Here is a 49209-nt window from a genome sequence, read left to right on the forward strand (position 1 = left end):
TATGCACGTGAGCGTCATTTATCATGGCCATGGCACTGGTATGAGGGCTTTTAGGCTTCCCTTCACTTTCACTTGCTCCTTCTTTAGCCATATCATGCCCCTCATGTTCATCAGAAGCTTCTGAGGCTGGGTGTTCATGGGCATCATCATGGCCCTCTTCTTGGGTATCAGAAGTTTGACTTGTGCATCCGGAAAAAGTGAACGCAGCTATTGTAAGAGTGTAGATTAGTTTTTTCATAGGTTTTAATTGTTATTTAGTTTAACGTTTACATTTTTTAAATCAATATCTGAGAGCTTCTCCAGCTTACCTTGCTGATAGTACCTATCTATTTCTGAAAGCTTGAATTCAACACCTGGTTTGGGTTTGTAATTGATGTAATCCTGGATTTGGATACTATTGATATTCCTGGGATTGGTTGCTTCCCGGAATCGAATACCACCACCATTGGTTTGGTATTCATAAGCAAAATAGTCCATACTGTAGTCCTCACTATCGAACCAATAGATAAATACATCCTCGAAATCTTCTCCGCCCCCCTCTTGTCTAAATGTCACTTGAATCTTATGATATTCTTTGTCAAGAACCTTGACTTTGTCGAGATAATTCTTAATTACCGAAGCGTCATTTAGTCTGTAGGGTAAAAATGCGAAGTAAATGACGGAGTTTACCGAATTAGCGTAGGCGTTTTGCCTTTCTGCCACGAGTTCCTGCACTTCACCGTTGATGTAGCGTGTAAAGCCACTATTGGTAAGCACATCATAGGTTTCCGTTCCAGTACTGTCTATGTAGAGACGCGTATATTCAAACTGATTTTCTTTCATTTTATAACTATATGATCTGTCCCTAAAATCAAAGGATGCTTCCGTATTAGCTAATAAATGAAGATTGCTTCTGGCTATGGCAGAGTCTACTACTGCCTGTGCCTTAGGGTCAGTTGTTGTGCTAGCTGATGGATTACACCCGACAAAGAGCAAACCCAGTAGAATACCTAAATAGATGTCACCCTTTATTTGCATCCTCTTGAAAATTGCAGGTGAATGACTTTCCACATGTCTTGCTCTACGCGCATGGATAGGGTAATTAATCCAGAAGAATTGATTTCCCGGCCATGCATTTTTCCCCTGATAAAATACTTGCCTCTCACCAGTGCCATCTGTTTAGTAGTGAGGCTCTCATCCACTTCGATCAGGAACGACATGTCTTCCATTTCTTCTATTTCTTTTCCTAAGTGCCCATCCCGGTAGTGTTCCCAGGAATCATCAATAGATCCTTGCTCGTAGACCTTAGTCTTATCAGAAAAGCAATTATTAAGGGAGTGTAGATCTTTTGCATTGATGGCATCCTGTATCCGCTGAATGAGTTCATCTATCCCTTCTTTTGGAGTAGCAATATCTTCCCTGGAAAGGGCTAGATATCGGTTAACTTTATACGTGTCATGAAAGTCATCGTAAGCTGTAATTGAGCCTGAGCTGAAATTAGTGTCTATCAGGTCATGAAATTTATGATTGTTGGGATAGGCATTTTTGAGGTTTTCAACGCTTAATGGAATAATATCTGAACTCAGAAGCTTACTGAAAAAATATACCTTTTTTCGACGCATGTTTCCATTTTCATCCAATCCGTCATCTACGTAGTTTGAATATAAAATCAAATGACCTATAAAGATTATCTCATAGCTTACATTGTTTTCAAACCTGAAATCCCTCCCTTTGCAATCTCTATAACCATAAACCTCTTCTTTGTTTAAGTCTATCTTTTGTTTATTGTGAACAACTCGAAATGACCCTCTTTTTTTATGTGTATTAGGTTTGATCTTATGTTTTTCGGAGCTACAGTCGATCTCGTATGTTAACTGATCATTTTCATATGCTTGAACATTTAAATAAATACCACTTCTGATCTCTTCATTTGATTGACCAAACGCCACAGCATTGAGAAAGTAGGGCAGTAAAAGGAAAATATAGTATTTCATAGGTATAAAGTTTTTTGTTTATTCATTTGTTTTGATCATGCAATGGTAAATTCTTCATCGAGGTAACCTGCTGAATTTAGATTTAACAATTCAATGCCTTTCTTTCTAAGATAAAGCCCATTCCTGTAAGGCTTAAGCCAATATCACACAATCTTGATAGTGAATTAAGTACCTGCGTATTTCTGTTTGTATTCAGAAAAACCTGATTCAGATAATCCGGAGCAGGAATAGTAAGTCGTGCCTTGTCAATGGCTTTGCATTGATGCGTCAGTAGATATTCTGCCTGATCTCCCAAATAATCATTTAATTTTCTCATGCTCTTTTTATTTTATAATTAAGTTTCGGCACCACCATTACAGCTACCAGCAGGAGTACTACGCCAATAAAAGGAAACGGCCAGGTTTTATCCATGGTGTACAACCACATGCCCAAAACAGGGCCTGCCACCTGACCAATGCTATTCATAGAAGTTTGAAGTGATAGATTCGTTCCCGTATGATCCTGATCAATAAATGAGACCATGGCAATAAGGTTGGGGGTAACCATGGCGCCACCAATTGCAAAAGCTACGATAGTGCTATAAACATACATGTCGGAATTCCACAATGAGAATACAAACATGGAAATGGAGGCTATGCCAAAACCGAAAAGAAGCTGTGCCTTGATAGAGACCTTCTTTTCATCCAAACTGGCGAAAACAGGTTGTAAAACCGCCATGATCAAGCCACAAAGCATAAAGCCCAAGCCTATTTGTGACGTGCCAAAAGTCAGAATGTCTTTAGCATATACAGAGAAAACTGTTTCAAATAAGGTAACTGCCAGTTGTACCACCAATGAAAGAGATAAAAGCAGCATAAACCCAAGGCCGACTTTCAGTTTTGATTTTTGTGCTTGCAGTAGTGTTCCTGACTTATTGTTCTCCGGATTTTTAAGCCAAGCCAAGGTCACCAGTAGAATCAAAATACCTAATAGTGCAATGACAAGAAAGGGGACACTAAATTTGTCCAGCAAGAAATGTCCGAAAGTCGTACTAAAATGTAAATTGGTCTGTGCCAAAAATCCACCAATCATAGGTCCTGCAATGACTCCTGCGCTTACTGCCACTCCGGACCAAGCCAACACCTTCCTTCGATGGGTCCTATCAGTGAGGTCGCTGAGAAAAGCATTGCCAACGGGGATAACCGAAGATGAGAAGATCCCTCCAAGGATACGGGCTACATACAGCATGGTTAAGGAAGTAGCAAGCCCTGTTAAAAATTGCATAATAACAAAACCAAGCATCCCCATCACAATTAGTATTTTGCGGCCAAAACGGTCAGATAACTTACCCCAAACTACCGCAAATAATAGTTGAAAAAACGGGTATATACTGGTGAGGATGCCAATATGATAGTTAATATCTTCATCTGCCACTACACCGGACTTTAATGCCAGCCGCTCGGTATAGTACGGCAATACAGGGAGTAGTACTCCATAACCACTCATCACCACGAAGATGCAGAACAATATAATTGCTATGTTCCTATTATTTAAATTCATAAGTTGGTGGTTTCGTCAACTAGCTACCTGTAATCTATTGTCTAAATAAAAATCTACACCCTCCAGATCATCAACGTAATCACCCAAATCAAATAACTCTTCGCTATGAAACACACCGCTCTTTATTTCATTATCCAAGAGTAAACAAGCAGTTTTCACAGTTGCCATAGCAGTTCCATTAGCTTCTCTATGCCCAATGAGGGAAGCCTCCATCTGCACCATGGTGTCATACTCATAGCCATACGCTTTTACCTTGACAGCATAGACATCTGATCCGTATTTGAATGCGTTAAGCAAATGCTTATAAATACTTCTAACTGGCTTATATTTCAATAACTTGAAAAAACCTATTCTGGCAAGCAAAGCAAACAGGGCAGTAATTCTTCTGTTTTCAAAACAAATGCTTGTTCTAACACTACTTGGCCCAAGCGTTTCTGGCAGCACGTGTTGATCAGAAAAATTGAATGAATAGGTGGTATGTTTTCCAAGACCACCCGGAAACTGTGTTTGTTTTCCATCTCTAAAACTATTCACCTTAGTCAAACGTCCATTTAGTAAAATGGCATAGTCCCTTTGAATTGTATCTAAAATCCAGTTAATGGACGCCTCACCATGGTTGTCTCCCAAACCCAACAGTAAATGAATATCAATGTGGTCAACTTTTTCCATATATGATACACAGTGCTTGGCGAGTAGATTAGATAGCCCCGGATCCAACCCCACACTCACAATTCCGGTTGTCCCATGCCTAATGGCCATTTCATTAAGGTCTTTAATTTGCTCTATTAGCTTATAGGTAGCCGTTATATCAATATAATGGACACATTGTTCGAAGCACTGACGCACGAATTTGGCGTCTGGCATATCAACCACCATGATCACCAAAAGAATATCCTGTAGTTCCTCATTTGGAACCACTCCGGCAATATCAATTTGTCGGGCCAGCACTTTTCCTCCAGTGCTGGCCGCAAATTGACGGGCTTTTTCTAGGCTTCTACCTGCCGCAATCACCTGATCAGGATAATGCTCAGATAACCCCAGGCATATTCTGCGGCCTACATCTCCATAGCCACCTACAACCAATATCTTGTCTTTCTTCATTAGCACTACTTACCTATTTTCTTTTTGAGCAGCTGTGCATTGATAGCTACGATGATGGTACTCAAACTCATAAATACCGCACCTACAGCAGGCCCTAATACAAAGCCGGATGTGTAAAGCACCCCTGCCGCAAGAGGAATGGCAACAGCATTGTAGCCGGTAGCCCATATCAGGTTTTGGATCATCTTGCTATAAGTAGCCTTACCAAAAAGAATCAGATTGGCAATATCCTGCGGGTTGCTATTGACCAAAATAATGTCGGCTGTTTCGGCCGCTACATCGGTGCCTGAGCCCACGGCAATACCTACGTTGGCCTGCGCCAGCGCAGGCGCATCATTCACCCCATCACCGGTCATGGCAACAAATTCATCTTTGGCCTGCAGGTCTTTCACAATTTCTACCTTCTGGTGTGGCAATACCTCTGAGTAGTATCCGTCCAGACCTAGTTCTTCACTTACTGCTTTGGCGACTATTTCATTATCACCGGTGGCCATCATCACTTTGATGTTGTTGTTTTTAAATATTTTGATCGCTTCGGCACTTTCCGGTCTGATCTCATCAGCCAGGGCGATGTACCCGGCCAGTTTATTATCCACCAGCACAAATACAACTGTCTCCGCAGCACTGCTGTAGGCACCATCTGGTATGGAAATGTTCTCATCTTTCAGATAACCCGGGCTCACTACTTTCACATCTTTCCCTTCCACTTTTGCTTCTACCCCTTTACCGGTAATGGCATTGAAGTTTTCCGGTTTGGGTACAGCTATGTCTTTCTCTTTTACTTTTTTGATAATACCAACGGCAATAGGATGTTCCGAACTTTGCTCCAAAGCACTGGAAAGCCTCAATAGTTCGTCTGCCTCAAATTGCTGATCTACCGTCTCTACACGGGTAACGCCAAAATCGCCTTTGGTCAGTGTTCCGGTTTTATCAAAAACGAGGGCCGAGATCTTTCTTGATTCCTCAAAAGCAGTCCTGTTTCTAATCAGCAGACCATTCTGTGCCGAAACCGCAGTGGATATGGCAACCACTAATGGTATGGCTAAGCCCAGCGCATGTGGACAAGCAATGACCATGACAGTAACCATTCTTTCCAGGGCATATACGAAAGGAAAGCCTAAAAACAACCAGGTAGCCAGCGTACCAAAACCAATGGCCAATGCAATATAGGTAAGCCACTTGGCGGCACGGTCTGACAAATTCTGCATTTTTGACTTAGACTTTTGCGCCTCTTGTACCAGCGTAATTACCTTATTGAGGTAGCTGTCTTTACCTGTATGCTCTACTTTTACTTTTAGTGAGCCATTGCCATTGAGTGACCCTCCGATTACTTTATTCTCAAGGCCTTTTTTTACCGGTTTGGATTCCCCGGTCAGCATAGACTCATTCAGGTAACTTTCCCCCTCTACGATAATGCCATCAGCCGGAACTTTTTCACCGGGTTTAATCAAAATAATATCATCTTTTTGCAGGTCTTCCAGCTTCACATCTTCTACCGTGTCACCTTTGACCCGATGCGCTTCTGAGGGCATCATGCTTACCAATAACTGCAGAGCTTTTGAAGCTCCCAGTACGGATTTCATTTCCAGCCAGTGGCCTAATAGCATGATATCAATCAGGGTGGCCAGTTCCCAAAAAAAGTCTTCTCCTTCAAGGCCGAACACTGTTGCGGAACTATAAAAATAGGCAACACTAATGGCCATGGATATTAAAGTCATCATGCCAGGGGCACCTTCCTTCAGCTCATCCTTCAATCCTTTCAGAAAAGGCCAGCCTCCGTAAAAATAAACGATGGTAGAAAGCCCAAACAGAATGTAAGCATTGCCCGGCAACAGCCACTCATAACCGAAAAATCCCTGGATCATTGGCGAAAAAATAAGTATAGGTACGGTTAGTACCAGCGATATCCAGAACCGCTTTTTGAAGTCCTCAATCATCATTTTATGATGATCATGTCCCATTTCACCATGCCCGGGGTTGTGACCCGAATGACTACCATGGCCGTGACCTTCATGTCCGGAATGATCTTCATGCTTTTTACTTTCTTCGTGCTTATGGTGTGTGTGATTATGCTCTTTATGATTTTCCATAATGACTATTTTTTATTTGTTTGGGTATTTCAGATTTAGTTTTTCAAGCTGTTCGGCTAAAATTTTAGCTGCTGTATAATTACGAAACCATCGCTTATCTGCAGGAATAATGTGCCAGGGCAAGTGATCACAGGCATTCAATATGGTATGATACGTTTTCCTGTAGTCATCCCATTTTTTTGGGATAAGTTCATCTTCTTTGGCATATTTCCATCGTTTGTGCGGTTTTGTTTTACGCTCCTCAATACGCTTTTCCTGCTCATTAGCCGATAGGTGCAGATAAAACTTTAAAATCAACGTATCATTGGCCAACAGATGATGTTCCAGTTCATTGATGAGGTTGATGCGGTGCTGCAAGACATCTTCTGAAAGGCTCTTGTTTGTAGCCGGAACCAGAATGTCTTCATAGTATGACCTGTTAAATACCCTGATCATACCTTTCTGGGGAAAATGTGGATAAACGCGCCATAAAAAGTCATGTTTGAGCTCATCAATTGTGGGTTTCTTAAACGATGTTACCTGCACGCCCTGCGGGTTCATGCCGCTAAAAGCGTGACGGATCGTACCGTCTTTACCGGAAGTATCAAGCCCCTGCAAGACAATGAGCATGCTGTATCTTCCATCGGCATAGAACTTATTCTGCAACAGAAAAAGCTCCTTTCGGAGTTTTTTCAAGGCTTTCTTTGTTTCCGCCTTATCGGCATCTTCCGGTGGCAGTGTTGATATGTGTTCTAACTCAACCATCTGATTTTATTCAATTTCTTTTGCGTTCTGTTCATATTTCATAGTAAACCAGGCCCCATCATCCTCTGTAAACTGCTGACGTTGCAATACGAAATCGTTAGTCAGGTATTCTTCCACGACATAGTTTATCGTTTTAATACGGATTCCCATCATGTATGCTTCAATAACAGCCTCACTACTTATTTTTACTGATTGGTTCACTACCTCCTTTTTCCTGTTTTTTATGGTGACCAGGCTTTTGGATCCGAAAAAACTTAACACCCCAGATTCAACACTCATCTTCAAATGAATATCTTTTAATTCTTCTCCCTTACCCAGTTCATACAGTTGCTGAAAGTCTTCTGAAGTGACATCCACTTTTATCTTCTCGTCATACGGATCAGTAAAAGGAAATACATTCAACAGCACATCAAACTCATTGGGATTGCACTGATATGTGGTCGTGTACTTTTCCGTAAGCCGGCCGCTTTCGTCATAAAGCTCGGTTATTACCTTTATCCGATAAGTTTTACCCTGCTGCTCTAACTCACCCGTTAAAAAAATCTGCTTGCCCTGCAGGTCTCCATTTTGATCATAGTTTTCACGTACTATTCTTTTTTGCGCTATTTGCTCAATGAACATTTCTTTCTCCTGACCATACAAAATTGCAGGGACCAGTTGCAGACATGCTATGATGGTGAGCAGCGCTCTAGGCATGATGCTTCATTAGTTGGTTAATCTCTTTTGCCAGAATATCCGAAAGATCAATCTGATTACTTTCATGGGGGATGGTGTTGCACGTTACGACTTGTAGTACCCCTGCATTTTTTAGATCCGCATAGGCTGAGCCTGCAAATACGGCATGTACGCCAATACAAACCGGTAGATGCATTCCGGCTTTTTTTAAATGGCCAACTGTTTCTATCATCGTTCTGGCTGTGGAAATGATATCATCCACCAATACCGGGGTGTGATCTTTGTATTTTGCTACATCGGGGACGGACACTTCCACATCCCGGTCACCATGCCTTACTTTCTCTAACACGGTAAAAGGTGCCCCGGCTTCTTCTGCTACCTGGGAAACCCATTGCTCACTTTCACTATCCGGGCCGATGAATACCGGCTTTTCAATATTATCGCTCACCCATTTTGAAATGTGTGATGCCGCATGGATGAGTTTATTAGGTACGGTGTAAATCTCACTTAACGAACTTCTACGGTGAAGGTGTGGGTCAACGGTGGTCAACGTTTCTGCAAAACCTGATATTAATTCAGCAAAATACGTAGAGGTAATACCTTCTCCCGGATTAAACTGCTTATCCTGACGCATGTAGGCCAGATAAGGCGCTACCAGGCACGTACAGGCAGCACCAAGTTCTTTGGCCGTCTTACTTAAAAAGTACAGTGGCAGCAATTTGGCATCCGGCTCGTGTAATGTGCATACCATTACCACGCATTTATCTTTAACCTCAGAGTGAATCTGCACATAGCTTTCCCCATCGGGAAACTGCCGGATGGTTGCCTCTCCCTTTTCAGCCTTAAGGTGTCCTGCTATTTTTTTTGTAAGGTCTTCGTTGCCCGGTAAGGCAAAAATTATCATTTTCATATTTATGACTCGTTGATTTTAATAATTTCTTTTTGTGTTTTCAGGTAAGAAAGGGCATATTCAAGCTCTCCTTGTGACTCAGCATGGATTTCAAACAGGGTATCGTTCTCTTCCACTTGAGTACCTAATGACGTAAGCAGCAAAATGCCTGCTGTCATAACACTAGGAGCACCGGCCATCTTAGCAACTTTCGCCAGTCTGCGATTATCAATCTCTGAAACTATTCCTCTTACTGCTGATCTAATCTTATGCTTACGGGGCGCAACCTCAGGTTCTCTAAAAAACCCTTGTGTCTCGCAGATAGCGATGAATTTTTTGTAACCATCTCCGCTTTCTAATATTTTCACCGCCAATTGGCTGCCCTTACCTTCAAGTGCTTTTCCTCCCATTTCAAGTAATCTGCCTGCAAGTATTACCGCTCTTTGACGTAGGTCATTCGGAGCATTTTCTTCGTTTCTCAAGACAGACAAAACATCTTGTGCTTCTAAGGCAGGTCCAATGCCCCGCCCCACAGGCTGTGCGCCATTGGTCAATATTATTTCAATATTCAGCCCGATGGCCTTTCCTACGGCAACCATTTTTTCGGAAAGTTGCTCTGCAGTCTCTTTTGAACGCACTTTGGCAGTAGGGCCAACAGGTATATCTATGACTACATCAGTAGAGCCTGCTGCCGCCTTTTTAGAAAGCACAGAAGCGATCATCTGCCCTTCACTATCAATATCCAAAGCTTTTTCTACCCTGATGAGTATATCATCAGCCGGACTTAGCTGTACTGATCCGCCCCAAGCAAGGCACCCGCCTTCCTGTTCCACCACATTTTTCATTTGCCCGGTGGTGAGATTTACATTGGTGACCACCTCCATGGTGTCAGCAGTACCGGCTGGAGAAGTAATGGCACGGGAAGAAGTTTTAGGGATGGTCAACCCTGCTGCGGCAACAATAGATACTACTAATGGCGTAGTTCTGTTACCCGGCAAGCCACCTATGCAGTGTTTATCGTAAACCTTGCCCGAACCCCAGTCCAGTTTGAAACCCACATTGATCATAGACTTGGTAAGCGAAATAACTTCTTCCTGGTTGAGCGAATCTCCCGTACTGGAAGCCAGAAAAGCAGATAGTTGGATATTGGATAAATTCCGATTAACGATATCACCAATAATCCTGTCAAACTCAGTCTGGTTGAGCCTATGCCCGTATATCTTTTTTCGAACATCGCTCATTGAATCCAGGGCATCTAGATGGCTCAGACTAAGCAAGTCACCTTCTTTTGTTTCCAGGGCTTCAATGGCTGCATCAGAAAGCCCCAATTGATCATGGTTTAAATGCGCTTTATTATCCCAAACGATGAGTGATGCCACGATGGTTTTATTTCCGTTTGAAACTTTTATACGATTTAACGCCTCAAACCCTTCGGACACACACACCGGACAGTCCTTGCGCATGAATACCATGTATTCGTTTCGGGCATCTATGCCTAATCTTACTAGTTTTAATACGTTATGCCGGGTACCCTTTGCTTCCATCACAATTCTACCTTTTGATTTATTTTGGGGATCTCACTGTCCCATTGGTATACTTCTTTGATGCGCTGCTGAAGGGCACAGGCTTGCTCTGTTTCTCCATGGATAATGAATAGCTTTTCGGGCTGTTTTTTGATTTCCGAAAGCCAGTCGATCAGATCGTTTTGATCTCCGTGAGCGCTCAGCCCTTCTATTTGTTCTATGTGCATGCTGAACGGTAGCCATTTGCCGTAGACTTTGATTTTTTTGTCTCCTTCAAGCAGCTTTCTTCCCCGTGTTCCTTCTGCCTGGTAGCCCACAAAAAGTAAGGTATCCTTGCTATTACCGGATCGTGCTTCCATGTAATTGAGTATTCGTCCACCGGTCATCATACCACTTCCGGCAATAACGATTTTAGGTTTTTCATCTTTGCGCAGTGCCAGTGTTTCCCGAAAATTGCTCACAACACGAAAATGGGAACACATATCGTCACATTCTTCCGGGTCCAGCTTGTGCCAGTCTCGGGAGTAGTGAAAGAGATGAAGCACATTGGCTCCCATGGGACTATCCATGATCATCGGAATCTTAGGTATCCTTTTTTCTTTCAAAAGCCTCCAGATCATCAACATCATTAATTGTGTCCGCTCTACGGCAAAGCTGGGGATGAACACACTACCACCACGCTCCACTGACTCATTTATGATACGCTCCAGCTCGGGAATGATGTTTTCTTCGTCTCCATGAATCCTACCGCCATACGTGGATTCAATCAATAGTACATCGGCTTTCTCCGGTTTTTTTGGAGGAAAAAGTAGCAAGTCTTTTTTTCTGCCTATGTCTCCGGAAAACACCACATATTTATGATGAAATTCTACCTCAACGGAAGTGGAACCAATGATATGGCCGTTGTAAGGCCATCTAACTCTGAAATCATCTTCAATTACATGCCATTTACCCTCAGCTACAGGGTTGAAAAGAGGTACCGTCTTTTCTACATCTTCCAGATCATAAAATGCTACTGCCGGGTGATGTTTGCTATACCCATCCTTATTCGCTCGCGCAGCTTCTTCCTCTTGTATTTTTGCACTGTCCTTTAAAATGATCTCTGCAATCTTAAGTGTGGGGCCAGTGCCGTATATTTTGCCCCTGAAGCCTAGCTTGACCAATCTGGCCAGATATCCGGTATGATCAAGGTGTCCATGGGTCAATAAAACGGCATCTATAGTTTGTGGATCAAACTCTGGTTGTGCCCAATTAAGCAACCGCAATTCTTTCAAACCCTGGAATACCCCACAATCCACCATAAGCTTTTTTTTGCTCGTTTCAAGCAAATATTTAGAGCCAGTCACTGTTCCTGCTGCTCCCAGAAATTTTATGGTCATTTTATCCAACATCTTTTAAACAATTAGTTATTACGTGCTTCTGTACTCAAACATATTTGTGTCCCTTCTTCTATGATCTTCGAAATCCGGCTTGGTGCTATCCCCATTTCCTCCAGTATTTCAGGTCGCTCACAGAGTTCTTTACACAGCACAATCATTTTATCAATGAGCTTTTGTTTTTCTGCCTTAGATAGGGTAGTCAGGCAGGTAACAGGGTGAAGACCAGAGAGGTTAATTCGGTCGCGGATACTTCCTTGCTTTGGATAATCCCAACCAATAAGCACCAGGCCACTGCACTTACCATATCGAATGGCATCCTCCGTAAACCGGGTGTTAGTCACTACCCAACCCTCATGAAATTTGGTGGCATGTCCTTTACGTTTTTCCCATTGCTTTTTCACATCTTCAAACCGGGACCTGATATAGAGTGGAATTTTTACGTCACATTTATACCCTTGCCGATTGTGGAATTTGCACTCCACCATGAAGTGTTTGTTGTCTTTTTCAGCCTCTACATCTATTTCATGCGATACACAATGACCCTGAACTATCACACCTACTTTGGTACGATAACCCTGATGCTTCAAAATTTCACCCACAAACTTCTCAAAGGGATATCCTGAAGGGCCTAGCTCCAAAATGGCCTGCTTGATCTTATACCTGCCTGCAACGGGTTTTGAGTGCTTTCGGAGCATAGAGAACGCCTGGCTGTAGATTTTCTTCGTAGACATTCCATCGACTAACTGCTTTTCTATTTCGTCAATGATAAGGTCTACAATAGCCAAACCGGCTCCAGCTCTTTCAAGAGATTGTCTGAGCTTCGTTGGAGAGAAGGGTGCCTTTTCTCCGGAAACCTTGGTAATAAAAACATTCTTTTCAGGCATCTACATCTACTCTTAACATCTACTGTTAAAGATATAAGAGCAGCATTCCAACCCTTTACGAAATTATATATTCGATGTATGAAATTTTGTTATTGCTTACTAGTAAGATAGATCGATATCAGCATCTATTAACGTTGGGCATTATTCACTAACGTTGGCTGTTTTAGTCTACTGGAAATTAAAACTGATATGACTGGTGTAAGGGTTATTTGCAACCATGGAGATACCCCTACACCTAGAAGAGATAGTACCGGCATTTGTTCGTTGTATTGCCACCAATTCAGTAACAATGCGGTTTTTTCGGCTATCAAGGCTACAATCGTACCAATCAAAAGCATCCATAAGAGATGATTTGCAGAAGGTTTTTGCCCCCATTTTATATCATTCGCAATTTGAGCGACTACAACATATATGATAACAACTAAGACCGCATCCCCAAGGCTACACAGAAAGTAGCCCATGTTTTTCATCCAGGGAATAACGTTGGTATATAGGCCATCATGCAAATTCTCCCACATGATATTAAGTAGGAAGGCAGTTACAACTAATTTGATGAAATACTGCTTCATTTGACCTCAACATTTACTTTCAATTCGGAATCTTTATTCTGCCATTTATCAAATAGAATACAAGCCGTCAAATCTCCTGTAACATTGACCGCTGTTCGAAACATTCCAAGTAACCTCTCTACACCGATAATGATGATAATTCCTTCAGCTGGAATCCCTGCGCTACCTAGTACGGAAGCCAGTATCACTACACCGCCACCCGGAATGGCCGGGGTGCCTATAGACGCTGCAACAATGGTTACTATTACCACAATGATGTTCAACAAACTCATCTCCAGCCCATACGCCTGGGCGATAAATAAAGTGGTAATGGTTTGATAGAGTGCTGTACCATCCATGTTGACAGTAGCTCCTATGGGGATAATAAAGTTGCTGACTGCCGGATCAACTTTTAGCTTCTCTTCTGCTGTTTGCAATGAGAGTGGCATAACGGCTGCTGAGCTAGTGGTGGAAAATGCCAAGAGTTGTGCATCTTTTATCTTTCCTAAAAATTTTAACGGATTTCTCCTGCCCAGTAAACTTACCATCAGTAAATAAACACCTACAAGAATCAGTAATCCAAGTAGAACAACGACTACATAGTAGCCTAGCCCCGCCAAAGAGCTTAAGCCTACACTAGAGGTAAGCTGAGCCATTAGTCCAAAAACAGCCACCGGTACCAAAATCATTGCCCATCTTACTACAGTCATACAAATCTCCTGAATGGCACTTAGCAGCAACTTTACCGGACGCAATAGGTCTGAAGGCAATGAAAGAACAGCCACTCCAATGATAATGGTGAAAATGACAATACTCAACATTTCTCCACTGACCATTGAAGCCAGAGGGTTTTCCGGTAGTAAATCCGTAATGATACGTGGCATATCATTGATACCAAAAGACAATTCCGCACTGTTGGCTTCTTTTGCCAAAGCCTCTTCATGTTCGGCTGCTGCCTGCTCGTGCAAGTAGCGGCCTGGTTTAAATAGCATGGCCAACACACTACCTATGCTCACAGAAATGATGGTTGTGGTAATAAAATACAGGAGGACCCCCCCGCCAAGTTTTTTCAGGTTGTCTTTGTCATTGCTGGCAATGCCCGTAATGATAGATGCCACAATCAATGGGATCATGATCATCTGCACCAGCTTAAGAAATAACATGCCGGGCAGGGCCAGCCAGTTGCCTAAAACATCGGCAGTGGCTTTACTTACCCATTCATTTTGTGGACTTAATAAAAGGCCGAATCCCACTCCCAGGAAAAGCGCAATGATCACCTTAAGCCATAGCTTTCCTTCTACCAGCTTTTGAAGGTAAGTATTGAGTGATTTGAGTGTCTTTATTTCCGTATCAAACATTAGATTACTTCTTTTTCACAATCCATCGGAAATCGCATTTTTTGGCTCCTGCTGCTATGCTTCCAGTTCTCTTTAATTCAGCATCCCACATATTAGCCAATGGATAATCAAGGTCACACCATGTTTTAGCACAAAAATCAGATAAGCCTCTTACCTTGAAGTACTCAGCTACCGGACATTTTAAACAATCGAAACCTACCACATTATCATTGGCAGGCACATCACTCCATAGATATGAAGGGCTATTAAAAGGGAATGTCCTAAATAGCTTTGTCGCATTTAAAAGTTTGCTGTGACTGTTTAGACTACTCCATCCTGCCAGCCGCCAGCAGAGTCTGCCCATTTTTTTGTAGATTTTCCAGGCAATATCATAAAAGAGTTGGGTAGTTACTTCTTTACTTTTACCTCTTGAAATTAGTTCCTCATAAAACGCCGTGGACATGGCGGACAGGTGGATCATTATAGTGCCTCCCATTGTGGGCATTTGGGATATCTCCAGCTTTAGAACCTGGTATCTTTGCCAATAGTTTCGAAGGATATCACGTATTTCACTTCTTTCAAAATATGGTGAAAGAACATGCATTGCTGCTTTAGCAGCTTGCCTTCTGAACCAGAACAGAATCAACGTTCTCATGGTCTATTTTGATAAACTTTCATTGGTCTTTCTAATTGATTTTTCCGCTCTATTAAAAGAGTGGCTAGTGGTTCTGTGCTTTTCACCTTCTTGCAGGATAAATTTCATTTTCCGCTCCTCGTATGTTCTACATTTTGTGCAGCTATATTCTTTGGGGTACAATCTACAGCCAGATCCGCCACATCCAACAAGACTGTAATGGTATCGGTTATCGAAACATCGGCCTGTTGCATCTTTGCTTTGGTATCTTTCGGTTGCTGCATAAACGGGAAACCCTTTTTTTATCGCAGTTTGAATACGCCAGTCACTGATCACATCACATACTCCGATAACCTCAACGTCATCTTGCCTTGCGATAAAAACTGCTACTTTTTTGCCGATTTCGTCATATCCAATAAGTGCTATTTTCCTTTGCATGGTATTATTGATTTTTGATTGTAGTATGAATGTTATTTATGTTGGACAGTCCGAATACGATCAGCACAAAGCTTTGACCAATCTCCATCATAACTAAAATTTTTGCAGGGGTAGTAACAGGCACAATATCTCCATAACCAATGGCCGCAAACGTGACTACACTGAAATAGAAGGTTTCAAATAAGAAATCAAAATAGCTGAAGTTATTGATTGCATTTAAGCCATTGATCTGAAAGGAATATCTATCCGAAGCTATCAGGCAGGTAAAGTCTGCGGCATATGAAAAGACAATTAGGATAACTAATAACCCAAATATCCATAGCAACTGCCCAAAGGAGTGGCATGTTTTGATGGACTTATTTACCTGCTTGAAGGTGAAAAATGTAAAATATGAGGTCTTGATCAGTGCTAAAAAAATAACGAGGTAGGTCACCCAACTAAGCCCATGATCTACGAATTGCATGAGGTAGACATATACAATTGCTACTATCACCACCAATATAATGGCGGGACGTAAACGCTTTAGAAGTAGATTTAGGAATTTACCAGAGTTCATTTGACTATATTTTGCTGGTTATAACAAAAAAGAAAGATCATCCCTCCTCGAAAGCAGGAATGATCTAGTAATAACCGACGAAGGCAATCCTTTACTTACTAACCACCTTAGTAATCATCGATATTTTTTATTGAACGAGATGTTGTAAACGGTTGCTACCAACGCACCGAATAACCAACTCAGTACAAACATTTCTACCAAACCAATCAGGGCCTCAGTCCGGGGGACATCCATCCGTATAATGGCACTGGTATCCAGACCATGCAGCAGGCTGTTGAAAAAAAGGATGGTACCATCCCGGCCTACTGTTGCCATTAAAATGATACAACCCAGATAGAATAATGCTCCTACTACCCCCCAGGCTAGTGCAAATTTCTTAATGTCGATGTGTTGCATGATCGTCTTCGTTTTTAGATTGTTGTTCTTTATGGCCTACATGTCCTGCATGGTTTCCGTGTCCTCTGAGCATAAATAGGTGGGCCACAAAAAAGATTATGAGGAAAATAAATAGTGAATTGGTGCCATTGAAACCAAAAACCGGTAATAGGAATAGTAAAAGGAATATTCCAAAACAACCGATTAGCATCCAAATCATATGGTTTTTCATAATAATAAATTTTAAGAGCTCAAGTTTATACTTAACACCGGGATTTCCGTGTGATTTGCCAGACTCTCAGTAATACTTTTGCTTATAAGCCGAAGAAATCCTGACCTACCATGTGTTGTAATTGCAATAAGGCCTGCACCTATGGAATCTACAAATTGCATAATCCCACGTTCCTCATTTAATGAATTATAGATGTTAAGAGTACATGATCCTCCTCGCGGACATGTCTTATGAAAGTCATGCATCTTAGCCATGCTTTGTTCTGTTTCTTCAAATGAAAAAGGAGTGTTCACATAGAGAAGGTGGATTTTTGAATCATTGAGATCAGCAAATTCTACCACAGTTTGAAATGGCTGCTTAACATCAGACTCAAAACTTGAAGGAAATACTATATTTTCAACTGGCCAAACGGATCCCTCTTTTACCACCAATACCGGAATGGTAGCATCCCGAAGTATCTTTTGAGCGTTTGACCCTATGAGCAGCTCTTTTGCTCCAGTTGCACCGCTTGAACCCATTACAACGAAATCATGATGGTGAAAAGGAATATGTTTCAAGATCTCCTCCCTTCCTTCATCAAACACTAAGAATTGCTCAGCTTTTAATCCTTTATCCTCTGCCTTCTTCACAAGTCTGGAAAGCTCCCCTTTAGCGTAACCAATTTCTTTGAGTGTTTCAGGATAACGTTCCTCCCTTTCTTTGTTCAGAGTTATCCAAGGTACCGGAGTGTATTGGATATGTAGAAAATGAATTTCCGAATTAGTTTGTTCGGCAATCGCAATAGCAATCTCTGAAGCTCGATTAGCAGCCTTTGAAAAATCCGTAGGAACCAAAATATTTTTCATCTGATAAATCCTTTGTCGTCAATTTTGCAGATCTTTCCTCATATCCTCAAACTGCTGCCGATCTATTTCCCCACTGGCATATCTCTTTTTCAAAATGTCTAAAGGGGTTTCTTTTTTCGTACGCTGACCAGGAATGTCCCATGGGGTTACAAAAATCCAAATGATGAAGATCATCCATACGACCCACCAGAAAACGTGCATACCCCAATAATGTCCTTCGAATAAATGCATAACTCACAGGTTTAATATTATTAAAAAACAGGTTTTTTCTTTCAATTCAATGTAGTCGATTGATACTAAAATTAGTTTAGATATTTTGTGATTAATGTATGATATTTTGTTTTTTTAATCGACAGTAATTGAAGTAAAAAGAAAGGACTTATCTCCCGATAAGTCCTTTAACAACCTACATCACTACTAACTACTAATTTCTTAAAAACCGATTGTCGCCTCGATCACAATTCCGTCGAACTTAGCTCCCTGAAACCTAGTTCCATTCCAACCGTCACCTTCATACTTATGAGTGACATATTCCAATTTAGTTGCAATGTTTTGTGTCATAAACCATCCAAAACCAAGATTTAACCTGTTTACATCACTTGCTGGCAGTCCATCTGCAAACTCACCTGTCACAGAGTTATATCTACCTCCAACGTAAAGTTGTTCTGTAGTTCCAAATCTGTAGAGTAGCTCTGCGCCTAATTGTGTGAAGCTTCCACCCGTTGCGTCATCACCATTAGATGTTTTTTCAAACACACCAAAGAATTCAAGACCACTATATTTAACAAATGGGTTGATTTGGAATGCCGTGTGGTAAGCAAAACCAGGATTCAACCTTGGTAAGAAGGCACTACCACCATCATTGATTCCTTCTAATACATTATAGTATCTAGCACCTGCCCTATCACCATTGTAGAGATAATCTCTCGTACCTTTATCACTACTGCTGTATAAAGACCCTGTCAGTCTGAACCTTAGATCATCATTCATTTGCTTATCATAGCCCAGTTTGGCATAAAACACACGACCATCATCTCCTGCAGTCGGCTTTTGATTTAAGCGTCCATTTGACATCCCCACGAGACCAATAATTCCATTGTTTTGAATAGTAACTTCCAAGAATGGCTCAGTTGTAAAAGAATCCATGATGTAGTTTCCTGCAAATGGATTATAAATTGCCCTAGCATTATCAGAGCGTCTAAAGTGAGTATCACCGTAGTTGATTTCATCCATACCCACTTTAATGGTGGCCATTTTCATAAATCCGCCAAGGAATCCAGGGCTTATGAAATCCAGTTTATCCATTTGGAGATACCCCCCTTTTACATAGGCTTCTGTATGGTTTCTGGAAGATAAATAAGTTCTCAAGTGCATACGAACACCGTCAGCTAGCTGAACGTCAAAGTTCAGGTTTGCTGTTGGTAAAGAAAAATTATTTGAAAGCTCTACCAATGTGTCTCCTACCAAGTCATTCTCTTGAGAAATTCCCTGGAACATGAAAGAAAAGTCACCACCAACACGGAGTTTTAATCCGTCGTATTTTACTGTGTCTTCTTTACTTGTTTCGAAGACATTGACGCCTCTCTTATCGTTGTACCTGTAGTACTGGATTGAGGGAAACTGGGCGTAGACTGCTACCGTTCCAAACAGCATCAGGGTCGCTACTATGTGTTTAAAAAATGAAGTTTTCATAGTTCAGGTTATTTATAAATGAATAATTATTTAGTTAAAAAAATGTCATAGTGTATCACCACCTCATCACCAGTTTTAAGCGTACCAAACATGGCAGTTGGTGGGGTTATGTCAAAATCGCTCATTTTAAGTGGGACTTTGCCTTGTAGCTGCATTTCCGCGCCATTTTTGACAATTTCAGCATCCAGGTCTATTACTCTTGATTCTCCTCCAATAACCAAATTCCCTTTCCCCACAATACTATTCCCACTGATCTGTAAAGTCTTGGCAGAGAAAATAATTTCAGGATAGTCGTCGGCTTGTACAGCATCGTAAGCTTTGTCGTCCATGATAGACTTTCCGCTTTCCATAGACTTGGCTTTAATGGTTGCTTTAAGATTCTGAACTTGCGTGTGAGTAATTACTCCGGTCACATTAAATTCATTGACTGTCATCTCCCAGTCATGCAGAGAAGAAGTTCCGGTTATTTTCATGGAACTTCTTTCAGGGTGAAAGTGCAACTGAGCATAAGCACTGTTGGTAATAAAAAGCAATAAGACTACTCGTATATATAGGGCCATATCAAATATTTTTTTTTGCTCAGACTCTTATAATCTGATATTTATAAGGTGAAGATACGAGGGTTATAAGGTGGATATTTATCAAATTTTGAGTGATTTTTATGAAATGCTGAAACAATGATTTAAGTCATTGGAGTGCCTGTAATTCATCAATATTATGGGCTGTATTCACTCATGTTAAAAGAGATGAGCAAAACATTTCCTAGTCTGAGTTGATTAGAAGTTGCGTACTTTTAGCGGATTCTTCCGGTAGTTATTGGCAAAACAGATTGAATGATTAGTCCTGCATTACCACTCTGCAAGGAGTATAGTAGTACAAGCTTCTCATCAGAATACTTCTTTCCCCTGAATGTTTTGCCATCATGATTCTGGTGGTTCAGCTAAAAATCATTTATCCCGGCATCATCAAGGATGACATGATTAAGTACTGCCTGGAACAGGTGCAACTCTTGTACTTTCCCGAAGGGGTTCATTATCAACTCTACCCCATCAATGGGTTGTAACTTCAGCATCAAGTAACAGGCTAATGTTTCACTCCCGTCATGATGGCGCAACTCACCATTACCCGACATATAGTATACTTTTTCATCATAGTATAATTCGCCTTTTGTAGAAAAGTTCCAGTCCGGGTGGGGTTGTGTTTCGATCTTGGGTATGGAGAGCCGGGTGGTAATTTTTGCATCATGATCTGAAAAGAAACGGTTGGTTGGGACAATATCTTCCAGGCTATCGTCCAGTTTAAAACTCAAATCCACAGTCGCTTTTTCATAATCCAGTAATACAATGATATTATTGAATCGGTAATTTTTTAACGAATCTCCTTCATAGGTTTTAATTACCATAAAACCTTGCCTGGTCATGTAGGTTTTTTGTGCAGCCGCAACGCTACAAAATATCAGAAGTATCGAAAAACATAGTATTCTGCTTGCCATATTTAGCTTCGTCTTTATAATCACCACAATCCTCGATTAAGAATGCATTCCAACTATTTCATCAATATTTGCATTCAGCATCTTTTTATATTCATCGCTGTACCATTTAAGTGCATCTTCTCTCATTTTATTTAAGTCATCAGCCTTAGAAGAGGCTTCAAATGCATTGTACCTGGCAGCAGCAAACATAATAGCAGCTCCGACTCTTTCTTTAGACTCAGTCTTGGTAAAATCATTAGCTAATTCAATGAACTGATCCGCCATAGCGGCTCTAGATATTTTTCTTTCTTCATCCATTGTTCTCCAGAAGGTTTTGTTACTTACTCACTTAATTGTCTAACATAGTTGACTATCAACCACCTGTCCTCAGGATCTACAATTTTCTTTTCAAAACTGGGCATGTCTTCCCGTCCCGTTGTTATTTTGTAAAATAATGCTCCATCTGTTTGTTCCTGGAATTCTTCAGATGAAAAATCTCCCAAATCACCTTTCAGTTCACTGGCTTTAGATCCATCTCCAAATCCTTCCTTGCCATGGCATGATTGGCAGTATTTTGAGTACAGGGATTTGCCAATAGCCAGGTTTTCCTTGTCAAGCACATCCGTAGGGTTTTTAACTTTTTTTGCCGACTCAGGTACCTCCCAGTCTGTAGATTGCTCCGGCTGCACAAAAGAGTAAAGAACCATTGAAAGAGCTAATGTGATGATCAATATTGATTGCTTTTTCATATCTATATCAGTTTTAAGATTTTGAAATTCTATATAAATTAAACATTAAAAGTAAAAGGGGTACCCATACACCCAGGATCATGAGGTTCGGAAAAATTAAGAGGTAAAGGGGGGTCTTATTAGGAGGAGACCACATTGTCCTTTGATCAAAGGATGATTCTTCCTCTATAGCAACTCCTATGGGCGCACTTATGAGTGCCTTTATTGTACCATAAGTATCACTTTCATTTAATGATACTTCAAAAGTCAAATTGCCTTCAACGCCTGGCATTTCATCCCTGACAGGCACGAGGATAGCTCCGTTTTCGTCTGTCTCGTTATTGTCTTCACCTATCGTCAGGTTTCCGTAGAGACGCTTTAAGCCTACTTTAAGAAACTCCCCCTGCAGCGCATTGCCAGAGGCATCTGTAAGGACCGCTGTTATGTGATAGGTACTATCAATTGTAACAACATCTACAGTTAGATTCGCCTCCGAAAAACTAATGGACTTGTCGGTATCCCTGAATTTTTCATTGTCCTCTATAGCCACGGTGTAGGTATAAATTCCGCTGGTATCCGATTGCTTCATTGTCTCCTTTAAGGTGAATTTTGCTTTGCCCTCCGAATTTGATCTTGCTTTTCCTAATACCACCAGCGAGTCTTCATTCACCTGCCGATAGACGTTGAATTCAAGATCGCTGGCCGGCTCAAATCCATCTTCTCCTTTAAACTTAGCCGAAATGCCGATATAGGATTGTTCATTCATTATTTTTACGTGCTCTAAGGAAACCCTAGCCCTGTACTTTTTATCTTGAGAATACACCGTAACGCTTGCAATCAGCAGGAGAAACACAAGAAATAAGGATCGGGGTTTTGATCTGTACCTCATGATTGTTGGTTTGTTTGTGCAGTATGAATCAATCCTCTCTCTTCCGCTGTTTCCTGTATGGGCACAATGGGCAAATACCGAACCAGCAGTGTAATGATCAGTAGCGCTGCAGCTAAAGTTGCAAATGTAATAGACCATTCCATCCAGGTAGGGGAATAGTGACGCCATGATTCAGGCACCCCTTGAATAGGAAGAAAAGGGTGACTCAATGTAGGGATAACTATTATATATCGTTTCCACCAGGCACCTATGACTATTGCAAGTGCTACCACGAATAAAGGGAGTGGTTTTCTTCCTTTGGGGAAGAGTAGAACCAAAACCGGAAGTACCAGCCCACCTATAATGGCTGTCCAAAACAAAATAGCATATTCCCCTGTAAACAGGCTGTGCAAGTGTGTGGCTTCTTCTTCCGTAGATTTATATGTAGGTATAAGGTATTCGTTGATATTGAAGTAAAGGTAGAGGAGACATAATAAGACCAATATTTTCCCCATTTTATCAAAATGTTCGTCTGTAATGTAATGTTCCAATCCATAAGTTTTGCGCAGCACAAACATAACGGCTACAACCGCTCCTGCACCGGCCACAAATGCACCGGCTATAAAGTAGGGTCCAAAATTGGTACTGTCCCAGCCCGGTCGATAGGTGGTTTCAAACAACCATGCAGTAACGGTATGGATGGCAAAAGCTACAGGTATAATCATCACTGAGAGTACCTTAATAGACCTGGTGTAGATCTGATGTTGTTTACTAGTGCCACTCCAATTAAGGGATAATCTGCTGTACCAATTCCTGAGTTTTGCACTCCCGTTGAAATGCTTTTTCAGAATACTAAAATCCGGCAGCAGCGGATAGTACAGCAGCAGGATACTGATAAAGAGATAGGTAGTAATAACGATGACATCCCAGATAATAGGAGACTGAAGCCTTCCATGTATAAAAAGGTTTAGCATTCTATCCGGCCTTCCCATATCTATAATGATCGTAAGCCCGGCCATGATAATGGCCGCAACGGCAATAATTTCTGCAATTCTGGTGATTGGCGTACTCCACTGTACACCTGATAATCGTAGGATGGCCGTAACCAATGACCCTACAAGGCTGATAGCTACAAAAAACACAAAGTTTGATATATAAACCCCCCACAAGGCGTAATCCCTCATGCCTGTTATTACCAATCCCTGATCGAGTTGCTGAATATAGCTATAGAACCCTATCAGTATAACCACGATAAGAAAAGCCATCCAAACTTTGCCCTTTGGCCCAAATTTTTTTGGGGACAGGTCCTGTATTAACTGGTCGTATTCCTGACTCATGGTGTCCCTGGTTTCTCTACTGACTCAAACTCTGTGTAGTTGCTAAGTCCCTCTTCAAAGTCAACAACCCTGTTGGATGGTGGCAAATAATAAACACTGGGTTCCGTTCCAAGGCTTTCCATTAACCTGTAGCCAGCACGATCCTTTAATAATTTGCTAAGTTGAAAAGACTGACCGCTTCCGTTGGTGACCGTATCTTCATACATATCACCAAAGCTGAATACATCATTGGGGCATGCACTCACACAATGCGGCAATTCCCCTTTATCAATCATGTGCGGGCAGAAATCACATTTATCGACCGTGCCTTGCTGACTTGGCACACCGGCATGGTCAGGGTCATATTCTTTGTTTTCGGCCGTTTCTCCCTGCCAGGGGTCGGACCAGTTAAATATCCTTACCGAATAAGGGCAGGCGGCCATACAAAACCTGCAACCAATGCAGCGGTTGTTATCTATCAATACAATACCGTCACGTCTCTTGAATGTAGCATCCACAGGACAGACTTTGACACACGGAGGCTGGTCGCAATGCTGGCACAGGGTTGGTTGCCAGTAAGGTGCGGTCTTCTCCGTTTCCTGCATTTTATAGATCTTAATCCATGCATTTTCGCCAGTGATATAATGATTCTTGTTGCAGGAACTCTGACATTTTTTGGCATTACGGCATTTGGCAAGGTCCACCACCATGACGAACTTGCGGTTGACGAATCCTTCCCTCGGGTCGTAATCGGTTTTCTTTTCTTCCACACCCTGCACTTCTGATGCAGGTACCTGAACCAAGGTTCCATCCGGGGACATGAGTTCCATCATTTCACCTTCAGTACTATCTTCTGCTACTCTGATACCAAATACTTTGGCAAAGGCAAGACTTCCCAAAGCCGCCAGTGCTCCAACCTTTACCCCTTTATCAAGGAAACCCCTTCTTGTTTTGTCATTTTTATTGTTTTCCATGATCACTTCTTCATCCTTTATCTTTGAGTTTCAGCCAGTGCAAAAGTGATTTATTTGACATTTTCTGTTTTACGACTTTTGCGTTTTTCAAAGTACTCTTCTTTACCCTAACCACGCCTCCTTTAGCTGTAAGCATGGTTGTAAATTCGTCATCGTCTTCATCCGGGTTATTTTTTGGGCTATCAATTTCGTTTAACACTGGTGTTTTGGCCATACCAAGAAAAGGGAGTAACAAACTACTCCCCAGAAAAATCCTTCTTGTAAAAAGGCTGTTTTTTTTATCCGCATCCATAATTGCTATCAGGTTAAAAATTCCAAAGTCTATTGATGTTGAACCCGATCAAGAATTGGTTTTCGGAGAGCCTGTTCTCATTCAGTATATAGTTTCTTTGCGGTAAAATCCCGTTGTAATTACCAACAAAGACCTGAAATGCATGAAGTCCCGTGGACATTTCTATACCCAGCGAAAGGCCCGGGTTGTCAGTGTTTTGACTTAATGGCTGGCTATAATCAATGAGGATAGCTGTTTTGTCGCTGATACTGACTTTGCCTCCCAGAGCTACCGCAAACTGACTATTATCAAGTTCTGGGGAAACCAGGTTGTAATGAGAGTAGCTGGGAGCAATTTGCATAGAGACAATTCTATTAAACCTACGGGTAATGATTAATTGACTAAAGTAGGAATACCGATTGGATGACTTGGGGAAAAACTCTGATTCCCGTGCATCTATAGCTATATTTCCATAGTAAGCGAGACTTACCGGTACACTACCGGAACGGGTCTGCTGTAGCAGGCCGGCTTTTAGGTTGAAGTCCTGCATACGGCTATCTTTCAACGTCCCGAATCCCAGGGTTATTCGGTTTGATATGGCATAGCTTAGTGCCAAACGAATGTTGGATGGCCCCCACATCCCCAAAAGGTCGCGATTTCCACTTTCTATGACCCCAAACCGGTGCTGGATGTCGAATTGAAAGGTACCTTTTGAATTTATCAATCCTGTAGGATTGTCAATCAACCAACCGCTTTGGAAAGCTGCACGCTCCGGTTTATCTACTTTTTTTGACTGAATGGAATCAGCCTCCTGAGCCGCTATTGTAAAAGTCATAAAGCAAAACAGCAAGAGAAGTAAGGTAGTGTTTTTCATATACTTAATGTGAATAGTAAAATTGATGTGACTAGTAATTAGCTATTAAAATGGTTAGTTGTCCTTTACCCCTTCATCAATCCATTTCTTGATGAGTGCAATTTCCGTGGGTGTTAAAGGGCCGGCAGGAGGCATGCTATTTCCATCTTCACTGCGAAATTCCAGCATTTCTACCAGCTCGCTTTCCTCTGCATTACCGGGTATGACATCTCCTTCATCGATGAGTTCTTCTATTGACGCATAAGCAAGACCCTCCCGAAAATCCGGTTCGACTTCTGTTGGATTATGACAGGTTGCACATTCAGCTGTCAATATTGGCTGGATATCCAAAGCAAATGATACATTATCTTTTACTACAGGGTCACCGGCCTCAACCTTGTCATCGTCACAAGATTCCAATACTAATGCGATAAAGACAACTGAAATTATTTTTGCTAAATTTTTCATGACTAATTATTTTGTTAAACATTCAAGAAATTGGAGTCCAGTTATCGAAACTAGTGCATAAGTTCATCTGGTGAACTCTTGATATCAATACCGCTAAACCTATCCAACATCTTCAGTAAACTTAACTTTTAAATGGCCCTATCATTTACCTTATTATGATTATGATTTAAGGAATTATGTAAGGATGAAATGGCTGGCTTTTAACCACTAAAAGCCTCAGAGGGCTAATTATTGGAAGTTTCTTCTTGCTTAATAATAGGGTTGAGCAGAGTAGTAATGATATGAATATTCACTATAGGATACCCTACCATTTCGTCAAACGGTTCACCAAACCATTTAGGTTCTATACCTGTGGATAAGGTAAATTCATATCCTTTGGCCTCATTTGCAGGCGAAAAATCAAAGCGACCTGCTGCTCTGACAGGCCCTCCCACATTGTTGTTAAATATTCGGCCAATAAAAGCAAACTGGAGGAAGTCCGTACCAGCATTTTGAATGTTTTTCTTGGATACATTTCCTCTTATTACAAACTCTGCTTTGTTTTTCTTAAAGAGTTTTTTTGTTAGCTTTTTATCTTCTGCTACAAATGACCGGACCGGGAAAGTGATCCAAATGGTTTCTTTCTTTTTATTGTATATAATCTCCACTTTATCTGTTGAGGCTGATGCTATTTCACCTGAAACAACAAAATAGATATTTGCCCTTCCAGTGGAACTGGTATAGTACTCTTGCCCTTTTACAGGGTGATAGGCAACTAAAATGAAAACCACACTCACCAGGCAAGCCAGAAAATATTTTTGGGAGGATATAAATAACACGGTAGAAAGTTGTGTATCGGAAATAAGATTTTATGCAATCTTAGGTTTTGTTGCCCACCCCTGTTTATCAAATTCTGGGTATGATTTAAGAGATTCTACATACTCAGTAAAATTTAACTCGCTACTCACAGTACCAGAGTAGCTTGTTAAAATAGAAATAATCCAGGCTATTGATTCCATTCTCTTCCTTAAAAAGATCTATTTTACCCTTGAGGGTTTCATAGGAAAAATTATTTTTCCTTTTTTGCCACCCGGAAATAAGCGCTTTTCTTTCATCCCATATGGGGAAATGATCCGGGGCATGTGCACATAGAAAGGTAGAGGTAATGAATTTGGCACGATCCAGGTAAGAAAGGTCATGAACGAGTATTTTAAAAATATTGAGATCTGCGTCTCTGACCGCATTTTTCACATCACTGTCAGCCATACTATTTAGGAAATAGTTGTATTGATAATCCGGGACTAATCGCCTTAATCCTAACACACCTATCTTACCATTCAGGGTGTCCATGTCCCATGCTCCAACGTTTTGCTTGATATATGCCAAAGCCTTTTTATCAGACAAAAAATATCCTTTTAAAGAATTGAATTTCTCTAAACCCGACTGTATATTTTTCATCTCAACTATCTAGACACGTGAATGCTGTACTTACTGAAATTTTCCACTGAAGTCAGCCAGGAAGTCATCGATAAATCCTTTTTGCTATTTCCTGAGGATGATCTACTAGATGTTTTTCTTATGCTAGAAGAACCATTTTTTCTACCACAATTGCAATCTTCACAACCACAGTCGCAATTTTTCTTCTCTGGTTTTTTTACAAAAGGCTCCTTCCCATTGCCGGAATTTGTCAAAGATGCTTCCCATTCCCTTTTGTATTGGGACAAGGATATGCCGGTATACTTTTTAAACTGGCCGGAAAGATAGTGAATGCTACTATAACCCACATTCACAGCTATCTGGCTAAGATTTAGTTTGCCTTGCTTAATTAGTTCTTTTACTTTATTTGTTCGAAATGCAATAAAGCATTGTTCTATGGTTTCACCTTTGAATTGACTATAAATCTTGCTCAACTGATGGTAATTACGACCAAGCTCCAGGGCTATGTATTCGGATAACTTGCGCTTTTGACTCAAAAGACTAATATTTTCCAAATAATCATGAATGGCCTTATCTATTTCTGTGACCAAAACTTCATTTTGATCTCTGACGAGTCCCAGATCCAGTGTTTCCAATTTTTGATTTACCGTATCCAGGTCTAAAGGCTGGTCAGCCGCTATGACCGCATAGCCTAATTCGACTTCTAAGTATTTGATTTCAAGCTCTGCTAAAATCTGTTTTACTACATGGATGCATCGCGAGCATACCATGTTTTTTATTTGTATGGTGAAAGTTTTCATTACAATATTGATTTTCGTTAAAGGAAAAATTCGAGGCAGGCACAAATGAGGATTTGCCCGCAGAAATCAATATTGCCGGTCTAACAGAGGAATGATTGGAAAAGAATGTACGCGTAAAGTCCCGCTACCGGTGGTGAAAGCGCGTTATTAAGTGTATGAGGGTTTGTTTCTTTATATGTATAGTGCGTATCGTAGATTGGGCTCCAAGGTAGGTCTAGCGTTACCACAATCTTATCTAAGTCAAATACGGGTAACTCATGTTTGACTAGACTTGCGTAAAATTGACTGGTCTCTTCTTCGCAGCAGTCTTCATCTGAAGCCTTCTCATGATCATGGGATTTATCCACAGGAGGTGTAGCGTCATGATCGTGAGCATGGTGGTTATGAGGCTCTTCAATTGCTACACCGTGATCATGGTGTCCATTGCTTTGGTGTGTATGGGCGTTATTAATGACGCCAAAGTCGCATAAAAAATCACATACAAAGACAACAGAAAAAACAGCTAGCACGTATGTGGCTAGTTTCTGTCGGTTACTATGTAGTTTTTTTATGAACATGATAATATTACTCTCCTCCTTGGGATGTTACAAATAACGAGAATCAATTTAAGAAAGAACCTGATTTTTATCAACCATTTGCATGATACTTAAACAATGGGCATGTACTATCCCAAGGAAATATCTTGGGTTTAAGAATAAATTGAAGCAAAACATAGGACTGAATGTCTGTTCTACAAAAAATCCGGAGCTAAAGTTCTAATCTCCATTAGGATCGAGTCTGCTTTTTCTACATCTTCATTTTGTAGCAGTAAATAATTGAAATACAAATGACCAACCTCAATGTATGAAAGTTCTTGCGCAGGCATGTTTACGAGATATGGATCTTTATTTGGGAGTACCTTCCTTAGGTTATGATAAAGTTGCGCTTGCATTGGCCCAGTCAGAAAGGTTGCCTTTCCAGCGTTCGCTTGCTGGGTGGCAATTGGTGCCATGAATTCTATTGCCCGTTTATCATCTGTATTTATTGGTGCATTTTGGATGCTGGTACGAATGGCTTCAATGTTGCCCAGATAAAAAAGTCCAGCCATATGAAGTGCTGTACTTTTTTCATCACTCAATACATTTTCTATATTTTTTAAAAGCACCTCATTTCTAAGCCTGGCATTTGTCCTTTGACCTATCAAGGCAATGCTTGGTTTGTCATTTGAAAAGTCTGCACGCCAAAACGTGGTGGTTGGGAAAACCTTGCTGAAGGTTGCCACTATTGATTCAAAACTTTCCTGAGTAAGCTGGTATAAGGGAAGCCATTGTGCAAACAGACCACCTGAATCCAGCTTACTTCTAACCATCTGAAAGTGCTCCAAGGTGTACAGACTTCCCGTTCCACTATGCCAGGGAGAGAACAAATCACCAATGATCACATCATATTTCTCCTTTGTTCCCAATAAATGATTACGTGCGTCATCATGTATGATTTTCGCCCGATGATCGGTATACAGATTGTTTGTCCAAGCTGAAAAAAAATTCATTGAAGCAGGAACCACATCTGATACAATTTCGGCTACATCTACGTGTTTTACGTCATGGTTCAGTGCAGCTCCGGCGGTAATCCCCGTACCCATCCCGAGGAAAAGTACCTTCTCTGGTTTCGGATGAATGAGCAACGGTATGTTGGCTTGCATCTGCTCCACCAGTGCTGACTGAGCATCGCCAAGAATGTAGGTATTGTTTAATCTCATGTCTATGTTGTTGTAAGATTTTACCACAGAAACAATACCATCGACAGACTGCCAGACTTCCAACAACTGCTCTGAGTCCGATAACCGAACTACCTGTGGAGAGCTGAAAAACAAGACCGCAACGGTGGCAAAAGCTGACACGGTGATCTTTCTTGAAGAGTAGCCAATCCCGGAAGACTTAAGAAAGTAGAAAAGCAGAACACCATACCCTATGGCGATTGCTTTAATGGAGATCCATACGCCAACCAATTCTATAAGCACAAACCCCAACAATATGGGGCCAACTGCACTCCCGAGTGAATTGAGAAAAACCATCCTACCAATGAATGTTCCCGGTACCAGATTAAATATGGAGTTTGATTTGATGAGGTATGGAAATAAGGTGCCGAGTATAATGGCTGGAATGCCTATCACCCCCAGACTAAGAAAAAATATTGAAATCAGATAATCTGTCCATGCAGCAGTCATCCCAACATAAGAGAGACCATTGGTCATAAAATCAAAAACCCAGGGCGTACTACCAACTAAAAGTATTGAAAATAGCAGTAGAAAGAATATGATGTTTTGAATTTTAAAGGATCGTTTCACCAGGTAATGAGCAAAGGCCCCACCTATTGCCAGGGATAAAAGGAATACTACTAAAACAATCGAAAATGAATATACTGAGTTTTGCAAAACCTGTGTAAACATCTTGATCCATGCCGTTTCGGCGGTCAGAGCAAGCATTCCTGAGCCAAACGCTATTATATGAAACTGTGTAATGCTCAAGACTGAAGTTGTCTTTGGGTTAGCTTGTGATGGTTGGTTAGTGGATGGCGGAGCTTCCGTATATAAGTCAAGAATAATAGCCATGATGCCTATGATACCGGCCAGGCAAATAGATACGATGTAGGTGTTTTGAACCCCCAATTGGATGAACAAAAAAAAGCCGGCCAAAAAAGTACCAATCGCTGCACCGAGGGTGTTTAGTGTATAGAGTAAAGTACCTCTGGAAGCTAAATGCGTTCTGCCAATAAACTGTGATAAAACCGGAAAAGTACCCCCCATTAGTACCGTAGGTACGAATAGAACAAGCAAGGAAAAGAAGAATTTGATGAGGGTAAGCAAAGACCTGCTGTCACCTGCCAGCAATACCACATCTGAATAGATGTCTTCATAAAATTTCAGTCCTGGTATCAACAAAAGGGCCGATAATGCTATTCCCAATTCCAGCAATCCATAAAGCCTGAGAGGACGTATCACCTTTGAGGATCTGCTACCCCAATATTTTCCACCTAAGGCTAGCCCGAGAAAAAAAGAAGCTAGGGTAGCTGCAGCGGCATAGGATGCATTACCAAAAACAAGCCCAAGTTTGTACATCCAGACTACCTGCATTACCAAACCGGCCATTCCCGAGAAAAAAAACAGGAGTCCAATGGGTCTATGTGAAAGGGAGTTGAGAATTACTTTTTTTTCCATTCCTAAGTAAAAATTAAAACAAAAGGGGTCATTAAGACCCCTTAAGCTTCATTTAAAATGTTAAACCTACTATAAATGAAAAACTATGGGTTAGTATCAAGGCAACCAACATAGTTTGGATTATTTGCCTCAGACTGAGGAACCGGGAAAACTACATTGGAATCATACGATCCACCTTTAAAGTAGTCACCCGTTGGAAAAACATCTGAGACAGACCTGCCGTAAACCCTCACCAATCGACGTAAATCACCCTGTCTATGAGCCGTACTGTACAACCAAAAAGCTCGTTCTGCAAAATGATAGTTTAGTAATTGATTCTGGGTCATGCCAGACAAGTCTTCTGGCGGCAATCCGATCGTCGCTCTCAGTGCAGTATGAATGCTCTCAACCGTCGCGTTTTGAGTTGCCTGTGCGGCAGCTTCCGCTTCGATCAGTCTTGCTTCGATACCAGAGGCAAAAACAATAGGATCACTTGCATCATCATATTTAAGTTGATTGTAATATGGCGTAATGTCATCCTGTCCAAACGCTCCATTGTCTTCCCATGGAGTCCGTGGATCGTTGCTACTTCTATACATTAACCCATTCCCTCCTTTTCCATCTGCAATTGAAAATTGCCTCCTTACCGTACTCATGATATACACCCCATTTTGCTGCCTTAGGCTATTTTCAGAGTGTTCTACATTGTACACAAAATCATCAGGCACTGATGAAACTTCGTCGGCTGCATCAGAGATTTGACCCAAGCCTAATAAAGCCCTGGCTTTGCCCACTCTTGCAAGATACTCAAGGTCAGAACCAGGTGTGGCATCAGCAATTGCATCATCAAACCAATTAATGGCAGCCTGAAACATTTGATCTGTTGTTTGGGGTTCTCCCAATATCAGATCACCACCATCTGCAGGTGCTTTGCTAAATGAGATCCCAGAACAATAGGTTTCGGCAAAAAGGATATAAACATACCCTACTACACTTTCCATCTCACTTTTGGTGTTATCAAATCCCCCAAAAGTATTAATAAGGTCAACTGTAGCTTCAGCTGATGCCCTGGCGCGATGAAGGTTTCCATATACCCTGTCTATATCAAAATTCGTATTTTGAACGATTCTGGTATCAGCTTCTCTTCTGGTTGGAAATGTCCCGCTATAGTCATATTCATCTGCCATAAGACCACTCAAGATAATAAGTCCTGTAGTCGCTCCGTGTCCAGCCGCCGAACCACTAATGGCGACTGCAAGATCTCCTAAAGAGCCTGCCCTTAACGTTGCAATCCCGGCCTCACTATTCAAATTGTCCGGTGTAACAATATCAGGATCTGTTACCTCCAGCATCGAATCGCATGACGATATGCCAAAAATCAGCATAGTCAGTAACCCAATTAACCCAAGGCTATTTCTAATCGCTCGTTTCATTTTGTTGCTTTTATAATTAGTCATAATAGTATCATTTAGATTAATTAAAATGTCAGATTGAGGCGAGCCTTCCACATCCTTACGGGAGGCTGGCTTAGGAATTCTTCCGTCGTGAAGTTGGCTTGTCCAACGGAGCTTATTTCAGGATCTAATCCCGAATAGTCTGTCCATACTCCAAGGTTTTGACCAGATAGCGTAAGACTCGCCCGACTTAACCCTGCATTGCTAATAAGGGTCTTCGGTAGACTATAGGTAAGTGAAATTTCTCTTAGTCTCCAAAAAGACGCATCCTCAATATATCCGGCATTTGTACCTAAAAATTTAGAAGCAACTGCCCTGGCCTGACTTGCCAATGAGGCATTTGGATCATTTAATTCATCGGTATTGTTGTTTCCGTTTCGCCAGGATCCTGTGTTGTTATAAAGTTTCTGTCCTCCACGGAAATTGAGTAAGCCCCTCAACTCCAATTGTCCATCCAAAAATTTAAGTGAAGGCATAAATGAGACGTCTGTAGTAGCGAACGGGGAACCCAAATAAACAACCTCTGTCCCTGCTTGAACTTCGCTTTGGGATATAAACCCATCTCCATTGGCATCATTGAATGTATAAGGCTCATCCCAATAACCTCCCAGCGGATAACCTTTAACATGTCGTTGCTGTCCAAAGATTACTGGTTCAATTCCCTCTCCAAGCTCCTTCAATTCATTGTCCAAAAATGCACCTACAAAATTTAAGTCAAAAGCTGTTTTCCCTACTTCAAATATTCTTGCATTCATAGACACTTCCAATCCCTTATTCTGAACGGATCCAAGGTTTTCAAATCGGCCTGTTCCAACTCCTAATGATTGTGGAAGTTGTCTAAAAATAAGTGCATCAGATGTTTGCTTATTAAAATAAGTTACTTCAAGATCCACTCTATTGGAAATAAGTCCGGCATCAAATCCAAACTCAATCTCCCTGGATCTTTCGGGCCTTAAGTCTTCATTACCCACGCTTCCAAACGTAACACCTGTCACATCACTTCCTCCATCTACAGTGGCAGCTATAGGATTGAAAAATCTTAGTGCATCGTTTGTACCTGGTTGTACACCCGAGGCTCCCCAAGCCCCTCTCAGCCTAAGTGAACTCACTATATTGTTACTAACATTGAAGAAAGACTCATCAGAAAGAACCCACGAAGCACTTACCTTCGGGTAAACCACCGCATCCAGTGCTGAGCCAAACGAACTACCTCTGTCTGAACGAATAGCACCTGTAACAAACAGTCGCTCATTAAAACTTACCTGCTCTTCGATAAAAACACCGGCAGTTCTTTGTTCAATAGTTTCCTCGGTACTAAAAGTCGTGGCTGCACCGGCAATGGAGCTACTCCCCGCAACCAATTGAAGTCCAGTACTTAATGTCCCTTGGGATAGATTTCCAAGATATTGAAATCCAACAGAGGATCTTAAGCCGACACTAGATGACAGCTTATTCGTATAGGTGGCCACCGCATCAAGGGTGTACACAAACTCATTAAACCTGTTTGAAAATCGAGCTCCTTCATCATAGTTAAGAAAATCCGGAGCTTTACCGGTCGGAAAAAACTGGGTATCCCATCGATTAGTGTAGTCAATACCCCCTGCAAGTCTTACCCTTAAGTTTTCAACTTTTGTCCATTCTAAGTTAAGGCCTGTAGTGTATCGATTAATCCTTTGTCTGGTATCTATGGTAAATAATTCTGCCGGCGTAAATTCACCCCATCCATCATTGACTTCCGGATCAGCTGTACCATTGAGACCTTGTGCCATAAGGGCCAATGAAAAGTTATCATTTAGTGGAAGTTCCAGGTCGCTATTGGTGTATCCGCTAGTGAAATTTGCCTGCAAGCTTTCGGTAATTTTGGCACCAAAGTTTGCACGAAAATTCAACCTTTTGATATTATTTACCGGAAGTACCCCCTCATTATCACTTACGTTACCTGATAGGTAATAGGTCAGGGCATCACTACCCCCTGAGACACTGGCACCAAACCCAAACAACTGGCCTTTTCTGAACGGAGATGTTTCAGAATCATTTAATGGCTGGTAAGATTCTACTCTTGTAGGAACAAAACTACCTTCCGCTGCTTCAAAATTAAACCCGGGATTACCGCTCGCATCATAAGCCTGGTAGTTTGCAGGGTAATTACCTACATCCTCTACAAAACCTCTTTCCGTGTAGGCTGTCCATCGCGGTTTGCCTTTTTTTCCTTTCTTGGTTGTGATCCTTATCACCCCATTGGCAGCTATTGATCCGTATAGTGTAGCGGCAGATGGGCCTTTAATTACCTCAATTGACTCAATATCCTCCGGATTGATATCATTCAATCTGGAAGGTGACTGACCTCCGGTTTCAAAAGAAATGGAGTTGGGCTGGTTGTTAATTAACACTCCATCAATGTAAATAACTGGTTCATTGGACAATGAGGCACTATTTGATCCCCTAACCCTTATTCTTGAACCCATTCCCACTGATCCGCCACTTCCGAAGATTTGAACACCGGATGCTTGTCCTTGTAACAAGTCAGACACGTTGCTTATTGGTCTTACTTTGACATCCTCATCCACATCAAGTCGCGCAATGCTATTTCCAATTTCGACCTTTCTTCGTACCCCTGTAGCTGTCACTACCACCTCTTGAAGGTTACTCACATCTTCGTTTAAAACGATGTTGTAATTTTGCTGATTACCAACTGCAACTTCTACTGTTTCAAAACCCAGATAGCTGATTACCAATGTCTCCCCCTCTTCGGCCTCAAGATTAAAGTTTCCATCTATATCCGTTGTTGTACCATTGGTTGTACCTTTTATAACAACTGTTGCGCCGGGAAGGCCATTGCCCTCACTGTCAGTGACTCTTCCACTAACCGGAATCAACTCTATCACAAAAACTCCAACTTCAGACTTTTTCTTTGCTCGCTGTACGTGGATGTTATTATCTATTCGTTTGAAATTCAATGCCTTTTGCTGTGAAAGCAACGTTAAAGCATCCAACAATGACCCATTTTCAATATGGACGCTGACTTTTGATTTTAAGTCAACCTTGCTGTCATTGTAAGAAAAAGAAAATCCTGTTTTCTCATTTAGAAAATTGAACACTTCCTTCAATTCAACGTTATCACTTGAAATTGAAAGCGGAATCTCTTTTAAACTAACCTGGCCATTAGCTTTTTCTGCATAGACTGTCATGCTAAGGAGACAGTTTACGAGTAAAGCATAAAACATGGTCTTTGACATTTCTATCGTTTGTTTTAGTATATACTTGTTCATACTTTTAATTATTGGTAAAACATAGTTTTTATCAATGCTCAGGGTTTTTGAGGTAGACTATCTTTTGTTTGCAGACGGAGATGTATGCCTCAATCCCTTTTTGGTTCGTCATCCTTATTGGATGACGAACTCCTTTTTAACTTGTATCATATGCATCCATCACGTTAGGGTTTTAAGGTTAATATTATGATATTGTCTTTATTCTTTTTATAAGAAAATCCGGAGGTATAACTCCAACCATCCAATACTTTTATGAGCGATTTATTGTCATAGCTGGCAGAATACAGCCCTCCTGCTTCGTGACCAAAATCTGCCTGAATAGTTACGTCATACCACCTTTCTATTTTCTCTTTCACCTGATCAAAGGTGTCATTTTCAAAAGTGAGTATTCCGTCCTTCCAACCAACATGACTGGTTAGGTTATTGATTTTGTCCGCTTTAAACCGGTTATTCTTTTTTTCATACCTGAGAAGGTCATAGGGTCTAAGCTGGTAAGAATCACCCATGGAATGTGATACCTTTACATTACCGCTAACAACCACTATACTTGCTTCCCCTTCATCTTCAAAAGATCTGATATTGAAGGAGGTACCTAAGACAGTGGTCTTTAATTCCTTAGTCCAAATAACAAATGGTTTTGACTTATTCTCTGTGACATCAAAATAAGCTTCGCCGGTCAAATAAACTTTTCTTTCACTATGCCCAAAAAGTGAATCAATGATTAATTCACTTTCTGCATTCAGATGAATTTTAGTACCGTCTGGAAGAATGGATATGGATTTTTGCCCACGTGGGTTTTCTTTGGTTACTAAAATCCTTTTTTCTCTGGCAGGAGATGTATCTGCTGCATTAAATGGACGTAATATCAAGGTGAATGCAACAATCAAAGCTACTGTGGCAGCTACATGAAGCATAATCTTCCTCCACCTAAAACCAGATCGAGGGGTCTCTTTAATTATATTTTCTAAGGTCTCTAAATATTCATCTGACGTTAGTGGTTCTGCTTTCGCATACGAAATGGATAAAACAAGCGATCTGGCATCTGAAATAACCTGACGTTGGCCAGGGTTTGAGATAATGTATTCATTCCAAAATAGAGAGGATTCTTCATTTGGGTGCTTCACCCAAGCAACAAAAAAATCATCTGTAACAAAATCAACTACGCTGTAGTCACGGTATTTCATTGGTTTTCATGCGTTTCTACCTATCTAGTAGAATAAACCAAATGAAAGTGTCCATTTTTTGAAGAAAAAAAATTCTTACTTCAACTATTTAATGAAAAAAAGAACATTATTCCGAATTATTTACAAACACTAAATGAATATATGGCGCATAGAATGCAGTGCTCTCCCAACTAACTTTCTGGCAGAGCTTTTGTCACTCACATTCATAATGTCTTTGATCTCTTCAAACGTGAACCCTTCATAGTAGTAAAGAATGATAGCTTGTCTTTGCTTTTCAGATAGCTGATTAAGAGCCTTGGTTAATCTTCCACGTTGGATCTTGGTATTTTCTTCATCAATAAGCCTAACATCACTGGTCAGGCTTATAGCCCAGTTGGCAGGAGGGTCATTCGACGGTTCAAACGATTTTAGTTGCGTTTCTTTTTTGAGAATGGACATAAGCGTCCGATGCAAGGCCTTGTACAGGTATGGCTTAATCTTTTCCACACGTTGTTCTTTACCTTGCCTTTGCTTCAGGTACAAGAAAAGGTCCTGAATTGCATCCAGAACGATGGCCCTGGATGCAAACTGGACACCAAATGTAAATAACCGGTGGACATATTCGTTATAGATATACACGAATGCTTCATCATCTCCGGCACAATAGGCTTGCCAAATTTCTTCATCTTTTCTATCAGAAAATCTCTGCTTGCTCTTTTTCAAAGATGGAGCTTTGTGTACATCTAAAGGATATATTTTTTTCTCGCCCATTTGATCGGTTATTTATGCAAATGATTCATCAATGTGAACTACTCATCCCCCGGGAAGAAGAGTGTGTCTTCATGATTTTCCATTGGTCGTTTTCAAACTTCAAAACCGATGTAGCTACTCCTTTACGCTCAATTACCTGGCCCTCAGGTTCATCCGATTTCACCACGATTTTAAAGGTATAAGTCTCCGTAGTAAAGGCATACGGCATATCAATTTTCACTTTGATTTTATGATCATTGAAGTCAAATGACTCAAAAGCTTCTAACTCTGGTGCCAGATGATGATCTAAATAGTGCGAAAATGAACCTTCCGAACCACCCGATTCAAATACTTCAGAGTCTTTCAGGAAGAGTTCATTTAAACCTTCCACGCTTAGTGCTTCTATACCATTCTTGTATGTAGTTATTACTTCTTTCACCTTCGTTTCTTCTTCCGACAAGTTCACATTTCCGTACTGGTCAGTGGAAGTATTGCAAGCGCTAAGAATGAATGTAATAAGCACTGCAGGTAGTATTATTTTTTTTTGAAATTTCATGTTTGTTTTTGGTTGATATGATTGGGCAAACTGCATTTCTATAGCTTCCCAAAATCATAGGTTAATTCATAATTGATTTAAAACTCATTCGTCTTCAAGGGGTACAGTTTCTATTGATTTGATCAGGATTTCACCTGTTCCGTCTAGCATGATACCTACGTATCCATTTTTCATCTTGTCCCCATGACCATGAGTTACTGTCTTATTTCCGATGTATCCTTTATAGTGGGTTCCGGCAGCTGACACACGAAGGTTGATCCAATCCTCATCCGATTCGAATTCTGACTCGTCAAAAACCATTTCATCTCCCTGCACGATCCTTCCCAGCTTCATATTGTTTCCATTTACCGCCACAAATTCATGATTGTGGGCATTACTGGCATGGTGTATCAGTTTATAGGTTCCCTGAAAGGAGCTGGCATTTAAACTGACAGCCATTCCGATATTTCCATACGACTGATGAAATACAAACGCCACTGGTTGACCGTTTGCAGTTAATTTCAAGACATTGTCGCTTGCAACCTCTGTTACTTCAGGGGCTATATTTTCCATCGCCCCGGCTATGAAGTGAAAGTCAGATCGGATGAGCTCCTCGCCGTTACCGGATGGTGTCCATGTTTTTCCTTCACCTTCATCCATAGATGCCTTACCATGACTACCATGATCATGACCCCCTGATGCTTCACCATGGTCATGACCATCCTCACTTTCGGTCATTTCAGAATGATCGTGTCCGGATTCTTCCTCTTCAGATTTTTTCCCACCTGAGCAGGCCGCAACACCCAACATTAGCATGAAGAGGATAGCGGAATAAATTGTTGATTTCAGTTCTTTCATTTTTTATATTATTTGAATTGTTCAATAATTATTTTTTTGTTCCCGCGCCGTATTTGTAAACCAGCTTTCCCCCAAGGTCCGCTGTTTTAGCCACCATGCCCATTCCGACCAGTCCCAATATCAGCAGGCCAATCGCCATCAATTTTTTGGTATCCAGGCTTTTCCAATAGAGGAATCCTCGCAAAACAGCATATCCTGCAAAAAAGTAAAGCGTGTAATGCCCCCAATCTGAGTGCTGGCTGGCTGTGACTTCTCCCTGAAATGGGACGGAAACCATATCGATGGCCTGGTCCCCAGAGAGATACGCAGCAAAAGCACTGACAGCAGCCAAAGCATACAAACTCATCGCTCCATTTCGTGTCCAGGTGCTCTTTTTGATGACAAAAACCACATCAAACAGCAAAGCAACAGCCCATAGAGCAATAGGAAAGTGAATAATCAATGGATGGATATTTGGCATCCATTCCGGTAAAAGCGCTTCCATTTTATTCAATGGTTTCTTTTACACTTCCACACGACGGCATTTTATCACCAAAATATGGATTTGCAATTTTAGCATCATTTGATAGCCATGAAGCACCCGCATTGTCATTGGCCATGGGGCAATAATCCACGTAAATAGCTCCCATGGTTAATTTGGAGTTTTTTACCAACTCGATCATTTCAGCACTCAACATGGCAAACATCTTTCGCTTATCTTCAATGCTTTTGGCTTCTGAAACCATTTTTGCGCCAGTGAATGCTTTGTTGCCATTTTTCACCTCTTGGAGGGCAAGGACGAGCTGTGCTGCCGCATCATTTGATTTCAAAACGTCTGACGCAAAAAGGGCGTCTTTCAATGCTGTATACTTCAGGTATGCTTCACCCATCTCCTGGCTCTTAAACATTGGGCCCATTTGATCTGTATTTTTTTTAGTTTCATTGCCATGGCTTCCATGGCTATGCTGTGCGAAAGTCCCCCAACTGCTTACAGTCAGAAAGACCAATAGAATTGATTTTTTCATTGGAATATTATTTTACGGTTGAAAAGATTAAAGGGAAAATATGAAAAGGCTTACCTTTTGTCCCAACGTTTTAAAAAAGGTATGATACACAACGTTCTTATAGTTGTGGATTACTAAAGCCTTGCACGTAAAAGTGACCTTATATAAAGGTATTATATCCGGAAGACCTGGAATAAAATAAGGATAGAAGCCTGCCGGGGAGGCGGCCTATCTATTTCGTATAATAGAGTGGTTAATTCTTTATAGCTATTGGTAAATTGAGCAATAAAATGCTCAACCTGATTGAGTTGAAAATTGGAAAACGAAACTTGTAATTCTTTAACAAGAATTTTGGCATCATATACGACTTGGGCGGTAAAATCATCACAGCATTCCTCTCCTTCTGATGCTGAATGGTCATGACTATGGGCATCATGACCATGGTCATGTGAATGGTGGCCTTCTGAATGGCTCTTTTCTTCATGAGTGTAATTGTGGTCAAACCCTGCGACATCACCCAGATTACAGACAAAATAAACCAGAAAGGCACCCAAATAGGTACTAAGCAGGGAAAAGGAGAAAATACGATTTTTTAAAGTTCCCACTTTGGATTCAATTCTACTTATTAAAGGTAAGTAGGATCACTCAATATTCAAAACCCTTCTTGTTTTGAAAAAACAACGGATTCTTTACAGCATACTGAGAACACTGGTGAAAAAAATAAAACCTAATAAACTGAAAGAGGTTTCCCATAAAGATCGGGAAACCTCACTCAACCTAATGACTAAAAGTCTGCCCTCACACCAAAATTGATCATTCTTGGAGCTCCGGGCCTAAGGCCGGCAGGACGGGCAGCCACTGCATATTTATTATCAAAAACATTGCTTACCGAAATATTGGCTGAAAGAAATTTATTGATAATAACATTGGCTGAAAGATCAAAAACCATGAACCCGTCTATGCGCTCACCGGGAACTGTGTCCTCAGCACCCGGAACAGTACCAATATCACCCTGATATTTGGTATTAAAAAATAAGGATGCTCGTTTATGCTGGATGCCCACGTTGACATATACCTGATGATTAGCAATATAGGGCAGCTGATCTCCTTTATTAACCATTCCCCAGGGTTCAAGTTCAGATTCAAAACTCTTACTAAAATAAGCATCCGTATACGTATATGCAGCTACCACCGGCAATGAAATAGTGCTACTTGTATTTACCGCATCAAACCCAACTTGAAACTCCAAACCCCTAGTTATGGCCGTTCCTGCATTAAACGCATCTCCTGAACCTATGCCACCTGCGGCAGCAATATCCCTGCCAAGTAAGCTTTGGTAATCTGTATAAAACAACACTGCTGATCCTTCCACTTTACTATTGGTTTTCCTGATCCCCAGTTCATAGTTCGTACTCAACTCCGGGTCAGTATCATCTGAGCTGCCAGCCGGAGCAAACCCTCTGTGCACACCGCTGAACAAATTGAGTTGGCCGGATAACTGATAATTTACACCTACGCCAGGCAACCAAACACTGAAGCTATTTGATCTTGTCTGTAGATCACTACCAGTTCTCTCCACATCATTTTTCCCATAGTCTTTCCGGCTCACAGTTATATTCTCATAACGGATACCCGGGGTAAAACTCCATCGGTTTACATCTAGTTGATAGAGTATATAGCCGGCAAAAGCTTTTGCTGATTCTACTCTATTTGCTTGTGTACCGGGTGTTCCAGGCTGTATTAGCTTAATGGTACCATCGTTTATGGCATAAAGGTCTTCCCATTGATAGCGGTCCTCTTCGTCCTCATGCCATCTGCCACTTACATGAATATCATGCGAAACGTTCCCGGTTTCAAATTCATAATCCACTACTGACTGAACTCCCTGAGCATAGTATTCTCTGTTATTAGCTCTTAAGCTTAGGCTAGCCGTATCAGCAATACTTTGCCCCCTCAGCAGTTGGTATGCGGCTGGGAAGGTTTCCGGATTATCAAGTACTGAGGAGAGTGAGGGGCCATCAACGATACCCTGCAATTTGTACCAGTTTCTTGCAAAATCATTTCGATAGGCAGTAGTTACAATATTGACACCACCGGGCATTTCTATGTAATGCTGAAGTGAAAACCTGGACTGCTCAGCATCCATATTGTCCAACTGTGAGGCCGCATATCGCTGATACGGATTGTCATCAAAGTCAGATGCAGTTAACCCCAGGTAGGTTTCGTTGGCGTCTTCAAATGTTTGGCCCATGGTCATATTCAAAGACTGATACACCTTAGCATCCGCTTTGGTATTAATCCCTACTTTTATTTGATAGTCTTTCTTATCGAACCCGGTATCATCTCCATTTTCAAGTTCTTTAAACCCATCTGCACCGTATTGAAAAGTCTCGACAAGAAAGCCTACCTGCTCTGATTTGGTACCTACGTAAGCGTGTAAGTTTTTGTATCCATAGCTCCCGCTTGTCAATTGAAATTTGCTTGCAAACCGATTTGGAATCGGGGTGGACATTAAGTTGATGGCCCCACCTGTTGTAAACGGACCAAACCGGATCTGGCTGGCACCTTTGAGCACTTCCACACTATTCATACGGCCCATAGTGGGAAAATAATAAGCAGAGGGTGATGAGTAAGGTGCCGGTGCAGCCAATATCCCGTCTTCCATAATGGTAATGCGAGCGCTTCTTTCCAGGCTGGAGCCCCTAAGACCTATGTTAGGTCTTAGGCCAAAACCATCTTCTTCCTGGACGTTTACACCGGGCACCATTTTCATGATGTCATTCACGTTGGTGTAGTTATAGTTTTTCAGCTCTACAGCAGAAATGTATTGTACTGATCCAGGGATTTCCTTTAACCCAACTCTCCCGAGCGTGAGGCTTTGGCTTTCTATGACTAATTGAGGCAAGACGAGTATGTTTTCCTCTAGTTCTATGTTATCACCTGTACCAACTTTATCAATAGCTATCGTCAGCGAATTAAAGCCTATGCAGGAAATAGTAATTTCCTCAGAAGTGGCCGGAGCATATTCGATTTTGAAATACCCCTGTCCATCAGTCCTGGTACCTATTTGGGTATTTTCAACACTTACATTTGCATGAGGAATGCCTTTGCTTGTTCCCTTTTCAGTAACTCTACCTTCGATTGTTTTGGTTTGAGCAAAAGAGTAGACTGATATTATCATTAATAAGAATGTATATATGCCTCGCATTGACTTGAATTGTTATTTATAATTATTCTTAATAGTACAAAGTACAGACTTTAGTTATTATCCTACAATAGCCATTGCTAGTGAATTTTGAATGCTCCGATTCATTATTACTAGTGAGAGAAATGGGCATTAAGCCCCTGTTAACTCCCTGGATGATCTGCTCAAATGGTTGATAACGTTTTCCAGCTATTTCTAATCTCCAGTGCTATCATTCCAAGGTTTTCATTTTCCACAGCTTCCATAGACAAAAGCGGACATAGGCTACATCAATATGATTAGCTTCCTGTTTTACGATCACGTTGCAAAGGAGCATTAACCAGATAAAGTCTTCAGCCCTGAGAGCCTGTGTGCATACGATGGATTCCAGGATGTGGCAGAGGTTGAAATCCACATCTAGTTCTCTTTAGAGTAGCTCTTACACCATTTCAGTGAGAATGCCAAAACCTTCATCTATAAGGACATCAATTTCTATTACCGATGGAATCTTTGATTAAAAATTCATCCAAGGTTGGTGTAAGATCAGGCTGAATTTTTACTGTCGCTTTCATGATTTTCTGACCTTAAAAAATTTGAATTCTCTTTTGTTATATGAAACTCCAAAAAGAAAAAATCCGGATAGTACAGTGATCAGCCCGAGGATTGAAAACGCCTTGAGTAACCCATTACCAAAATCATCCCTGGTTTCATAATCCATGGTGTGCATCATCCAGAGCCAATCAAATGCTCTCCAGTTGTTGTGTCTGATGCGCTCAAACTGTCCAGTGACAGCATCCACATACACAACCGGGTCTCCCTCATAATCAAATGCAATGGACCATACCGGAAGGTGGCGTTCCCTATATTCATGATGACCACCTACTTCTGCCAATAATTGAGCTTCTTTTATTTCCGCTTTGAATGTGATATAGGACTTGGCAATTTCTTTCGCCTCGTCTTCAGTGAATTGCGGTTTTACTTGCCCCGTTTTTGCGGAGAATAACCTGTATTCCCCTGTCATCAATTGGAGCTGATAATAGGGTTCACCAAGTGCCTCCACTAGTTCGATTTTGGCTATTGGCTTCAAGGGTTGCGTACTATTTATCTTAATGAGTATGCTATCCGGAGCGATTAGACCAGATGTGGGAGAGAAGCCTTTTTTTTCCATCACCAAGTGCTCTCCATGTATCTTATCAATATCACTCCAACTAAAGTAGAGCCCGCCAAGTGTCCAAAATAAAAATTGAATGCCTAGAAACAAACCTAAATACCGATGTGCTTTTCTGATGTAGTAGTTGGTGTTGCGCTTCATTATTTTTTCTTTGTTCCCACGTAATAACAGAACGACCCGATACGTGTATTGATAAAACCAGTCTCCTTTACATCGGTAAAGCCAGCCTTCCGTATATATTCAGGCAGTAATCCTTTTACATTGGGAGTAGTCGTTTTGAAACCGTCCAGTAACTGTACAATATAAAAGGAAATGCGCATCCATCGGTTCTTTGCCTTGCCCCAATCCCCAACGATGAGCCTGCCGTCTGGCTTCAAAACACGGTGTATCTCTTTTAAGCTTTCCAGTTTGGCTTGCTCATTCAACTGATGAAAGACCAGGCAACTGTAGACTTTGTCAAAAGTATGGTCTTCATAAGGAAAGGCCGATCCTCCATATAGTTGAAGATCCATTTGAATGTCTTTTCCCTTCAATTTTGAGTTAGCGATCTCTTTTACTTTGGGGTCAATATCTAATCCATGGAAATGTGACTGAGGTGACTTTTGAGTTGCTAGTACTAGGTTAGTCCCTGTTCCATAGCCAAATTCAAGAATTTTTTCATTAGGCTGAGGATCAATCCTTTCGATAAGCAGATTCCTAAATTTCTTCTCCGGCATGGTGAGTTTGATAGTGTAATCATAAAGCCCAGTAAGGAAATTAAAACCTAATGCCGGAATAAATTCCTTTTCTTTTTTATACTTTTTCTTCATGTTCGAAATTTTGATTTTGGTATGTGCCGCTCTATCGACCATGGTTAAGATCCTGCACCTTTTTCTTGTTTGTATTTGGTGTAGGTTTCCTCTGACTCGAAGTAAAAAACCTCGCCTGTGGCTTTTGATTTTAATACAATGAATGCATCTGCTTTGTCCACCGGCTGTCCGGTATATGGGTCAGTCCCATACCTCACAGACTCCAAGTTATTTAACTTGTCTACACACATCTCACAGCATCCGTAATATATCTTTCCCTCCACAGGTACCTCTATCTGATTTACTCCCATGTAGGCGTCATTTACCATGCACACTTTGTTGTTTGGTAATTGTTCATCTATGGATACCCATGTAGTTGGGGAAGTATTGTTCCATATGTTATAGGCAATTATACTTAGGACTACCATACCAAAGAAGGCTAGCACTATGATTGACTGTTTGTCCAATTTAACCTCTTTCTCTTTTTGTTTTAAACGTTTTGCTCGCTTCATAACAGGTGTCTTTTGTCCTGTCTAAGGGGGTGCTTGTAAACCATATTCTTTCTGGTCTATTTGAAGCATCCCCTAATCAGGATTTTAAATATTCTAGTGAGAGATGGATTCATGGTCGCCCATCAAGCCATCCATTAACTCGTGATCTTCGGCATGATGACCGTCCTGATCATCGTGTCCGTTCATCCCATTTGAACCCATATGCATACCATCAGTATCGTGATGATGGTCATCATGTCCATTTTCGTGCGAATAGTTTTCATGATGTTCTTCATAAAGGTTTTGAAAATGGTGAAACAGTGAGTCATGCAAATGAATGCCATCCAAATCGTCATCCTGAACAGATATTTTGAAGGCTTCATTCTCATTGACTGCATTTGTGTAGGCCTCCCTCAAGCCGTTCAGTGATTCCAAATCTGCTTGAGAAAGTCCGTTGTGCATATCGTCATCATTGCAGGAATAGAGGCCAATGGCCAAGCCCAACAATACTGTCGCTATAATTTTTGTGGCTTTCATGGTTATAGGTATTTAGTTGATAATTTCTTTAGTGCTGCCACAAGAGAGCATATTGCCACTGAAATAAGGATTTCGTATTTCTTTTGTATCGCTTAGCCAATAAGCTCCCTGATTGTTAAGTGCCATAGGACAGTACTGGTAATACACTGAAGCCCCTATTATGCCAAAGGTTTTGATGCTTTTAAATAATGCCTGGTTAAAAGAATCGTAAGCAGCTTTTTGATCTTTGGTATCTTTAGATTCTGTCATTTTATCCAAAGCTGTATTCATCACCTTCAGATTCATCATCCATTCCATGTGCGCTTCGGAGCTCTTGAGTAAGCCCATGTCTATCTTTCCTAATGTCGCCTTTACCTGTAAGCCGCTATTGGAAATGCCTTCCACTTCACCGGTTAAAAAACTGTCTGCCAACTCAAACGAGGTATTGTAAACCTCTGTAAGCTGTTTCTTAAAATCATTGCTTACATCATAGGACATTGTCTTCCCTTCTTCCATTTTCATTCCTGAATGCATGGAATGATCCATTTTAGAGCCTTCTTTTTTGTCATTTGATCCATGATTATGCTGCGCATTGGCAGCCCCCAATGCTACAAAGAGGGCTACTATCATTATTAATTGCTTTTTCATATTATCTTGTATTTTTCTATATTATTGATTTTAGTTTCCATCTCCTCCCGTATCCACTATCACTGGTAGGCCATCTTTGCCCATAGGGATGAAGAAAAATTTGGTATTAGGGCTGTTCGTTAGCTTATCCTGTACCTCCAATGCCTTATACTGAAGGTATTTTTGGGTGAGCCCTGCATCTATGATCTGCTGGGCATCTCGCTGGCCTTTTGCTAAAATGCGTTGGATCTCTGCCTGCTTCTCCGCAATTTTTATTTCATAGTCTTTTTGCTGAATGTCCTGCTCAACTGCCAGTTTTCTATCCACAGCTGAAGTAACAACCTGTGGATATTTAATATGGTCGATGGTTACATTATCGATCTCAAGGTGTTTGCCCTCAATTTTAGTTACCAACTGCCTGAAAATTTCCTTTTCAATATCCGGGCTCTTTGGCGAGACTACTTTGTAATCGTAACTCGCGAAAATATTTCTTGTAAGGCTCACAAATTCAGGTCTTACTACATTTTTGTAATAGTTCTGACCAACCTCTAATTCCAATTGAGCCAGCTCAGCCTCAATCGGTCTTAAAGTAACAGATACAGTGATTGGGATATGGAGTTCATCCTTGGTGAGAACAGCCACATTCTCCGTGTAAGTTTGCCACTGCACACTATAACGCACGACCCCATTCCAGGGCATATGCCACACAATACCATCTTTATATACTTGCTCCGTTTTCAATCCATTTCCATACGGGCTCCATTTCATAGCGTGTGTACCGGGCTTTACCACTGAGCAGCCAATTGCAAAAAGAGTAATCACTGCTATACTTAAAATACTGAATCTACTTTTCATTGTTTTGATGTTTAATTATTCCTTGATAAATCAAAACGTGTATGGAATCATGTGTATTTAAGGTATTTGGGTTATAATTTAAGAAATCAGGGTTCCTATTATTGGCCCATTGCATCGGCTATTGCAAGGCCCATTGCCACTAGCAGAAGAAGCAACCAAAACCCACGTGCCATCCACTTCTTTATATTCGAAGGCTTGGAGGTATCATCCATTTTGCAACATTCTTTCATAGCATTATTCTTTTATCAAATAGCATAATTGAGATCCCCGGTATGAATACCCAGTGACCGGGGACTCACCACCACTCACTTAATCACCGCTTTGTTTTCTCCACAGGTGAGCATGGCATCACCGAAGTAAGGATTTTTAATTTCCTCTACTGCGCTCAACCAGTAGGCCCCTTTGTTATCCCTGGCCATTGGGCAGTACTGGTAATAAATCGTTTCACCAGTTGTACCAAACATCTTGATAGCACTGTAAAGCGCATCGCTAAAATCCGCAAAGGCAAGGCGCTGCTTTTCTATGTCACTGCCTGACTCGATGTTACCCAGTGTTGTTTTCAGCGTTTTTAGACTGTTCATCCACTGGTTGTGCATTTCTCCTTTAACCAGGCTCATATCCACTTTGTCCAAAGCCGATTTAACACTACCAGCCTGTTTCTTGGCTGCCGTAGCATCTGTAGCTAAAAATGCTTTCTGCAAATCAAGATGTACTTGGTACACATTGGTTAGTTGCTGCTTAAAGTTTTCATCGACTGACATGTCCATTTTC

The 49209-nt window shown here is 41.1% G+C and carries 52 protein-coding genes and 1 pseudogene; all 53 read right to left on the reverse strand.

Going from position 1 to position 49209, the window contains the following annotated elements:
• Window positions 1-238 (reverse strand): annotated as a pseudogene (locus RLN88_RS16475) (hypothetical protein); the annotation flags it as partial.
• A 5-nt stretch (window positions 239-243) separates the two neighbouring features.
• Window positions 244-1017 (reverse strand): DUF6503 family protein, encoded by a 774-nt coding sequence (locus RLN88_RS16480; protein ID WP_348284285.1) that lies wholly within the window; start codon window positions 1015-1017, stop codon window positions 244-246.
• A complete protein-coding gene (locus RLN88_RS16485; protein WP_350222520.1) occupies window positions 1008-1973 on the reverse strand; it encodes a Cif family virulence factor in 966 nt (321 codons plus the stop codon). Before RLN88_RS16485 ends, RLN88_RS16480 begins: the two co-directional genes overlap by 10 nt.
• 82 nt (window positions 1974-2055) lie before the next feature.
• Entirely contained in the window at window positions 2056-2289 is a 234-nt protein-coding gene (locus tag RLN88_RS16490) for a hypothetical protein (RefSeq protein WP_350204926.1), read from the reverse strand.
• A complete protein-coding gene (locus RLN88_RS16495; protein WP_350204925.1) occupies window positions 2286-3512 on the reverse strand; it encodes an MFS transporter in 1227 nt (408 codons plus the stop codon). The genes RLN88_RS16490 and RLN88_RS16495 overlap by 4 nt, the downstream gene beginning before the upstream one ends.
• A 15-nt stretch (window positions 3513-3527) precedes the next feature.
• Window positions 3528-4613, reverse strand: a complete 1086-nt coding sequence (locus tag RLN88_RS16500; protein ID WP_350222521.1) for a saccharopine dehydrogenase family protein — start codon at window positions 4611-4613, stop codon at window positions 3528-3530.
• 5 nt (window positions 4614-4618) lie between these two features.
• Window positions 4619-6703, reverse strand: a complete 2085-nt coding sequence (locus RLN88_RS16505) for a copper-translocating P-type ATPase (protein WP_350222522.1) — start codon at window positions 6701-6703, stop codon at window positions 4619-4621.
• Window positions 6704-6715: 12 nt separating this feature from the next.
• Window positions 6716-7447, reverse strand: a complete 732-nt coding sequence (locus tag RLN88_RS16510) for a PPK2 family polyphosphate kinase (RefSeq protein WP_350222523.1) — start codon at window positions 7445-7447, stop codon at window positions 6716-6718.
• 6 nt (window positions 7448-7453) lie between these two features.
• The gene (locus tag RLN88_RS16515; RefSeq protein ID WP_348284278.1) at window positions 7454-8143 is read right to left on the reverse strand and encodes a hypothetical protein; all 690 of its coding nucleotides are present in this window, start codon (window positions 8141-8143) and stop codon (window positions 7454-7456) included.
• Window positions 8136-9032 carry a ribose-phosphate pyrophosphokinase gene (locus RLN88_RS16520; RefSeq protein WP_350222524.1) on the reverse strand — a complete coding sequence of 299 codons (897 nt, stop codon included), beginning with the start codon at window positions 9030-9032 and terminating at the stop codon, window positions 8136-8138. The genes RLN88_RS16515 and RLN88_RS16520 overlap by 8 nt, the downstream gene beginning before the upstream one ends.
• 2 nt (window positions 9033-9034) lie before the next feature.
• Window positions 9035-10555, reverse strand: a complete 1521-nt coding sequence (locus RLN88_RS16525; RefSeq protein WP_350222559.1) for a thymidine phosphorylase family protein — start codon at window positions 10553-10555, stop codon at window positions 9035-9037.
• On the reverse strand, window positions 10555-11913 hold the full coding sequence (locus RLN88_RS16530; protein WP_350222525.1) for an MBL fold metallo-hydrolase RNA specificity domain-containing protein: 1359 nt from the start codon (window positions 11911-11913) through the stop codon (window positions 10555-10557). Before RLN88_RS16530 ends, RLN88_RS16525 begins: the two co-directional genes overlap by 1 nt.
• A 23-nt stretch (window positions 11914-11936) precedes the next feature.
• Window positions 11937-12797 carry a restriction endonuclease gene (locus RLN88_RS16535; protein ID WP_350222526.1) on the reverse strand — a complete coding sequence of 287 codons (861 nt, stop codon included), beginning with the start codon at window positions 12795-12797 and terminating at the stop codon, window positions 11937-11939.
• Window positions 12798-12925: 128 nt separating this feature from the next.
• A complete protein-coding gene (locus RLN88_RS16540; protein ID WP_350222527.1) occupies window positions 12926-13366 on the reverse strand; it encodes a hypothetical protein in 441 nt (146 codons plus the stop codon).
• Complete coding sequence (locus RLN88_RS16545; RefSeq protein ID WP_350222528.1) at window positions 13363-14703, reverse strand: dicarboxylate/amino acid:cation symporter; 1341 nt, start codon at window positions 14701-14703, stop codon at window positions 13363-13365. Before RLN88_RS16545 ends, RLN88_RS16540 begins: the two co-directional genes overlap by 4 nt.
• A gap of 4 nt (window positions 14704-14707) precedes the next feature.
• Entirely contained in the window at window positions 14708-15337 is a 630-nt protein-coding gene (locus tag RLN88_RS16550) for an L-2-amino-thiazoline-4-carboxylic acid hydrolase (protein WP_350222529.1), read from the reverse strand.
• Between the two features lie 3 nt (window positions 15338-15340).
• Window positions 15341-15754 carry a hypothetical protein gene (locus RLN88_RS16555; RefSeq protein WP_350222530.1) on the reverse strand — a complete coding sequence of 138 codons (414 nt, stop codon included), beginning with the start codon at window positions 15752-15754 and terminating at the stop codon, window positions 15341-15343.
• A 4-nt stretch (window positions 15755-15758) separates the two neighbouring features.
• Window positions 15759-16310, reverse strand: a complete 552-nt coding sequence (locus RLN88_RS16560) for an ion channel (RefSeq protein ID WP_350222531.1) — start codon at window positions 16308-16310, stop codon at window positions 15759-15761.
• A gap of 114 nt (window positions 16311-16424) precedes the next feature.
• Window positions 16425-16706 carry a DUF5676 family membrane protein gene (locus tag RLN88_RS16565; protein ID WP_350222532.1) on the reverse strand — a complete coding sequence of 94 codons (282 nt, stop codon included), beginning with the start codon at window positions 16704-16706 and terminating at the stop codon, window positions 16425-16427.
• Between the two features lie 222 nt (window positions 16707-16928).
• A complete protein-coding gene (locus RLN88_RS16570; RefSeq protein ID WP_350222533.1) occupies window positions 16929-17762 on the reverse strand; it encodes a universal stress protein in 834 nt (277 codons plus the stop codon).
• A gap of 18 nt (window positions 17763-17780) precedes the next feature.
• A complete protein-coding gene (locus RLN88_RS16575; protein WP_350222534.1) occupies window positions 17781-17993 on the reverse strand; it encodes an SHOCT domain-containing protein in 213 nt (70 codons plus the stop codon).
• A gap of 201 nt (window positions 17994-18194) precedes the next feature.
• A complete protein-coding gene (locus RLN88_RS16580) occupies window positions 18195-19454 on the reverse strand; it encodes a hypothetical protein (RefSeq protein ID WP_350222535.1) in 1260 nt (419 codons plus the stop codon).
• A 26-nt stretch (window positions 19455-19480) separates the two neighbouring features.
• Window positions 19481-20014: a YceI family protein gene (locus RLN88_RS16585; RefSeq protein ID WP_350222536.1), complete on the reverse strand. Its 534-nt coding sequence runs from the start codon at window positions 20012-20014 to the stop codon at window positions 19481-19483.
• A 380-nt stretch (window positions 20015-20394) separates the two neighbouring features.
• The gene (locus tag RLN88_RS16590) at window positions 20395-20874 is read right to left on the reverse strand and encodes a hypothetical protein (RefSeq protein WP_350222537.1); all 480 of its coding nucleotides are present in this window, start codon (window positions 20872-20874) and stop codon (window positions 20395-20397) included.
• A 108-nt stretch (window positions 20875-20982) separates the two neighbouring features.
• Window positions 20983-21243: a DUF3144 domain-containing protein gene (locus RLN88_RS16595; RefSeq protein ID WP_350222538.1), complete on the reverse strand. Its 261-nt coding sequence runs from the start codon at window positions 21241-21243 to the stop codon at window positions 20983-20985.
• A gap of 23 nt (window positions 21244-21266) precedes the next feature.
• Window positions 21267-21674, reverse strand: a complete 408-nt coding sequence (locus tag RLN88_RS16600) for a c-type cytochrome (protein WP_350222539.1) — start codon at window positions 21672-21674, stop codon at window positions 21267-21269.
• A 13-nt stretch (window positions 21675-21687) separates the two neighbouring features.
• Window positions 21688-22542, reverse strand: a complete 855-nt coding sequence (locus RLN88_RS16605; RefSeq protein WP_350222540.1) for a hypothetical protein — start codon at window positions 22540-22542, stop codon at window positions 21688-21690.
• Window positions 22539-23858, reverse strand: a complete 1320-nt coding sequence (nrfD, locus tag RLN88_RS16610; protein ID WP_350222541.1) for an NrfD/PsrC family molybdoenzyme membrane anchor subunit — start codon at window positions 23856-23858, stop codon at window positions 22539-22541. The genes RLN88_RS16605 and nrfD overlap by 4 nt, the downstream gene beginning before the upstream one ends.
• Window positions 23855-24811, reverse strand: coding sequence for a 4Fe-4S dicluster domain-containing protein (locus RLN88_RS16615; protein WP_350222542.1), 957 nt, complete (start codon window positions 24809-24811; stop codon window positions 23855-23857). Before RLN88_RS16615 ends, nrfD begins: the two co-directional genes overlap by 4 nt.
• Before the next feature lie 10 nt (window positions 24812-24821).
• Entirely contained in the window at window positions 24822-25103 is a 282-nt protein-coding gene (locus RLN88_RS16620; RefSeq protein ID WP_350222543.1) for a hypothetical protein, read from the reverse strand.
• Window positions 25104-25116: 13 nt separating this feature from the next.
• Entirely contained in the window at window positions 25117-25956 is an 840-nt protein-coding gene (locus RLN88_RS16625) for a DUF5777 family beta-barrel protein (protein ID WP_350222544.1), read from the reverse strand.
• 54 nt (window positions 25957-26010) lie between these two features.
• A complete protein-coding gene (locus RLN88_RS16630; protein ID WP_350222545.1) occupies window positions 26011-26403 on the reverse strand; it encodes a c-type cytochrome domain-containing protein in 393 nt (130 codons plus the stop codon).
• A gap of 224 nt (window positions 26404-26627) precedes the next feature.
• Window positions 26628-27221 (reverse strand): hypothetical protein, encoded by a 594-nt coding sequence (locus RLN88_RS16635; RefSeq protein ID WP_350222546.1) that lies wholly within the window; start codon window positions 27219-27221, stop codon window positions 26628-26630.
• 121 nt (window positions 27222-27342) lie between these two features.
• Window positions 27343-27840, reverse strand: a complete 498-nt coding sequence (locus RLN88_RS16640; RefSeq protein WP_350222547.1) for a hypothetical protein — start codon at window positions 27838-27840, stop codon at window positions 27343-27345.
• Between the two features lie 5 nt (window positions 27841-27845).
• Window positions 27846-28619 (reverse strand): helix-turn-helix domain-containing protein, encoded by a 774-nt coding sequence (locus tag RLN88_RS16645; RefSeq protein WP_350222548.1) that lies wholly within the window; start codon window positions 28617-28619, stop codon window positions 27846-27848.
• A 730-nt stretch (window positions 28620-29349) separates the two neighbouring features.
• Window positions 29350-31815 (reverse strand): fused MFS/spermidine synthase, encoded by a 2466-nt coding sequence (locus RLN88_RS16650; RefSeq protein ID WP_350222549.1) that lies wholly within the window; start codon window positions 31813-31815, stop codon window positions 29350-29352.
• Window positions 31816-31898: 83 nt separating this feature from the next.
• A complete protein-coding gene (locus RLN88_RS16655) occupies window positions 31899-33251 on the reverse strand; it encodes a hypothetical protein (protein ID WP_350217950.1) in 1353 nt (450 codons plus the stop codon).
• Window positions 33252-33271: 20 nt separating this feature from the next.
• A complete protein-coding gene (locus RLN88_RS16660) occupies window positions 33272-36517 on the reverse strand; it encodes a SusC/RagA family TonB-linked outer membrane protein (RefSeq protein WP_350222550.1) in 3246 nt (1081 codons plus the stop codon).
• 164 nt (window positions 36518-36681) lie between these two features.
• Entirely contained in the window at window positions 36682-37701 is a 1020-nt protein-coding gene (locus RLN88_RS16665; protein WP_350222551.1) for a FecR family protein, read from the reverse strand.
• 129 nt (window positions 37702-37830) lie between these two features.
• Complete coding sequence (locus tag RLN88_RS16670; protein WP_350222552.1) at window positions 37831-38451, reverse strand: RNA polymerase sigma factor; 621 nt, start codon at window positions 38449-38451, stop codon at window positions 37831-37833.
• 28 nt (window positions 38452-38479) lie between these two features.
• Entirely contained in the window at window positions 38480-38986 is a 507-nt protein-coding gene (locus RLN88_RS16675; RefSeq protein ID WP_350204896.1) for a nuclear transport factor 2 family protein, read from the reverse strand.
• 84 nt (window positions 38987-39070) lie between these two features.
• Window positions 39071-39823, reverse strand: a complete 753-nt coding sequence (locus RLN88_RS16680) for a hypothetical protein (RefSeq protein WP_350222553.1) — start codon at window positions 39821-39823, stop codon at window positions 39071-39073.
• 28 nt (window positions 39824-39851) lie between these two features.
• Window positions 39852-40307, reverse strand: a complete 456-nt coding sequence (locus tag RLN88_RS16685) for a DUF2231 domain-containing protein (protein WP_350222554.1) — start codon at window positions 40305-40307, stop codon at window positions 39852-39854.
• Window position 40308: 1 nt separating this feature from the next.
• Window positions 40309-40827, reverse strand: a complete 519-nt coding sequence (locus tag RLN88_RS16690; RefSeq protein WP_350113910.1) for a DUF3347 domain-containing protein — start codon at window positions 40825-40827, stop codon at window positions 40309-40311.
• Between the two features lie 152 nt (window positions 40828-40979).
• Window positions 40980-41411, reverse strand: a complete 432-nt coding sequence (locus RLN88_RS16695) for a hypothetical protein (protein WP_350204893.1) — start codon at window positions 41409-41411, stop codon at window positions 40980-40982.
• Window positions 41412-41590: 179 nt separating this feature from the next.
• Window positions 41591-43987 (reverse strand): TonB-dependent receptor domain-containing protein, encoded by a 2397-nt coding sequence (locus tag RLN88_RS16700; protein WP_350222555.1) that lies wholly within the window; start codon window positions 43985-43987, stop codon window positions 41591-41593.
• 571 nt (window positions 43988-44558) lie between these two features.
• Window positions 44559-45302 (reverse strand): PepSY domain-containing protein, encoded by a 744-nt coding sequence (locus RLN88_RS16705; RefSeq protein WP_350222556.1) that lies wholly within the window; start codon window positions 45300-45302, stop codon window positions 44559-44561.
• Window positions 45302-45970 (reverse strand): class I SAM-dependent methyltransferase, encoded by a 669-nt coding sequence (locus RLN88_RS16710; RefSeq protein ID WP_350206086.1) that lies wholly within the window; start codon window positions 45968-45970, stop codon window positions 45302-45304. The genes RLN88_RS16705 and RLN88_RS16710 overlap by 1 nt, the downstream gene beginning before the upstream one ends.
• Window positions 45971-46014: 44 nt before the next feature.
• Window positions 46015-46395, reverse strand: coding sequence for a hypothetical protein (locus RLN88_RS16715; protein WP_350222557.1), 381 nt, complete (start codon window positions 46393-46395; stop codon window positions 46015-46017).
• A 159-nt stretch (window positions 46396-46554) separates the two neighbouring features.
• On the reverse strand, window positions 46555-46977 hold the full coding sequence (locus tag RLN88_RS16720; protein ID WP_350206088.1) for a hypothetical protein: 423 nt from the start codon (window positions 46975-46977) through the stop codon (window positions 46555-46557).
• A gap of 12 nt (window positions 46978-46989) precedes the next feature.
• Window positions 46990-47604 carry a DUF3347 domain-containing protein gene (locus RLN88_RS16725; RefSeq protein WP_350206089.1) on the reverse strand — a complete coding sequence of 205 codons (615 nt, stop codon included), beginning with the start codon at window positions 47602-47604 and terminating at the stop codon, window positions 46990-46992.
• Window positions 47605-47634: 30 nt separating this feature from the next.
• On the reverse strand, window positions 47635-48438 hold the full coding sequence (locus tag RLN88_RS16730) for a prohibitin family protein (RefSeq protein WP_348284239.1): 804 nt from the start codon (window positions 48436-48438) through the stop codon (window positions 47635-47637).
• 305 nt (window positions 48439-48743) lie between these two features.
• The coding region (locus tag RLN88_RS16735; RefSeq protein WP_350222558.1) for a DUF3347 domain-containing protein at window positions 48744-49209 on the reverse strand (466 nt) is incomplete at its 5' end.

Origin of the sequence: Ekhidna sp. (assembly GCF_040223195.1) — a bacterium.
Classification (GTDB): domain Bacteria; phylum Bacteroidota; class Bacteroidia; order Cytophagales; family Cyclobacteriaceae; genus Ekhidna.

Bases quoted from the DNA above. Each gene is read 5' to 3' on its own strand.
- RLN88_RS16690 (WP_350113910.1), bottom strand. From the start codon at position 40,827: ATGAAAAAATCAATTCTATTGGTCTTTCTGACTGTAAGCAGTTGGGGG.
- RLN88_RS16560 (WP_350222531.1), bottom strand. From the start codon at position 16,310: ATGAACTCTGGTAAATTCCTAAATCTACTTCTAAAGCGTTTACGTCCC.
- RLN88_RS16520 (WP_350222524.1), bottom strand. From the start codon at position 9,032: ATGAAAATGATAATTTTTGCCTTACCGGGCAACGAAGACCTTACAAAA.
- RLN88_RS16655 (WP_350217950.1), bottom strand. From the start codon at position 33,251: ATGACTAATTATAAAAGCAACAAAATGAAACGAGCGATTAGAAATAGC.
- RLN88_RS16495 (WP_350204925.1), bottom strand. From the start codon at position 3,512: ATGAATTTAAATAATAGGAACATAGCAATTATATTGTTCTGCATCTTC.
- RLN88_RS16725 (WP_350206089.1), bottom strand. From the start codon at position 47,604: ATGAAAAAGCAATTAATAATGATAGTAGCCCTCTTTGTAGCATTGGGG.
- RLN88_RS16510 (WP_350222523.1), bottom strand. From the start codon at position 7,447: ATGGTTGAGTTAGAACACATATCAACACTGCCACCGGAAGATGCCGAT.
- RLN88_RS16720 (WP_350206088.1), bottom strand. From the start codon at position 46,977: ATGAAAGCCACAAAAATTATAGCGACAGTATTGTTGGGCTTGGCCATT.
- RLN88_RS16590 (WP_350222537.1), bottom strand. From the start codon at position 20,874: ATGACCAGGCAAGGTTTTATGGTAATTAAAACCTATGAAGGAGATTCG.
- RLN88_RS16600 (WP_350222539.1), bottom strand. From the start codon at position 21,674: ATGAAAAAGCAATCAATATTGATCATCACATTAGCTCTTTCAATGGTT.
- RLN88_RS16555 (WP_350222530.1), bottom strand. From the start codon at position 15,754: ATGCAAAGGAAAATAGCACTTATTGGATATGACGAAATCGGCAAAAAA.
- RLN88_RS16595 (WP_350222538.1), bottom strand. From the start codon at position 21,243: ATGGATGAAGAAAGAAAAATATCTAGAGCCGCTATGGCGGATCAGTTC.
- RLN88_RS16585 (WP_350222536.1), bottom strand. From the start codon at position 20,014: ATGGCCCTATATATACGAGTAGTCTTATTGCTTTTTATTACCAACAGT.
- RLN88_RS16545 (WP_350222528.1), bottom strand. From the start codon at position 14,703: ATGTTTGATACGGAAATAAAGACACTCAAATCACTCAATACTTACCTT.
- RLN88_RS16665 (WP_350222551.1), bottom strand. From the start codon at position 37,701: ATGAAATACCGTGACTACAGCGTAGTTGATTTTGTTACAGATGATTTT.
- RLN88_RS16685 (WP_350222554.1), bottom strand. From the start codon at position 40,307: ATGGAAGCGCTTTTACCGGAATGGATGCCAAATATCCATCCATTGATT.
- RLN88_RS16570 (WP_350222533.1), bottom strand. From the start codon at position 17,762: ATGAAAAATATTTTGGTTCCTACGGATTTTTCAAAGGCTGCTAATCGA.
- RLN88_RS16615 (WP_350222542.1), bottom strand. From the start codon at position 24,811: ATGGAAAACAATAAAAATGACAAAACAAGAAGGGGTTTCCTTGATAAA.
- RLN88_RS16500 (WP_350222521.1), bottom strand. From the start codon at position 4,613: ATGAAGAAAGACAAGATATTGGTTGTAGGTGGCTATGGAGATGTAGGC.
- RLN88_RS16530 (WP_350222525.1), bottom strand. From the start codon at position 11,913: ATGACCATAAAATTTCTGGGAGCAGCAGGAACAGTGACTGGCTCTAAA.
- RLN88_RS16730 (WP_348284239.1), bottom strand. From the start codon at position 48,438: ATGAAAAGTAGATTCAGTATTTTAAGTATAGCAGTGATTACTCTTTTT.
- RLN88_RS16680 (WP_350222553.1), bottom strand. From the start codon at position 39,823: ATGAAAGAACTGAAATCAACAATTTATTCCGCTATCCTCTTCATGCTA.
- RLN88_RS16505 (WP_350222522.1), bottom strand. From the start codon at position 6,703: ATGGAAAATCATAAAGAGCATAATCACACACACCATAAGCACGAAGAA.
- RLN88_RS16650 (WP_350222549.1), bottom strand. From the start codon at position 31,815: ATGGAAAAAAAAGTAATTCTCAACTCCCTTTCACATAGACCCATTGGA.
- RLN88_RS16550 (WP_350222529.1), bottom strand. From the start codon at position 15,337: ATGAGAACGTTGATTCTGTTCTGGTTCAGAAGGCAAGCTGCTAAAGCA.
- RLN88_RS16670 (WP_350222552.1), bottom strand. From the start codon at position 38,451: ATGGGCGAGAAAAAAATATATCCTTTAGATGTACACAAAGCTCCATCT.
- RLN88_RS16535 (WP_350222526.1), bottom strand. From the start codon at position 12,797: ATGCCTGAAAAGAATGTTTTTATTACCAAGGTTTCCGGAGAAAAGGCA.
- RLN88_RS16485 (WP_350222520.1), bottom strand. From the start codon at position 1,973: ATGAAATACTATATTTTCCTTTTACTGCCCTACTTTCTCAATGCTGTG.
- RLN88_RS16540 (WP_350222527.1), bottom strand. From the start codon at position 13,366: ATGAAGCAGTATTTCATCAAATTAGTTGTAACTGCCTTCCTACTTAAT.
- RLN88_RS16565 (WP_350222532.1), bottom strand. From the start codon at position 16,706: ATGCAACACATCGACATTAAGAAATTTGCACTAGCCTGGGGGGTAGTA.
- RLN88_RS16710 (WP_350206086.1), bottom strand. From the start codon at position 45,970: ATGAAGAAAAAGTATAAAAAAGAAAAGGAATTTATTCCGGCATTAGGT.
- RLN88_RS16705 (WP_350222556.1), bottom strand. From the start codon at position 45,302: ATGAAGCGCAACACCAACTACTACATCAGAAAAGCACATCGGTATTTA.
- RLN88_RS16700 (WP_350222555.1), bottom strand. From the start codon at position 43,987: ATGATAATATCAGTCTACTCTTTTGCTCAAACCAAAACAATCGAAGGT.
- RLN88_RS16490 (WP_350204926.1), bottom strand. From the start codon at position 2,289: ATGAGAAAATTAAATGATTATTTGGGAGATCAGGCAGAATATCTACTG.
- RLN88_RS16620 (WP_350222543.1), bottom strand. From the start codon at position 25,103: ATGGATGCGGATAAAAAAAACAGCCTTTTTACAAGAAGGATTTTTCTG.
- RLN88_RS16640 (WP_350222547.1), bottom strand. From the start codon at position 27,840: ATGAAAAATATACAGTCGGGTTTAGAGAAATTCAATTCTTTAAAAGGA.
- RLN88_RS16575 (WP_350222534.1), bottom strand. From the start codon at position 17,993: ATGCATTTATTCGAAGGACATTATTGGGGTATGCACGTTTTCTGGTGG.
- RLN88_RS16645 (WP_350222548.1), bottom strand. From the start codon at position 28,619: ATGAAAACTTTCACCATACAAATAAAAAACATGGTATGCTCGCGATGC.
- RLN88_RS16580 (WP_350222535.1), bottom strand. From the start codon at position 19,454: ATGAAAACTTCATTTTTTAAACACATAGTAGCGACCCTGATGCTGTTT.
- nrfD (WP_350222541.1), bottom strand. From the start codon at position 23,858: ATGAGTCAGGAATACGACCAGTTAATACAGGACCTGTCCCCAAAAAAA.
- RLN88_RS16675 (WP_350204896.1), bottom strand. From the start codon at position 38,986: ATGAAATTTCAAAAAAAAATAATACTACCTGCAGTGCTTATTACATTC.
- RLN88_RS16515 (WP_348284278.1), bottom strand. From the start codon at position 8,143: ATGCCTAGAGCGCTGCTCACCATCATAGCATGTCTGCAACTGGTCCCT.
- RLN88_RS16480 (WP_348284285.1), bottom strand. From the start codon at position 1,017: ATGCAAATAAAGGGTGACATCTATTTAGGTATTCTACTGGGTTTGCTC.
- RLN88_RS16605 (WP_350222540.1), bottom strand. From the start codon at position 22,542: ATGAGGTACAGATCAAAACCCCGATCCTTATTTCTTGTGTTTCTCCTG.
- RLN88_RS16525 (WP_350222559.1), bottom strand. From the start codon at position 10,555: ATGGAAGCAAAGGGTACCCGGCATAACGTATTAAAACTAGTAAGATTA.
- RLN88_RS16630 (WP_350222545.1), bottom strand. From the start codon at position 26,403: ATGAAAAATTTAGCAAAAATAATTTCAGTTGTCTTTATCGCATTAGTA.
- RLN88_RS16660 (WP_350222550.1), bottom strand. From the start codon at position 36,517: ATGAACAAGTATATACTAAAACAAACGATAGAAATGTCAAAGACCATG.
- RLN88_RS16625 (WP_350222544.1), bottom strand. From the start codon at position 25,956: ATGAAAAACACTACCTTACTTCTCTTGCTGTTTTGCTTTATGACTTTT.